Origin of the sequence: Nocardioides panacihumi (assembly GCF_039530925.1) — a bacterium.
GTDB classification, from domain to species: domain Bacteria; phylum Actinomycetota; class Actinomycetes; order Propionibacteriales; family Nocardioidaceae; genus Nocardioides; species Nocardioides panacihumi.
In genome coordinates this window covers 1,849,130-1,905,080 of the sequence record NZ_BAAAPB010000001.1, presented here as the reverse complement: position 1 = coordinate 1,905,080, position 55,951 = coordinate 1,849,130, and the positions used below count along the sequence as shown (strand labels likewise).

Here is a 55,951-nt window from a genome sequence, read left to right as displayed (position 1 = left end):
TGTCGGGAGCGCTGCAGGTGTACGCCGTGATGATCTGCCCCTTGAAGCCACCGGCCGCGACCGCGCCCAAGGCCTTGGCGCACGACGAGCCGATCGACATGAGGATGACGACGTCGGGCTTCGCCGCCAGGATGTTGGTCGCCTGGTTCTCGACGGACGCGGCGTCCACGGCCGCCTTCTCCGAGGCGACGATGGTCAGCCCCTTCTCCTTCGCCGCGGCCGTGAAGCCGTCCGCGTAGGCCTGGCCGCTGTCGTTGTCCAGCTGGAGGTAGGCCACCTTGGCGCCTGGCTTGTTCTCGGCGAGGTAGTCGGCCCAGATCTGGGCCTCGGTCGTGTAGGCCATGGGTCCGACCAGGGTCCACGGGTGCTTCGCCGGGTCGCTGAACTGCGGCGCGCCACTGCCGACGAAGAGCTGCGGCGTGCAGGTCTGCTCGTGCAGCGGCTGCACGGCCGCGACGTTCGGGGTGCCGGCCTGACCGAGCGTGGCGAAGACCTTGTCCTTCTGGACAAGCTCGGTGACGGCGGGAAGTGTCTTCGACGGGTCGTAGCCGTCGTCCTTGGGGTCGAGCTGGAGGTCGTGTCCGTCGATGCCGCCCGCAGCGTTCACCTTGGCGAAGGCCACCTTCGCACCCTCGACGAACGGGAGGCCGAGCGCAGCGTACGGGCCGGACAGCGGCCAGGTCGTGCCGATCTTCATGGTCTCGCCCTTGCCGAGCGCCTTGGCCGCGTCGGGAGGGCATGCCTTCGAGCTGACCTTGAAGGCGCCGCCCGCGTCGGTGCCGGCGACACCCGCCGCACCTCCGTCGGACGTGTTCGAGCACGCCGTGACGGTCGCGGCGACCGCGGCAGCGGTGATCAGCGTGCGGAGCCGTCCGTAGCTGTTCATTCGTGTCTTTCCCTTCGATGGGTCCGCCGGCCCGTTGACCACCGGACGGCGGCCTGCGTCGGGACTCGACGCACAGGATGGCGAGAGAAGTGACTGTTGGTTTGGAACCTGGAACGATGCGACCCGAGTCGCGCCCCGAGACCGATCACGAGCCACGACTCCCCCCTTGGGCGTTCGCCGTACGGGAGAGGCATGTCAAACGGCACCAGACGACCGTTGGGTCGCCCGCTGCAATTCATCTATGTGAGTGACGGTTAGGCTACGGAGCCTTTGTGACCCTTGTCAAGCAACTCGTGCGAACCTCCGGGGCCTTCACTGCAGTGCGCGACGCTGTCGACCGTCACGGCTGCGTGTCGGCCGTGGTGACCTGCTGTGCGTTGCCCTCCGCATAGGTGGCACGGAGGTCGCGCTTGAGGATCTTCCCGGTGCCGGAGACCGGCATCGCGGCCACGAACTCCACCGACCGGGGCGACTTGTAACCGGCGATCTGGGCCTTGGCATGCGCCCGGATCTCGTCCGCCGTCGCCGTGTGCCCGGGTCGGAGCACGATGACCGCGTGGACGCGCTCACCCCAGTCGGGGTCGGGCACGCCGATCACCGCGCAGGCCTCCACCGCAGGGTGGGACGCCAGGGCGTTCTCGACCTCGGCGGAGTACACGTTCTCGCCGCCGGTGATGATCATGTCCTTGATCCGGTCGACGATGTAGAGGTAGCCGTCCTCGTCGAGGTAGCCGCCGTCGCCGGTGTGCAGCCAGCCGTCGCGCACCGTGGCGGCCGTGACCTGGGGCTTGTTCCAGTAGCCGGCCATGACGTGCTCGCCGCGGGTGACGACCTCGCCCACCTCGCCGGCCGGCAGCCGCCGGCCGTCATGGTCGACGATCGCGATCTCGACCAGTGGTGTGGGGCGCCCGACGGATCGCAGCTGTGGCCCGCCGGCGCGGTGCTCGGGCCCGCTGAGCGACGTCAGCACACCGGTCTCGGTCATGCCGTAGACATGCACGAAGTCAGTGCTCGGGAAGTGCGCCAGCGCAGCCTCGAGCTGGCTCTGCGGTGTGCCGGCGGCGCCGTAGCCGATGATCTTCAGGCTGCTCACGTCGTAGGAGTCGAAGTCCGGGTGCTCGAAGAGTCGCTGCACCATCGCCGGGACGAGTGCGCAGCTCGTGACGCCGTACCGCTGGATGGTGCCCAGGACTCCCTCGGGGGTGAACGCAGGGACGAAGACCAGCGAGCCGCCGAGCAGGGTCTGCGCATACCAGCTGAGCAGGGCGCCGATGTGGAACAGCGGCGCCGTGAGCATCGTGACGCCGCCGGCGACCGTCGACGACCCTACGAGCTGGTGGCTCAGCAGGGAGGTCGCGAAGGAGCGGTGGGTGACCATGACGCCCTTCGGCATGCCGGTCGTGCCGCCGGTGTAGAGCAGCATCGCGAGGTCGTCGCCGCCGCGCCGGGCGTCCTCCACCGGCTCGCCGTCGGCCACGAGGTCCTCGTAGGCGACCAGGCCGTCCGGCGTCTCGCCCGACCCGCAGTGGACGAGCAGCCGCAGCCCGGGGACACGGCGGCGCAGCTCGGGCACCATGCCGACGAACCCGTCGTCGAGGAAGACCACCTCACTGCCCGAGTCCGCCAGCGCATAGGCGATCTCGCCGGCCGACCATCGAGTGTTGACGGGGTTGGCGACCGCACCGGCCCACCAGCTCGCGAGGAAGACCTCGTGATGACGGTCGGAGTTGAGCGCGACGATGGCGACCCGGTCACCCGCACCCACACCGGCGCCTCGCAGGGCGCCCGCGAGCCGCGCGACCCGCTCCCCCACCTCACGGGTGGTCCGGATGCGGTCGTGGTCGATCGTCATCACACGCTCGGGGCGCTGCTCGAGCGCCCGGTGCAGTGCGTGGGTCAGGTTCACGACGTCCTCCTGTGTGGTCCTGCTAGGCAACCTGCCCGATCACCGGGCGGCCGTACATCCCCTTCCGCCGGCCCGGCTCGACCGCGGGCCGCTCACGGTGCCTGCGCGGCCCCGCTCGGAGTCTCCTCGAGCAGGATGGCGAGCGCCGGGCAGAGCAGCGCCGCCTCGCGCACCTGAGGATCGAGATCCGTCGGGGGCTCCTCCTGCAGCAGGATGACGATGCCGTCGTCGTCGCGCTGGTCGAAGACCTCGGGGGCGGCGAGGACGCACTGACCGCCGCCGACGCACTTGTCCTCGTCGATGTGGACCTTCATCGCTGCCCCCTCACCACGTCACGAGCAGCTGGTGTGCGCCGTAGATCGACATGTCCGTCTTGTAGGGCACCTCCGCGAGCGGCTGCGCAAGTGCGAGTGTCGGGATGCGGCGGAACAGGGTGGAGAAGACGACCTGGAGCTCGACCCTCGCCAGCTGCTGCCCCAGGCACTGGTGGATGCCGAAGCCGAAAGCCACGTGGTGGCGGGCGGGTCGGGTGATGTCGAGGGAGTCGGGGTCGAGGTGGTCCTCGTCAGCGAAGGCCGCGGCGTCACGGTTGGCCGAGTCGATCGACAGCACGAGCCCGTCACCGCGACGGATCTGGGTGCCCGCGACCTCGAAGTCGTCGATGGCCACCCGTCGCAGACCGCTGTGCACGATCGTCAGGTAGCGCAGCAGCTCCTCGACCGCACCAGCGGCGACCTGCGGGTCGTCACTCTCGCGAAGGAGGGCAGCCTGTTCGGGGTTGCTCAGCAGCGTCGCGGTGCCGAGGGCGATCATGTTCGCCGACGTCTCGTGGCCGGCGGTGAGGAGGACCAGGCCCATCCGGGCGAGCGCCTCGCGGGTCATGAGGCCAGGGACCAACTGCTCGGTCGCCAACCTGCTCAGCAGGTCGTCGGTGGGGTTGACGCTCTTCTCGTCGAGAAGGCGTCCCATCATGTCGAGCAGCTCACTCGCGGCCGCCGTGGTGTCAGCGGGGGTCGAGGAGGCCGCCACGAAGATCTTGGTGAGCTCCTGCACCCGGTCGTGCTCGGAGTAGGGGGCCCCGAGCAGGTCGCAGATCATCACAGTCGGCACCGGGAGCGCCAGCTTCTCGACGAGGTCGACCGGCTTCTCGCCGGTCAGGATGCCGTCGATCGCGTCGTCGGTGACCTTCTGGACCACGTCTCGCAGCGACTGCATCCGCTTGGCCGTGAACTCACGCGTCAGCACGCGCCGAGGCTCGTCGTGCGCGGGGCCGTCGGAGGTGTGGAAGGTCTTGGCACGCGAGCGTCGCGCCTGGATGGCCGCGGAGGTGTGCGGGTAGGCCTCGTTGTCGGTGTCGGCGCTCACCGCCGGATGGTTGAGCACCGCCCGGACGTCGGCGTGGCGGGTCACCAGCCACGGCTCGCTACCGTCCCAGATCCTCACCCGCGTGAGCCCTTCGTCGGCGCGGATCGCCGCCAGCTCTGCGGGCGGGTCGAACGGGCACCGGGCCACGTCGCGCGGCAGTGGGTAGTCGAGGGTTTCGGGGGTGTGCATGACCCTCCCAAGGTGAACGCGGGGCTTGCCCACTGGATGGCTCTTCTCCCAAATAGTAATTCACTTCACAGCGTTGGTGTCAAGAAGAGCGGACTGAAGATCTGCCTCTTTCAGCGCACACGTGAGGAATCGGTACGCCGTCATCCTCTCCCTCTGATCCTGTCTTCATCGAACCTTTGCTCACATCACGTATCCCGCGGCCGAGCGGGCCTTCTACGGTGCTCCCATGGACCTGCGCCAGCTGGAGTACTTCCTCGCCGTGGTCGAGCACGGCGGGGTGAACCGGGCCGCCGAGGCGCTGCACGTCGCGCAGCCGTCGCTCTCGCAGTCGGTGCGGCGTCTCGAGCGCGAGCTGGGCAACCCGCTCTTCCACCGGGTCGGTCGCGGGCTCGTCCTCGCGCCGGCGGGCGAGGCCCTGGTCGGTCCCGCGCGGCTGACGCTGCGCGCAGCGGCGGCGGCCCGGGAGGCCGTGGAGACCGTGGGCGCCGGGCGAGGTGGCGCCATCGACCTGGCTGCGCTCGCCGACGTGTCGACCGATCCGCTGTCGATCTGGGTCGCCCGTTTCCGCGCACGGAACCCCGGAGTGCGGTTCCGGATCGAGGAGCGCGACGATGCCTCGGACGTCGCGGAGCTGGTGCGCAGCGGCGCCTGCGAGCTCGGCATCCTCGCGGCGCCGTTGCCCGCGGACCTCGCCGGTGAGCCGCTGGTCGACCAGACGTTCGTGCTCGTAACACCGCCCGGCACCGAGGACCACTGGCCCGACCCCACGTCTGCCTCGGCGCTGCAGGACGCGCCACTGGTGATGAGTGGCCGGGGCACCTCGACCCGGGACTGGATCGAGCAGTCGCTGCGTGCCGAAGGCGTCGAGCCCCGTGTGGTCGTCGAGGTGCCCCAGCGCGGCGCCGTGATCCCGATGGTCCTCGCCGGCGCCGGGGCGGCGATCGTCTCGCTGCGCGCCGCGATCGACGCGCGGCAGCGCGGTGGCGTCGTACGCGAGCTCACGCCCGGCCTCTCCCGCAGCATCGGCGTCGTCCACCGTCAGGCCCCACTGACGACGGCCACGCAGGACTTCCTCGCCCACGTGCACCGTTCGGTGGACGCCTGGCGCGCCGGCGTCGCGGTGCAACGGGCCAAGGGCCTCACCACGGTGGAGGCGGCAGGGCGGGTGACCGCCGAGGCCGACCGCCGACTGCGGGCGCTCAACCGCGCCGATCCTCAGGTCCGTCCCACGCATCCATAGGCGATCCCACTCATTCCAGGTGTCTCTTGGTCTTGGACCGAGTCGGTCGTCGCGGCCTTCAATGGACGAGCCGATCCGTCCGGGGGAAGGAGACTCATGGCCGGCACCGTCCGACTGCACGCCGACGGGGACGTCGCACACCTGGTGCTCAGCAACCCCGGGCGTCGCAACGCCGTGTCGTGGTCGATGCTGACCGACCTGGCCGACGTCGTCGTCGGCCTGCACCAGGACCCGCGGGTCTCCGTGGTCGTCCTCGCGGGCGATGGTCGGGACTTCTGCGTGGGCGCCGATCTCGCCGCCGGTCCCGAGCAGCGCACGCTGCGTCGCGACTCGGTGGCCGCCGACACGGCGCGGCTGAGCGCGGTCACGGCCACCGTCACGGCCCTGCACCGGCTGCCCCAGGTGACGATCGCCGCCGTCGACGGCGGGTGTGCCGGCGCCGGCCTGTCGCTCGCACTTGCCGCCGACCTTCGGATCGCATCAGCCAGCGCGGTGTTCAACACGGCGTTCGTCAGCGCCGGACTGTCCGGGGACCTCGGCTCGGCCTGGCACCTGGTCCGGGCGGTCGGTCCCGCACGCGCCCGGGAGGTGATGCTCGACCCGGGCAGGATCGACGCCGAGCGCGCACGGTCGCTCGACCTGGTGACGCGGGTCGTGCCCGCCGACGAGCTCCCCGACGCCGCAGCCGCCTGGGCCCGGCGCCTCGCGTCACACGCTCCCCTGGCGCTGCGCGGCGCCAAGCAGAACCTGCTCGCAGCCGTCGAGGACGACCTCGACGCCTACCTGCCCGGCGAGATCGACCGGATGGTCGCCTCTTTCCACAGCGCCGACGCGCAGGAGGCTGCTGCCGCTTTCCTCGAGCGCCGGAAGCCGGTCTTCGTCGGCCGCTGACGCCCGACCATCCCCCATCCCTGAGGAGACCCATGCACCGCGACCTTTTCACCGACGAGCACGACGACTTCCGTCACGCGGTCCGCCGCTTCGTCGAGAAGGAGGTCACCCCGCACATGGCTGCCTGGGAGGCAGCGGGGATCGTGCCCAAGGACCTCTTCGCCAAGACCGCCGAGCTCGGCATCAACGGACTGCAGATCCCCGAGGAGTACGGCGGCGCGGGTCTCGGCACCTTCCTCTTCAACGCCATCGTGGTCGAGGAGGTCTGCGCGGCCGCCGGCAACCTCGGCGGCCTCCAGGTCCACCTCAACACGGTCCTGCCGTACTTCCTGGAATACGCCGACGCCGAGCAGCGCGAGCGCTGGTTCCCCGGCCTGGCCGACGGTTCGCTGATCACCTCCATCGCGATGACCGAGCCCGGCACCGGGTCGGACCTCGCCGGCATGGCCACGACCGCGGTCCGCGACGGCGACCACTGGGTCCTCAACGGTGCGAAGACCTTCATCACCGGTGGCATCAACGCCGACCTCGTCATCGTCGTCGCCCGCACGGCCAGGGCTGACGGCGACCGACGTGCAGGCCTCTCCCTGCTGGTGGTCGAGGACGGCATGCCGGGCTTCTCGCGAGGGCGCAACCTCGACAAGATCGGCCTCAAGAGCCAGGACACCGCCGAGCTGTTCTTCGACGACGTACGCGTCCCGGCCGCCAACCTCCTGGGTGAGGAGGGCGACGGCTTCGCGATGCTGATGCACAACCTTCCCCAGGAGCGGCTGACCATCGCGGTCAACGCGCAGGCCACGGCGCGGGCCGCGGTGCGCTTCGCGACCGACTACGTCCAGCAGCGGCACGTCTTCGGGAAGCCGGTGGCGGCCTTCCAGAACACCAAGTTCACCCTCGCCGAGTGCCACACGCAGGTGGAGGCGGGCCAGGCTCTCGTCGACCGCGCGCTGCGAGCTCTCGACGCGGGCACCCTGACGGCTGCGGACGCCGCACTGGTCAAGCTGTTCTGCACCGAGATGCAGGCTCGGGTGATCGACCAGTGCCTCCAGCTGCACGGTGGATACGGCTACATGCGCGAGTATCCGATCGCCCGCCTCTACGCCGACGCTCGCGTCACCCGGATCTACGGAGGCACCAGCGAGGTCATGAAGAGCGTCATCTCCAAGTCGATGGGTCTGTGATGCTCGCGGAGGACGTCCGGGCGCTCACCTTCGAGGACTACGTCGCCACCATCCGAGCGTTCACCGACGAGGAGCTCATCCCCGCCGAGCCGGAGATGGTCCGGCTCGGCGAGGTGCCACCCCGGCTCGTCGATCGGATGGCCGGGCTCGGACTGTTCGCGATCACCCTCGGCCCCGAGCACGGCGGCCTCGGCTGGAGCGTCGAGCAGCAGGTCCTGCTGACCATGGAGTTCACCCGCGCGAGCGTGGTCTACCGCTCCCGTTTCTCGACGACGATCGGCCTGGTCTCCCAGGCGGTCGCGGCGCATGGGACCGAGGATCAGAGGGCACGGCTGCTGCCCGAGTTCGCCGCCGGCCGCACGGTCGCGGCGTTCGCCCTCACGGAGGAGTCCGCCGGCACCGACGCGACGGCGGTCCGCACGACCGCGGTGGCCGACGGCGACGGCTTCGTGCTCAACGGCAGCAAGCGCTACATCACCAACGGCCACTGGGCCGACGTCCTGCTGGTCTTCGCCCGTCACGAGGAGTCGTCGGCGCTGTCGGCCTTCCTGGTCGACCGGACCGCGGCCGGGGTGACCACTCGCGTCCCCGAGCAGATGAACGGCCACGCCGAGGGTCCGGTCGCCGAGATCGACCTCGTCGACGTGCGCGTCGGCCGTGCCGATCTGCTCGGCGGCGTCGAGGGCCAGGGGCTGCGACAGGCGATGCGCGGCATCAACCACGCGCGGATCCATGTCGCCGCCACGGCCGTCGGCCAGGCCACGCGCCTGCTCCAGGAAGCGACCGAGCACGCGGCCTCCCGGCACCAGTTCGGCCAGCCCCTCCTGGAGCTGGGCGCGCTGCAGTCGATGCTCGGGCGCAGCTATGCCGAGCTCGAGGCGGGCCGGGCGCTCGTCGTCGACTGTGCCCGCGAGTTCGACCGCGTCGGCCCGCCGCGCGAGCGGATCTCCGCGGCCAAGCTCTACTGCACCGAGATGGCCTCCGCGGTCGCCGACCGCGCCGTCCAGGTGCTCGGCGGGGCCGGCATCGTCGGCCCGCACGCGGTGCCGCGGATGTGGCGGGACGTCCGTGCACTGCGGATCTACGAGGGCGCCTCGCAGCTGCACGAGCGCAACCTCGCACGCGCACTCCCGACGCTCCTCAGCACCTCTGACGAAAGGAACCCCCATGCGTGACGCGGTGATCGTCCAGGCCGTCCGCACCCCCGTCGGCCGCCGCAACGGCGGCCTCGCCGGCATCCACCCCGTCGACCTGTCGGCGCACGTCCTCGGCGCGCTCGCCGAGCGGGCGGCGATCGACCCGGCCCTCGTCGACGACGTCATCTGGGGCGTCGTCGGTCAGGTCGGCGAGCAGGCGGCCAACGTCGCTCGCAGCGCGGTCCTCGCTGCCGGATGGCCGGAGCAGGTGCCGGGCACCACCGTCGACCGCCAGTGCGGCTCGAGCCAGCAGGCGATCCACTTCGCCGCCGCCGCCGTCGCCTCGGGACAGGCCGACCTCGTCGTCGCCGGCGGCGCCGAGTCGATGTCGCGGGTCCCGATGGGCTCGGCGCGCCGTAGCGGACCCGGCCTCCCCTTCGGGCCGCTGATGGAGAAGAGGTACGGCGGCCACGAGTTCAACCAGGGTCTCGGCGCCGAGCTCCTCGCCGCCCGCTACGACCTCGCCCGGACCTGGCTCGACGAGTACAGCCTCAGCTCACAGCAGCGGGCCGCACGGGCGCGCCTGGGCGGGGCCTTCGACGCCGAGATCGCGCCGGTGACGACGGAGGCCGGGGTGGTCGCCCAGGACGAGGGCATCCGTGAGTCCACGCTTGAGGGCCTGGCCGGGCTACGGGCCGCGTTCAAGGAGGACGGCGTGGTGACCGCCGGCAACTCGTCGCAGATCTCCGATGGCGCCGCGGCCGTCCTCGTGACGACGTCGGAGCGTGCCCGGGAGCTCGGTCTGACCCCCTGGGCGCGGGTACACACGGCGGTCGCGATCGGCGACGACCCGATCGCGATGCTCGGCGCCCCCGCTCCGGCCACACGCCGCGCGCTCGACCGCGCCGGCCTGGGCCTCGATGACATCGACACCTTCGAGGTCAACGAGGCGTTCGCCAGCGTCGTGGGCGCGTGGCTCGCCGAGACCGGCGTCTCCCCCGAGAAGGTCAACCCGCTCGGGGGCGCGATCGCGCTCGGACATCCGCTCGGTGGGTCGGGAGCACGGATCGCGACCACGCTGCTGCACCACCTGCACGCCCGGGGGCAGCGCTACGGGTTGCAGGTGATGTGCGAGGCCGGTGGGATGGCGAACGCGACGATCTTCGAGAACCTCCGCCGGTGAGCGCGGCCCCCGCCGGCCTCGCCGCCGAGGAGGAGCCGGACTACCGGTTCACCCTCGCCAACGAGCGCACCTTCCTGGCCTGGATCCGCACAGCCCTGGCCCTGGTCGCCGGCGGTGTCGCCGTCGGCCAGGTCTCGGCGACCGGCGACACCGGCCGCGTCCTGGTGGTTCTCCTGGCGATCACCTGCCTGGTCACCGCCCTCGTCCTCGCGTTCGGTGCACCGGCTCACTGGCGGCGCAGCCAGGCCGCGATCCGGCGCGGCCTTCCCCTGCCCGGGACCCGGCTGATCGCGGTTCTCGTGCTGGCGGTCGTCGTGCTGGCAGCCGCCGGCACCGCGCTCCTCCTGGTGACGTGAAGGCACCGACGGGCGACGGCCTCCAGGCGAGCCGGACCGAGCTGTCGTGGCGCCGTACGGTCGCCTCGGTCGGGGCCACGGCCGCCCTGGTCGCGCATCACGCGATGGTCCGCGAGCGCGCCTGGTCGTCCGTCCTCCTGCTCCTCGGCGCAGCTGTCGCCGCGTCGGGTGTGGTGATCGGTGCCCATGTCCGGCGCCGTCAGGAGCACACGTCCTCACGGCTGGTCCGACTCACCTCGGCTGCCGTGGGGCTGCTCGCGGTCCTCGCGCTCGTCGCGCTCTGCGCGGGCCTGTGACCTCCGGTCAGCGGGCCGTCACGGGTGGGCCAGCGGGACGCGTCGTGCCCGCCCAGATGTCCTCGCGGCACATCAGCGTCTCGCCACCGCCGTCGACGATCAGCGTCTGCCCGGTGATCCGGGTGTTGGCGGGGCTGAGGAAGAAGTCGATCACCGGTGCGACGTCCTCAGGCTCCGCACGTCCGCCCAGAGGCATCGGCCGGGCCGCCATCACCCGGGCGACCTCCTCGGTCGTCCGCGCCCGTGCGGTCATGGGCGTGTTCACCCACCCCGGGGCGACGGCGTTGAGAGGGATCCCGGCGCCGGCCCACGCCGCGGTCGGCGCCATCCGGCGCAGCCACCGGCCCGCCGCCCGCTTGCTGCTGGCGTAGGCCAGGTGCTCGTCGTCCCCCGGGAGGGCGTCGACCAGCCGGACGGCCCGCTCCTCATCTCCGGCCAGGCAGGCCTCGACCACCCCGTCGTCGACCGGCAGGAGGACGGCGCGCGAGGTCACGAGCACCGCGCGCGGCGCCTCGGCGCGCAGCAGGGGCCGCAGACCCTCGAGGGTGGCGACGGCTCCGAAGATGTTGACCCTCACGGTCGCGCTGTCGCGGCGGTGGACGCCCGCGTTGGCCACGATGCCGTCGATCCCGTCCGGGGCGAGACGGCGAACGGCCTCGACGAGACCGGTGCGGCCACTCTCCTCCCCCAGGTCGACCGCCACGTCGACGCCGGCCAGGTCGACACCGATCACGCGGTGCCCCTGGGAGCGGAGGTGGTCGCAGGTGGCGGCGCCGATGCCGCGCGCGGCTCCGGTGACGACGAGTGTCCGGCTGCTCGAGACTGGGCCACCCATCGGTCAGCTGTAGAGCGCGGCGATCTCGGCGGCGTACTTCTCGTGCACCAGCTTGCGCCTGACCTTCGTCGTCGCCGTGAGCTCGTCGCTGTTCGCGTCCCAGTAGGTCGGCAGCACGACGTGGGCGCGCACCTGCTCGACGCGGGAGAGCCGCTCGTTGCCGCGCTCGATGCCCTCGGCCACGGCACTCAGCACGCGAGGGTCGCGGGTGAGCGCCTCGGGGCGAAGGTCCGTGATGTCGTGGTCCGCCGCGAAGGCGGCCGCCTGCTCCCGGTCCAGCACGACGAGCGCTGCGACATGGGGCCGCCCCTCGCCAACGGCGACGACCGATCCTGCCAGCGGGCAGGCCAGCCGGATCGCGTTCTCGATGTTGGCCGGAGCGAGGTTCTTGCCCGACGAGTTGATGATCATGTCCTTCTTGCGGTCGACGATCCGGACGTAGCCGTCCTCGTCGACCGTCGCGATGTCGCCGGTGTGCAGCCAGCCCTCGGCGTCGACCGCCTCCGCGGTCTTCTCGGGGTCGTTGCGATATCCCCGCATGATGCCGGGGCTGCGCAGGAGGAGCTCGCCGTCGTCGGCGAGGCGCACCTCCACCCCGTTGCGCGGCTGTCCGACGGTGCCCGTCCGGATGCGGTCCGGGTGGTTGGCGATGCCGGAGGCGGCGCTCTCGGTGAGCCCGTAGACCTCGCAGACGCGCACGCCCAGCGCCAGGAAGAACTCCAGCGTCTCCGGAGCGATCGGCGCGCCGCCCGAGGTCGCGTAGTAGAGCGCGTCCACCCCGAAACGCTCCCGCCAGGGGCGGAGGACGGCCGCGTCCGCCGCGGCGTACTCGGTGGCGAGCCCCTCGGGAACCGGGTCACCGGCGAGCTCGAGCTTCACCTTCTCGCGGCCGACCGAGAGCGCCTGCTCGACCGGGGCCCGCTCCGCGGGCGCCTCGGCGGCGATCGCGTTCTCGATCATCGCCTTCAGCTTGTACCAGATCATCGGGACGCCCATGAAGGTCGACGGGTGGATCTCCATGAACGCCGGCAGCACCGACCTGCCGTCGGCCACGTCGGTCACCGTCGCCCCGGTCACCATCGGCACGTAGTGCGCGGCGAACCGGTTCGCGAGGTTGGCGTCGGGCAGGTAGGACAGCACTCGCTCCTCCGCCTCCGGGGTCGTGAACTCGGACTGCTGCGCTGCGCGGGTGGAGGCGGAGTAGAGCAGGTTGCCGTGTGCGATCTCGACACCCTTGGGATCACCGGTCGTGCCCGAGGTGTAGATCAGCGCGACGAGGTCGTCGCGGCCGACCGCCTGCCAGGACGCGTCGAAGTCGAAGTCGGGGTCGCCCATGGCGACGAGCGCCTCGAGGGAGACCTGGTCCTCGGCGGCGTCGTCGATGCAGACCACCTGCGTGTCGGGATGCTGCAGGGCCGCGGTCCGGATGACCTCGCTGAACCGTGGCTCACACACGGCCACCCGGCTCCCGGCGCTGCCGAAGAGCGAGGCGACCTGGTCGGCGGTGAACGTGTTGTAGATCGAGTACGACGTGGCACCCAGGTGCATCACCGCCGCATCGACGAGGTGGAACTCGGGCCTGTTGGTCAGCATGATCGCGACGGTGTCGCCGCGACGGACCCCGAGCCCGGCGAGACCGGCGGCGATGCGGCGGACCTGGTCGCCGTACTCGCGCCAGGTGAAGGACCGGCCGTCCTCCCATGCCTTCAGCGCGACCTGGTCAGGGCGCGCCGCCACGGTGGACTGGAAAACGTGGCACAGGCTCTGCGCGGCCGCGACCTGCTGGGTCGTCATCTGGAGGGGCACGGTTGCCTTCCTGGGTCGTCTGGGGTGAGAGGTCGTCAGCGAGCGTCCGGCGGCCACAGCTGCAGCACCTGGCCCGACATGTGCGTGGTGGCGGAGGAGACAAGGAAGCGCACGGACTCGGCGACCTCCTCGGGCGTGCCGAGCTTGCCCTCGAACGCGCGCGCACGCTCGGGCTGCGCGCTCAGCCTCTCCTTGAGCCGACCGGTCGAGACCAAGCCCGGCGCGATGCAGTTCACCCGGATCCCCTCCGGTGCGAGCTCGTTCGCGAGGTAGCGCGTGTAGTGCATGACCGCAGCCTTGGTGATGGCGTAGTGGGCGTAGCTCCCCTGCGGGCTCGGGACGACGCCCGTCAGCGAGCCCATGGTCACGATCGCCGGGTTCGTCGCCAGCCGCAGCGCGGGGAGCGCGGCCTGCACGGTCACGATCGTGCCGTGCAGGTTGCGTTGCAGGACGTCGTCGAGTGCGATCAGGTCGATGGTGGCCGCCGTGTTCTCGGCTAGCGCACCGCTCCCACCACCCGCGTTACAGACCAGCGCGTCGAGGTGTGACCACTCATCGACGATGCGCGCGACGAGCGCGTCCATGGCGTCGACGTCGGTGGTGCTGGCTTCGACCGCCAGCGTCGGCACCCCGATCGCGCGCAGCTCCTCGACGATCGGAACCTCGGCCTCGCCGTACTCCCGGTATCCGTCGAAGTCCGTGTCGACGACAGCGACGGCGTAGCCCGCGCGGGCGAGGCGCAGCGCGATCTGCCGGCCGATGCCGCGAGCGGCTCCGGTGACGAGGGCAGTGGCAGACAAGGATCCTCCTAGGGTCGAACGGTCATTAACTTATAGGCGGGCATGAGATGCATGTCAAGTGAACCCACGGTGATCACGATGTGATTGGGTGTTTGAGTCGCAATCTTGACATCAGACAGAATAAGTGAACACTTCATTGAGAGAAGTTGCCGCGATTCGTCATGGCGCCATCCTCCGCGAAGACGCTTCCGCGAAGATCGCTGTTGACTCCCGACATCCTCACCGTAAGACACCTGATCGGAAGGACCGACCTGATGAAGATCCACATCGACGAGGACAAGTGCGTCGGCGGCGGGCAGTGCGTCCTCGCCGCCCCGGAGGTCTTCGACCAGCGCGACGACGACGGCATCGTCATCCTGTTGCAGGACTCGCCGCCGAGCGACCTCGACGCCCAGGTCCACGAGGCCGCGCTGCTCTGCCCGGCGCTGGCGATCGCGGTCGAGGGATGACGCTCGATCAGGTCGTCGTGGTCGGCGTCTCCGCGGCCGGCCTGACCGCCGCCGAGACCTTGCGACGGGAGGGGCACGGCGGCCGGCTGGTGCTGGTCGACGGCGACCCGCGGCCGCCCTACGACCGACCACCGCTGTCGAAGCAGCTGCTCCGCGGCGACTGGGCCGAGGACAAGCTCGCGCTCCGGCCCTCCTCCGCGCTCGAGGCGCTCGACGCCGAGTGGCGGCTCGGGGTGCCTGCCGACCACCTCGACCTCGGCGCCCGGCACGTCCGGCTGGCGGACGGCGCCGAGGTCGCCTTCGACGGTCTGGTCATCGCCACCGGCGTGCGCGCGCGCAGGCTGCCGTTCGTCTCAGGCAGCCCCGGCGCCCACGTGCTGCGGACCGTCGAGGACGCCCTGGCATTGCGTCGGGAGCTGGTGCCAGGGGCGGCGGTCGTCGTCGTGGGTGCGGGCTTCCTCGGCACCGAGGCGGCTGCGGTGGCGGCGCAGATCGGCTGCCACGTCACGGTCATCGATCCTCTGGACCTGCCGCTGCAACGCCAGCTCGGGCGGCGGATCGGAGGCCGGGTCGCGCAGCTGCACCGCGACCACGGCGTCACGCTGCTGTGCGGCCGTGGCGTCGCCGACGTGCGCGAGAAGGACGGCCGGACCGTCGGCGTCGTCCTCGACGACGGTGCCGAGATCGTGGCCGACGTCCTCCTCGTCGCGATCGGTGCAGAGCCGGTCACCGACTGGCTGCGCGGGAGCGGCCTCCTCCTCGACGACGGTGTCCAGTGCGATGAGTTCTGCCAGGCGGCACCGGGAGTCGTCGCGGCCGGCGACGTCGCCTCGTGGCTCCACCCCGCTCTCGGCCGCCTTAGGCTCGAGCACCGGATGAACGCCACCGAGCAGGGCATGGCGGCTGCGAAGACGCTGCTCGGCCAGCGCACGCCCTTCGCCCCCGTGCCGTACTTCTGGAGCGACCAGTACGACGTGCGGATCCAGGTCTACGGCAGGCCGACCGCCGACGACTTCGCCGCGGTCGAGGGATCCCTCGACGAGGGGCCGTTCGCTGCGGTCCAGCACGACGCCGACGGACGGGTCACGGCCGTCGCCGGCTGGAACATGCCGCGCCAGCTCCGCGCGCTGCGGCAGGCGCTCGTCGACCAGCAGCCGGTCTCCTGCTGAGAGGCACGGCTCAGGCGTCCGCGGGCGGCTGAGCCGCCAGCAGGAGGTCGGCGACGCAACGCGGGATCGGCCACGTCTCGCCGGCCGTCCTGTCGGCCAGCACCATGACGGTCTCGGCGATGACGGCCGGCTCGGCCGTGGCGGAGGTCCGGATGCCACTGCGAAGCCGGAAGGACGTCCGCCCGACGGCTGTGACCTGCATCGTGACGACGAACGGGGCGGCCTGGAACCACAGCTCGCCGCAATACTCGATCTCCTGACGGCGGACGAGGTGTCGGACGTGGGTCGGCACGTGGTCGAGGATCCCGCGCGCTGCACCAGGGGTCGCCGGTCGGCCCAGGAAGGTCCGCCGGGCCTCCTCGATGATCCTCAACGAGGCCACGTTGTTGACGTGGCCCGCCGGTCCGAGGTCGTCGTACCGGACCGAGACGGGGAAGGACCGCTCCGGGCCGGGCTCAGCCGATGACACCACTGGCTCGCAGCTCGTCGACCCGCTCGTGGCTCAGGCCTGCCTGCGCCAGGACCACGTCCGTGTCCGCGCCGAGCAGGGGCGCCGGCTGCGGCCGCGGCGCCGGGGTGGCGGAGAAGCGCGGTCCCGGGGCAGGCTCGATGCGGCCCTCGGGCCCGAGGATGAAGGTCTCCCGCTCCCGGTTGTGCGGATGGTGGGTGGCCTCGACGAGGTCGAGCACGGGCGAGAAGCTGGCACCCCTGCCTGCGAAGACCTGCTCCCAGTCGTCCCGGTCGCGCTGGGCGAAGGCCGCGGCGAGAACCTTGCGCATCCGCGGCCACGCGGAGCGGTCGCCCCGGTCCGCGAAGGTCGGGTCGTCGCCGAGCCCGAGCACGTCGAGCAGCGCGAGGTAGGAGCGACGGTCACCGATGCCGAGGGCGACGTGCCGCCCGTCGGCGCACCGGTAGGCGCCGTAGCAGGGGCTGCCGCCGTCGATCGAGTTCGCCCCTCGCGCGAGGTTCCACCGGCCCGCGTTACGGAAGTCGTGGACCATCGCCATCATGGAGGCGCTCGCGTCAGTCATCGCCGCGTCGACGACCTGACCCCGGCCGGAAGCGCGGGCACCGACGACCGCGCCGAGCACGCCGAGGGCCAGGAACATCCCGCCGCCCATGTCGCCGACCAGGTTGAGAGGCGGCAGCGGCTCCTCGGGCGTGCCGATCGCCTCGAGCACGCCGGTGAGCGCGATGAAGTTGATGTCGTGGCCCGGCTCCTGGGCCAGCGGCCCGTCCTGCCCCCAGCCGGTCATCCGGCCGTAGACGAGGGCGGGGTTGCGGTCGAGCAGGGCATCCGGACCGAGCCCCAGCCGCTCGGCGACGCCGGGCCGGAAGCCCTCGATGACGGCGTCGACGCCGCGAACGAGGTCCCGCACGAGCGCGACGCCGCCGGCGTCCTTGAGGTCCACGGTGATCGAACGCCTGTTGCGGTGCAGCACCGGGAACGGGTTGGCTCGACCAGTGTCCGCTGGCCGGTCGATGCGAATCACCTCGGCACCCATGTCGCCGAGCAACATGCCGGCGTACGGCGCGGGGCCGATGCCGCCCAGCTCGAGGATCCGAACACCGGTGAGAGGACCGCGCGAGGCGGCAGGCGCGTCGTTCATGGACTCAGCCCACGAACTTCGGAGCGCGCTTCTCGACGAACGCCAGCCGCGCCTCCTCGGCGTCGGGCGAGGCCAGGCAGGTCGCGAACTGCTCCGCCTCCAAGGGCAGGTAGTCGCCGAGCGACATCGTCGCGGCGGACCTGAGGTTGCGTCGTACAGCGCTCAGTCCACGCGGCGACTTGCTCGCGATCTGGGCCGCGACCTCACGCACGCGCCCCGATAGCTCCTCGGGGGCCACGACCTCGTTGACCAGCCCCCACCGGACCAGCTCCTCGCCGCGGACCTTGGGCGAGAGCAGCAGCAGCTCGGCCGCCTTGGCCGACCCGAGCAGCCGCGTCAGCTGCCAGGGACCGCCGAGGTCGCCGCCGAACGCGACGTTGACGAAGGCCGTGCTCATCACCGTCGTGGTGGCGGCGTAGCGCAGGTCGGCGTTGAGCGCGAGCGACATGCCGGCGCCGGCACAGCCGCCCTTGACCTCGGCGATCACGGGGGTGTTCATGTCGTGCAGCTGCGTGATCATCCGGGTGTAGCGCATCAGGCTCGGCCGACCCTTGAGGTGGTCGCCGGGCGGGTACGGCGCCGGGTCGGTGTCGGAGTTGTCGCGACCGACGCAGAAGTTGTCCCCGGTGCTGGTGAGGACCACGACACGCACGGACGGGTCCATCTCCGATCGCTCGAGCGCATCGAGGATCCCGTCGGCCATCTCGATGGTGAAGGAGTTGCGCCGTTCGGGCCGGTTCATCGCGATGATCGCGATGCCGTCCTCGACGGTGAAGACGACGGTGTCGGTCATCAGTCTGTCCTCCCGGGCCTAGAGGCCCATGTCCTTGGCGATGATCGTCTTCATGACCTCGCTCGATCCGCCGTAGATGCGGTTGACCCGCACGTCGGTGAACAGGCGCGCGATGGCGTACTCCCGCATGTAGCCGTAGCCACCGTGCAGCTGGAGGCACTTGTCGGCGACGCGGCCGACCATCTCGGTGGTCTGGAGCTTGATCCGCGCAGCATCCGCCGGGGTGAGCGCGTGCTCGTGCTCGAGCTCGATGCCGCGGTCGACGAGCGCCTGGCTGGTCTCCACCTCGACGTCGCACTCGGCGAGCACGAACTTGGTGTTCTGGAACGCTGCGACCGGCTTGCCGAACACGTGCCGCTCCTGGACGTAGGTGCGGGTCATCTCGACCGCGGCGCGCGCCCGGGAGACGGCGTCCACGCCGACCATGAGGCGCTCGCGGGGCAGGTTGCGGCCGAGGTAGCTGAACGCCATGCCCTCCTCACCGAGGAGGTTCTCCACCGGGACGTGCACGTCGGTGAAGGACAGCTCGTTGGTGTCGCTGGCCTTGAGACCGATCTTGTCGAGGTTGCGGCCGAACTCGAAGCCCGGGCTGTCCGTCGGCACGACGATCAGGCTCAGCCCGGTGCGCCGGTCGGAGTCGGACGGGGGTGCCGTGCGGGCCACGACGACGCACAGCTCGGAGTTGCGTGCACCGGAGATGAACGTCTTCGCGCCGTTGACCACGTAGTGCCGACCGTCGTCGGAGAGCCGTGCCGAGGTGCGGATCCCGGCGAGGTCCGAGCCGGTGCCGGGCTCGGTCATTCCGATGCAGACCAGGATGTCGCCCGAGGCGATGCCGGGCAGCCAGCGCTTCTTCTGCTCGTCGGTAGCCAGCGCCAGCAGATAGGGCAGCACCATGCCGGTGCTCAGGCCGTAGTGGCCCATGTGCACGCCGGCGCGGGCGTTCTCCTCGCTGATGATCGCCTGGTACTTGAAGCTGACCTCACCCGGACCGCCGTACTCCTCGGGGATGCCGAAGCCGGTGATGCCGATGGCGCCGAGCTTGCGGAAGAAGTCCCGCGGCACGATGCCGTCGTGTTCCCAGTCGAGGTAGTGGGGCGCCAGCTCGGCCGCGATGAAGTCGCGGATCATCGAGCGGAACGCCTCGTGGTCGGCGTCGTAGACCTTGCGTTGCATCTGACGTCTCTCCTTGGTCGGCCGGCTCAACGACCGGCGATGGACGCGCGCAGCTCGCGCTTGAGGACCTTGCCGGTGCCGGTCATCGGCATCTCGTCGAGGATCGAGAGGCTGCGCGGGGCCTTGTAGCCCGCGATCCGCTCCTTGACGAAGCTCCGGACGTCGTCGATCGTCACGCTCTGCCCGGGACGCAGCACGACGATCGCGTGCACACGTTCTCCCCACTCGGGGTCGGGGACGCCGATGACGGCGCACGAGGCGACGGCGGGGTGGCCGGCGAGGACGTTCTCGACCTCGGCCGAGTACACGTTCTCCCCACCCGAGATGATCATGTCCTTGAGCCGGTCGGCGATCCACACGTAGCCCTCGTCGTCGAGGTAGCCACCGTCCCCGGTCTGCAGCCAGCCGTTCCGCATCGCATTCGCGGTCTCCTCCGGCTTGTTCCAGTAGCCGGCCATCACGTGGTCGCCCCGGGTGACGATCTGGCCGACGGTCCCGGGAGGGACCGGTCGTCCCTCGGCGTCGACGATCTCGAGCTCGACGACGGAGGAGGCGCGCCCGACCGACCCGAGCTTGCGACGCGCCCGATGGTCGGGACCGTTGAGCACGGTGAGCACGCCGGTCTCGGTCATCCCGTAGACGTGCACGAGCTGGGTGTGCGGCAGCTTCTCCATGACCAGCGCGAGCAGGCTGTCGGGGGTCGCCGAGGCACCGTAGCCGATGAACTCGAGGCTGGTCAGGTCGTAGGAGCCGAAGTCGGGGTGCTCGCAGATCCGCTGGATCATCGTCGGCACCAGCGCGCAGCCGGTGACCCCGTGCTCCTGGATCGTGCGCATGGCGTTCTCCGGAGAGAACGTCGGCACGAAGACGAGCTTCCCGCCGAGCAGCTGCTGGGCGTACCAGCCCAGCAGGGCGCCGATGTGGAAGAGCGGGCCGGTCAGCATCGTGACCCCGTCGGCGCGAACCGCCGCTCCGGACATCTGGTAGCTCAGGAGCGAGGTGAGGAAGGACCGGTGCGTGATCATCACGCCCTTGGCGTTGCCGGTGGTGCCTCCGGTGTAGAGCAGGAAGGCGAGGTCGTCGCCGGAGCGGCGAGCGTCCTCGACGGGCTCCGCCGCGGCGACCAGGTCGTCGTAGACCAGCGTGCCCACCGGCGCCTCACCGCGGCCGACGTACACGACCGCCTCGAGGCAGTCGACCTCGGCTCGCAGGCGGTCGACGATGCCCGCGAACGCCTCGTCGACGAGCACCACCTTGCTGCCCGAGTCGTTGAGCGCATAGACGATCTCCGCGGCCGACCAGCGGGTGTTGAGCGGGTTCGCGACCGCGCCCGCCCACCAGCTGCCGAAGAAGAGCTCGTGGTGCCGATCGGTGTTGAGGGCGACGATCGCGACCCGGTCGCCTTCGTGAACGCCGAGGGTGTGCAGGGCGCCCGCGAGCCGGGCGACCCGCTCCGCCGACTCGGCGGTCGTGAAGGCGCGGTCGCCGTCGACGGTGAGCACCCGGTCGGGCCAGTAGCGGACTCCGCGGTGCAGGGCGTGGGTCAGGTACATGTCTCGCTCTCGCTCAGCTCATGATCTTGGGTCGGTCGGTGTCCAGCGCGCGCGGGAAGGTCTCGTCCTCCATGACCGCGGCCAGCTCGGCCACGGTCCAGCCGTGGTCGGCGTTGACGACGTGGCCGACGGAGAACCCTCGGTAGAGGCCGACGTGGCCGCCGGTGACCGAGAAGACCTGTCCGGTGAAGGGGCAGTCGGCGCTCGCCAGGTAGGCGACCAGCGGAGAGACGTTGCGCGGGTGGAACTTGTCGAAGGCGTCGGCGTCCTCGGGCGCCGCGACGGCCGCAGCCAGACCCGGCGACGAGGTGACCATCGCCGTACGTGCGGCCGGCGAGATCGCGTTGGCGCGGACGCCGTACCTGCCCAGCTCGGCCACAGCGAGTGTGACCTGGGCGGCGAGTCCCGCCTTCGCGGCGGCGTAGTTCCACTGGCCGACGTTGCCGTGCAGGCCGGCGGCCGAGGTGGTGTTGACGATCGAGCGGTCGGCCTGGCGGCCGGCCTTGGCCTCGGCACGCCAGTGCCGTGCCGCTGCGCGAGTGAGCGAGAACGCGCCCTTGAGGTGGACGTCGACGACCAGGTCGAAGTCCTCCTCGGTCATGTTCCAGACCATCGCGTCGCGCACGACGCCGGCGTTGTTCACGATCGCGTGGACGTCGCCGAAGGCGTCGAGAGCGGCCTCGACGAGCCGCTCGCCGGTCGCCATCTCGGCGACGCTGCCGGCGACACCCACCGCCTCACCCCCCGACGCGGTGATCTCCTCGACGACTCCGGTCGGATCGGCCAGGTCGTTGACCACGACCCGCGCGCCCTCCCGTGTCATGAGGAGCGCGTGCTCGCGACCGATCCCGGCGCCCGCGCCGGTGACGATCACGACGCGACCATCGAGCTGTCCCATGCCTTGCCTCACTTCTCGTGGTTGCTGTCAGGGAGGAGCCGGACGACCGACTCCTGGGCCGCACTCGCGACCATCACCCCGTTCGGGTCCCAGAACGTCCCGGTGTTGAAGCCTCGGCCTGCGCCCGTGCTCGACGAGGTCTGGCGCAGATGCAGCCATTCGTCGGCCCGCAGCCGGCGGTGGAACCAGAGCGCATGGTCGATCGAGGCCAGCGCGACGTGGCCGCGCTCCCGGCGCAGGGGATACATGACGTCGTGCTCGATCGCCGAGGACTGCGCGAGCGTGACGTCGGAGAGGTAGGTCAGCGCGCAGGCCTGGACCAGCGGGTCGTCCGGAAGCGGGGTGCGCGACCGCAGCCACACGTCCTGGTGGACGGCACCGTCGGGGTCCGGCGCGGTCGGCCCGGTGGGGAGCGGCGCGATCCGGACCTCGACGGCCTTCACGTACACCGCCTGGGCGTGCGCCTCGGGGTGCAGCGAGCGCCAGACGTCGTACACGTTCGGCACCGTGTCGGGTCCGGGCACCGCGGGGGCGGCCAGCTGGCGCTCCGGACCGGTGCCGGCTCGCACGAAGGAGGCGGTCAGGACGAAGATCTCCGCGCCGTCCTGGACGGCTGCGACGTGCCGCGCGCTGTAGCTGCGCCCGTCCCGGACGGTGGAGACGCGGTACTCGATCGCGCGGTCGGGACGCCCCTCGCGCAGGAAGTAGCCGTGCAGCGAGTGGGCGACGCGGTCGGCGTCCACGGTGGCGCCGGCGGCGGCGAGCGCCTGGGCGGCGACCTGACCGCCCATCACTCGGCCAGGCGCGCCGGCATGACACCAGCCGTGGAAGACCTCGTCACGATGCGGTCGGACGGCGACCAGGTCGGCGAGCGACACGGGTCCGTTCGGCTCCGCAGCGTTCGACTCGGCGCTCTTGACTGGCGAGGTGGGGGCGATGTCCGGGCACACGACGTGGTCCGTCACGGCACACCTCCTTCGGATCGACGGCGAGATTCTGGTCCCGATGACCGCTCAGCCGAACGATAGTTCACTTCAGCGTATGGATGTCAAGGCAGGCTCTCGCATGGTCAGTCACTTGCCTTGTAGTGCATGCGTCCTGGCCAGCGTGATCCAGGCCATCACGCCGATCGCTTGACAGCGCCCCGCCCACTGCTAGAAAGTGAATAACAGTTAGAGAAGGAGGTCACATGAACTCTCGAGTTCTCATCGCTGGCGTGGGCATGGTTCCCTTCACCAGGCCCAGCGCGGGCGCGTCGTACGACGAGATGGGCGCGGCAGCCGCCGAGGCAGCCCTCGACGACGCTGGGCTGAGCTACGACCAGGTCGGACAGGTCTACGCCGGATATGTGTACGGCGACTCGACGGCCGGTCAGCGCGTCGTCTACCAGCTCGGCATGACCCGCGTGCCGGTGCTCAACGTCAACAACAACTGCGCGTCGGGCTCCTCGGCCCTCTGGCTCGCCCGTCAGGCGGTCGCCAGTGGAGTCACCGAGTGCGCGCTCGCGGTCGGCTTCGAGCAGATGCCCCCAGGGGCGCTGACGACCAAGTGGAACGACCGCCCGCCGCCGCTGCTGGCGTTCAAGTCGGCCCTCGAGGACATCTACGCCGTCGACCCCGCCCTGCCGATGACGCCGCAGTACTTCGCGGCCGCCGCGCAGGAGTACCTCGACTCCACCGACGCGACCGCCGAGACCCTTGCCGCCGTGTCGGTGAAGGCGCGCAGCCACGCGGGTCGCAACCCGCTGGCCGTCTTCCGGGACCCGATCACGCTCGACGACGTCCTCTCCTCCCCCACGGTCGCCGGCGTCCTGACCCGGCTCCAGTGCTGCCCGCCCACGTCGGGTGCCGCCGCCACGGTCGTCTGCACCGAGGAGTTCGCCCGCAAGCACGGCCTCGACCCGCGGGTCGCGATCGCCGCGCAGGCGCTGGAGTCCGACGACGACGACCTCTTCGACGCCCGGAGCGCGATCGCCCTGGTCGGCACCGGCGTGACGCAGCGCACCGCCGAGCGGGTCTACGCCGAGGCCGGCGTCGATCCTGCCGACCTCGACGTCGTCGAGCTGCACGACTGCTTCACCATCAACGAGGTGCTCACCTATGAGGGGCTGGGCCTGTGCGAGCCCGGCGGCGCGGCCAAGTTCATCGCCGAGGGCGACAACACCTACGGCGGGCGGGTCGTCACCAACCCCTCCGGCGGTCTGCTCTCCAAGGGCCACCCGCTCGGCGCGACCGGGCTCGCCCAGATCGCCGAGATCACCTGGCAGCTGCGCGGCACCGCAGGTGCCCGGCAGGTGCCCGACGCCCGGCTCGGCCTGCAGCACAACCTCGGCCTCGGCACGGCCGGCGTCGTGACGATCCTCGAGAGGCTGTCGGCGAGATGACGACCATCGACCCCTCGATCGTCGGCTCGCGCAGCGAGCCGTTCACCACGACCCCCGAGCGCGGGCGACTCCGCTTCTTCGCCGAGGCCACCGGCCAGCGCGACCCGGTCTACACCGACCTGAGCGCGGCCGAGGCGGCTGGCCATCCTGACCTGCCGATCCCACCGACCTTCTTCTTCTGCCTCGAGATGGACAACCCGCACCGGCACCGCTTCCTCGCCGACCTGGGAGTCGACGTCCGCACCATCCTGCACGCGGGCCAGAGGTTCACCTACCACGCGCCCGCCCACGCCGGCGACGAGCTCACCTTCTGGAGCGAGGTCACCGAGGTGTCCAGCAAGAAGGGCGGTGCGCTCCAGTTCATCGTGCGCGACACCCACGTCAGCCGGGCCGACGAGCCGATCGCGACGCTCACCGGCACGATCGTCGTGCGCGACCCGAAGGCGGCCCGATGATCTCGACCACCGACCTCTCCCCCGGCCAGGAGCTGACGCTCGAGTGCCCGCGGATCACCCGCACCGCGCTGGCCCTGTACGCCGGTGCGTCCGGCGACCACAACCCGGTGCACATCGACATCGACGCGTGTCGAGCCGTCGGCATCGACGACGTGTTCGCCCACGGGATGCTCTCGATGGCCTATCTCGCCCGGCTGCTCACCGACCACTGGCCGCAGGAGCAGATCCTCTCCTACGAGGTCCGCTTCACCGCGATCACGCCCGTCAACAGCGAGCCCACCTGCACCGGGGTCATCACCGAGGTGGAGGACGGCGTGGCCAACCTCGACCTCGCGGTCACCCTGCCCGACGGGACCGTCACCCTGCGCGGCGCGGCCGCCGTACGGCTCGCCTGATCTCCACTCCCCCATCCCTCCAGGAGGAACTGCCATGCCCACTCTGCAGGACAAGGTCGCCATCGTCTCCGGCTCCGGCCGCGGCATCGGCCGTGCCGTCGCGCTCAAGCTCGCATCCGAGGGCGCCAAGGTCGTGGTCAACGACCTCGACGAGGCGCCTGCCAAGGAGACCGTCGAGGACATCATCGCCGCGGGCGGCCAGGCCGTCGCCTGCGTCGGCTCGGTGACCGCTGCGGACTTCGCCCAGCGCTTCGTCGACACGGCCGTCGAGAGTTTCGGCGGGCTCGACATCATCGTGAACAACGCCGGCTACATCATGGACAACGTCATCCAGCGGATGACCGACGAGCAGTGGGACGGTGTGCTCGACATGCACCTCACCGCGCCGTTCAAGATCCTGCGGGCGGCGGCGCCCTACATCAAGGAGAACCCGACCGACTACCACCGCAAGGTCGTCAACGTCTCCTCGGTGTCCGGTGTGTTCGGCAACGTGGGCCAGGCCAACTACGCCGCGGCCAAGGCCGGCGTGATCGGCTTCACCAAGACGATGGCCAAGGAGTGGGGCCGCTACAAGGTCAACGTCAACGCGGTCGCGTTCGGGTTCATCCTCACCCGGATGACCGAGGCCGTCGCGAGCGAGGACACGGTGGTCGAGATCGAGGGCCGCAAGATGCGGGTCGGGGTCAGCCAGGCCGCGATGGAGAGCGTCAGGAAGACCAACCCGCTCGGCAGGCCCGGCACGCCCGAGGAGGCTGCGGGCGCCGTCTACGCCCTGTGCCTCCCGGAGATGAACTACGTCTCCGGTCAGTGCATCACCGTGGACGCAGGCAGCCGCTGATGCGCGACGCAGTCATCGTCGAGGCGGTCCGGACGCCGGTCGGCAAGCGCAACGGATCGCTGTCGCGGCACCACTCCGCCGACCTGTCCGCCCACGTGCTCAACGCACTCGTGGAGCGCACCGGGCTCGACCCCCGGCTCGTGGACGACGTGGTGTGGGGTTGTGCGATCCCGATCGGCATGCAGAGCGGCGGCATCGGCCGAGCCTCCGTGCTCGCGGCCGGCTGGCCCGAGTCGGTTCCGGCCGTGACGGTCGAGCGTCAGTGCGGCTCGTCGCAGCAGGCCGTGCACCAGGCCGCGGCCGGGGTCATCTCCGGCCAGTACGACATCGCCGTCGCCGGCGGCGTCGAGATCATGAGTGCGGTTCCTGCGCGCGCGGCCCTCGGCGACGGCTCGTTCGGCGAGCCGTTCGGTCCGAGCGTCCTGGCGCGCTACGACGGCGTCCGGTTCCACCAAGGGGTGGGCGCGCAGATGATCGCGGACGAGTACGGCCTCACGCGCACCGACCTCGACTCCCACGCGCTCGACTCCCACGCCCGCGCCGCCCGGGCGATCGACGAGGGACGGTTCAAGCACCAGATCGCGCCCGTCGAGGTCGTCGACGAGGACGGTGCGGCACGGCTCTTCGACACGGACGAAGGCGTCCGCCGCGGCTCCACGCTCGAGACGCTCGGCGCGCTCAGGCCCGCCTTCAGCGAGGACGGGACGATCACCGCCGGCAACGCCTCGCAGATCTCCGACGGCTCCGCCGCTCTCCTCCTCACCACCAGCGACATCGCCAGGCAGCACGGCTGGCGTCCGCTCGCACGCATCCACACGGCCGTGGTCGCCGGCACCGACCCGGTCACGATGCTCAAGGGTCCGATCCCCGCGACCCGGCGCGCACTCGACAGGGCCGGGCTGGAGATCGGCGACATCGGCGTCTTCGAGATCAACGAGGCGTTCGCACCCGTGACGCTCGCCTGGCAGCGCGAGACCGGAGCGTCGTACGAGCTCATGAACCCGAACGGCGGGGCGATGGCGATCGGGCACCCGATCGGCGGGTCCGGCGCCCGGATCATGACGACGATGCTCCACCACATGGTCGACGAGGGGATCAAGTACGGCCTCCAGTCGATGTGCGAGGGCGGCGGCATGGCCAACGCCACGATCCTCGAACGCCTCTGACCGCCGCTTCCCAGGAGAGACAGCCATGAACGACCTGCACAACTACGAGTTCGAGAACCTCGTCGCCACCCGGCACGGGGCGGTGCTCGAGGTCCGGATCAACCGCCCCGAGGACTTCAACGCCATCAACCACCCCACACACCGCGACCTGATCCGGTTGTGGCGGGAGCTGCGACGCGACACCTCGGTGCGGGCCGTCGTGCTGACCGGCAACGGCAAGGCCTTCTCGGCCGGCGGCAACCTCAAGGGGCCGCGGATGAGCGCCGGGCAGGAGCTTGACGACTTCTTCCGCGACGCACGCTCGATCGTCGTCGACCTGCTCGAGGTGCCGCAGCCGATCATCGCGGCGATCAACGGGCCGGCAATCGGGCTGGGCGCGACCCTGGCGCTGCTCTGCGACGTCGTCTACGCCTCGCGGACGGCGGTGATCGCCGACCCGCACGTCAACGTGGGCGTCGTGGCCGGCGACGGCGGCGCCGTCGTGTGGCCCTGGCTCGTCGGCATGGCGCGGACGAAGGAGTACTTCTTCACCGGCGACAAGATCGGCGCCGTCGAAGCGGAGCGGATCGGCCTCGTCAATCATGTCGTCGAGCCCGACGAGCTCCTGGATGCCGCGCACGGGTTGGCCCAGCGTCTGGCCGCCGGACACACGCGAGCGATCCAGGGCACCAAGCAGGTGCTCAACGCGATCCTGCGCGACACCGCCAACACGGTGCTCGACCTGGCGCTGTCGGTGGAGAAGGAGTGCTTCGCGTCGGGCGACCATGCCCGCGCCGTGGAGGACTTCCTCGCCCAGCAGGCGGAGAAGAAGAAGGGCGCCTGAGCCCTCCGCAGACGCACGGGGGTGACGGGCGGAGCTCGTCACCCCCGTTGCCGTTCGCCGGCGTCTCGCTCAGACGATGAGGTCGTCGGCGTCGACCCGGTCGGGCAGACCGAGCACCGCCCGGCCGATCCGTCGGAGCGGATCACGCATGCCGCCCTTGGACCCCGGCAGGTGGTGCCGCATGGCGTTGATGACCGACTGCGCCGAGCGGACCAGCGCGTCGGACTCCGCGGCGCTCAGCTCGGGCCGGACGGCCGAGAGCAGGACAGCCCACTCGTTGACGTAGTCGTTCTGCACCCGTCGGATCTGTGCGCGCTCCTCCTCCGGCACGTTGACGATCTCGGTGGTGAGCGCCGCGAGCGCGTCGCCCTGGGCGACGTTGATCCGGACGTAGGACACGAGCGTGAGCTCGAGCGCCTCCGCAGGGTCGTCGGTGTTGGAGAGCACCGCGGCGAGGTCGAAGTAGAGCGCGTCCAGGGCACGCAGGATGACGTGCGCGAGGATCGCCGACTTACCCGGGAAGTGGTGGTAGAGCGTCGGACCGGAGATCCCGGAGGCCGCACCGATGTCGTCCATCCCGACCGACTGGAAGCCGCGCTCGGCGAAGAGGCGCACCGCTGCCGACAGCGCCGCCTCGCGCCGCGACGCCGCGCTCAGGCCGTGCACGGGTGCCGCGGCCACCGGAGCGCTGGGACCGGTGGGCAGGAGATCGTCGATCTCCGCGACCCGGGTCGCGACCGCGACCATCAGCTGCCGCGCACGGTCGCGGTCGAGCTTGGCGCGCTCATAGGCACGCGCGCTGCCGAGCACCGAGTGCACACCCCAGGTGAGCGCATCGGCATCGACGTCGTTCAGCGCGGGTCGGGCGGCGACGAGCGCCGCACGCAGTGGCTTGAGTGCGGCGAGATAGCGCTCCGAGAGCTCGTGTCGCTGCTCGGCGTCGAGGAAGACCGCGCTGCGCTGCCAGACGCTGCTCGCCCGGGCGGAGCGCAGGAGGGTCTGCGCCGCGGTGTCGAGAAGCCCCGCGAGGTCGGGACCCCCGCTGTAGGCCAGCTCGAGCTGCTCGATCTCGAGACCGACGGCGGCGACCAGCAGCTCGTGCTTGTTACGGAAGTGACGGTAGAGCGCCGGACCGGTGATGCCGACCTCTGCGGCGATGTCGGCGATCGAGGCGTCGTGGAACCCCTTGCGCTCGAACTGTCGTGCGGCAGCGGTCACGATCAGCTGTTTGCGGTTGCGCGGGCGACGCTGGGGAGCAGCTTCGGACATGCGGAGCCTCTCGTGACGTGACGCAGTGGCGCGTGCGCCGATGTTAGCAGCGGTTCGGCCGATCCGGCGGCCCTGGCGTCCGCGGACGCCTGCGCGACGGTTCGTTCGGGTCGAAGGTGCTCACACACTTCCCGCAAGTGAACAGTGGGACAACCGCGTCAGACCGTTCGCAGGTTCATAAGTAAGTAGAAACTAGGGTTGACGATCACGTCACACGGAGGCAGAGTTAGTGAGAACTCGGTCACATTGGCCGGATCTCCGGCGCGGAGAGAGCGCCGGTCCGCCGTACTCTGAGGAGGACGCCTTGTCGCAGATCACTGCCTCCGAGCAGTCGACACACCGCGGGGACGACGTGCCGCGGGACGCGGACTTCTCCGCACCGCGCCAGCCCCGCCAGCGCGCGCGGCGACGGACGCTGTTGGTCCGGGGCGCCCAGCTCGGGCTCGTCGTCCTCTGGCTCGTCCTCTGGGACCTGACCGCGCGCTACCAGTGGGTCACCCCTGTGCTGGCCAAGTCGCCGAAGCAGTCGTGGGACTACCTCGTCGAGGCCGTCGAGAACGGCGAGCTCTGGTCCAACGCGCAGGCGACGATGATCGCCGTCGTCATCGCCTGGGTGCTGGCTAGCGCTGTCGGAGTCGTCGCCGGCATCACCTTGGGCCTCCTGCCGACCCTCGAGCGCATCCTCGCCCCCTTCCTGGACGCGGCCAACGCGATGCCGCGCATCGCACTCGCACCCTTCTTCATCGTCGCCTTCGGCATCGGCGTGCAGGCCAAGGTGGCGCTGGCGAGCACGCTGGTGTTCTTCATCGTGCTCTCGGCCTCCCGCGCCGGGGTGCGCTCGGCCGACCCGGAGTGGCTCCGCCTCTCGGCGGTCCTGGGTGCGAAGAAGCACCACCTGTTCTGGAAGGTGATGCTCCCGGTGGCGACGCCCGCGATCATCGCCTCGCTCCGACTCGGTCTGATCTACGCGTTGCTGGGCGTCGTCGGATCCGAGCTGATCGCGGCCCAGAACGGTCTCGGGCAGCTGATCGCCAAGTACTCGTCCCTCTTCAGGCTCGAGGCGGTGTACGCGATCCTGCTCCTCCTCGCCGTCATCGCGGTCGTGCTGAACCAGGTCATGGCAGTCGTCGAACGACGCCTCCTTCGCTGGCAGCCCCCCGCCGACCACTGATCCCGCCGTCCTCAGGAGATGACCGCCGTGAACAGCTCCACCCTGCGCGCCCACGCCCCCGAGGCCCAGCGCCTCGACCCGATGATCCGCCTCCGCCAGGCGCGGGTGACATACCCCAAGCCAGAGGGTGGAACCCGCACCGTCCTGCACGACATCGACCTCGATGTCCCGACGGGCCAGTTCGTGGCCCTCGTCGGCCGCAGCGGGTGCGGCAAGACCACCCTGCTCAACATGATCGCGGCGCTCGTCGAGCCGTCGTCCGGCTCGATCGAGGTCCGCGGCACCACTGCCCGCGAGGCCCGTCCACACCTGGGCTTCATGCTCGCGCGCGATGCGCTGCTCCCTTGGCGAACGGCACAGGGCAACGTCGAGTACGGCCTGGAGCTCCGCGGCATCGACCGCGCGACCCGGCGCCAGATCGCCCGCGACTGGCTCGGCCGTGTCCACCTCGGGGGATCCGAACGGCTGTGGCCGTGGCAGCTCTCCCAGGGCATGCGTCAGCGGGTGGCCCTCGCCCGCACCTGGGCACTGGACCCCGACGTCCTGCTGATGGACGAGCCGTTCGCAGCGCTCGACGCTCGGACCCGCATCGCGGTCCAGCAGGAGTTCCTCGAGCTCTGGCAGTCGGGACCACAGCGCACGGTCGTGTTCGTCACCCATGACCTGGGTGAGGCGATCGCACTCGCCGACCGCGTCGTCCTCGTCGGCGAGGGCCGGATCCTCGACGACGTCGAGGTCGGCATCGAGCGGCCGCGCGACCTGGAGAGCGTGGCCGCCCATCCGCGCTACCAGGAGCTCTACGAGCGTTTCCGGGCATCCATCTAGCACTCGGACCCTTCGAACCAGGAGATGCACCACCGATGAAGAACAAGATCCTGCCCCTGCTCGCCGCCGTGGCGTTGCTCATGGCGACGACAGCCTGCGGCTCCAACGACTCCAACGCCGCGGCCAACGACGGTCCGACCACGATCAAGATCGGGTCGTTCCCCGGCACCATCTTCACCTACCCGCTCGCCGTCGCCCAGAAGAAGGGCTTCTTCTCCGACGAGGACCTCAAGGCGACGATCGTCAACGGCAAGTCCGGCCCCGAGATCCTCTCCGGCATGATCGGTGGGAGCACCGACATCGTCTTCGGCCAGCCCGGCGCCATCGTGCCCGCCTCGGAGCAGGGGCAGGCGCTGAAGGTGCTCGGCCCTTACTCCCGTGGTCGCGTCGTCATCGTCGCGACGGACAAGTCCGGGATCACCAAGCTCGACCAGCTGCCCGGCAGGAAGTTCGCGGTCCCGCAACGGGGCGACTCCAACGAGCAGCGGACCCTGACCGTCCTGAACGAGTACGGCATCGACGGCAGCAAGGTCACCTTCATCGGCACGGGCACACCGGCGACGACGGCCGCCTCCCTCGCGAACGGACAGGCTGACGCCAGCGTGCTCGGCCTGACCACCTACGAGACCCTGCTCGGCCAGGGCGTGAAGCTCCACATCCTCGCCGACTCCGCTCAGGGCACCATGGGCGAGCGTGGCAAGAACGAGGTCACGGGCGTGTTCGCGACGACTCAGAAGTTCTTCGACCACGACAACCAGGCCGTCGAGAAGTTCTGCCGGGCGATGCAGAAGACCATCACGTGGATCGCCGACGACGCGAACGCGAACGAGGCCACGACCATCCTCTCGGAGTGGACCGGTCTTCCCGCGGAGGCCGCAGGTCGCGTCTACGAGAGCGAGCGGGACACGTGGTCGATGAAGCTCGACGAGAGCGTGTGGGACGCGAACGTCGGCTACGTCGGCAAGGACATCGACCCGAAGTACGACGAGATGGTCGTCAACGGCTGCAAGTGACGCCTCCGAAACGACGAAGACCAGGTCCACCCGGTTCGGGGGGACCTGGTCTGCTTGTCGAGGTCGACGCGCGACGTCAGCCCAGGATCTCGCGAGCCGCCCGGCGTCCCGACCGGACGGCACCGTCCATGTAGCCGTTCCACACCTCGGCGCTCTCCGCCCCCGCCCAGTGGATGCGACCGACCGGTGCGGCGAGGGCGTGGCCGTACTGCGTCCAGACGCCGGCGCCGAGCCGGCCGCCGTAGCAGCCGCGACTGAACTCCTCCATCGTCCAGTCCTTCTCGACGTACTCGAGCACCTCGGCCGCCTCGGGCCCGAAGAACCGGACGACGCAGTCGACCGCGATCTTCTGGCGCTCGGCCGGCGTCAGCTCGCTCAGCGGTCGGGCGTGACGACCCTCGAAGAAGCCGAGCAGCACACCGTGGTCGGTCCCGGGAGGCGTGTTGTCGATGGTGAGGCTGAGCGGGTCGACGGTGCTGAACGCCTGGCCACTGAGCCCGGCCTCCCGCCAGAACGGCCGCTCGTACACCAGGTGGACCTTGATGACGCTGCCCATCGGCACCTGCTGGGTGAGGACGTCGCGAGCGGCGGGGAGCGGCGGCTCGTACCGCAGCCGACCGGCGAGGGTCGGCGGCAGCGTGACGATGACGTGGTCGGCACTCACCTCACCCCCGTCGTGCACGACCTGGACCCCGTCGGCGTCGTGCGAGATCGTGTGCACGCGGGTGCCGAGCCGGACGGCGTCGCCGAGCGCCTCCGCCATCCGCTCCGAGATCAGGTGCGAGCCACCGAGGACCCGGCTCTCCTGTGCACCGCCTTCGATGCGCAGCAGGTCGGCGATCGAGCCGGCCGACTTCACGTAGAAGAGGAAGTGCAGCAGCGACAGTTCCGGCGCCTCGGCGCTGAAGATGCCGGGGACGAGGGCACGCAGGTACTGCAGCGCTTCCTCGTCCTCGACCTCGCTCGTCAGCCACGACTCCACGGTCATCGAGTCCCACAGCTCGGCGTCGCCGGTCAGCCAAGGCGAGGACAGCGAGACCGTGGCGGCCATCGCGTCGAGGCGCTCGATGACGGCGGCGAGCTCCGCGCCGCCGGTCGCCGAGATGCTCGGCGCCTCCTGGAGCCGCCGGGTGTCGGCGCCGTTCAGGACGGTGACCCGCTGCCCGGCGTCGAACTGCCGGAACGTCTCCAGCCCGAGCTCGTCGATCAGCGCCAGCACCTCGGTCTGCGTCGGGCCGACCCACTGGCCGCCGGTCTCGAGCACGCCGGCCCGAGTGAGCGCATGGTCGGTGCGACCCCCGACCCGATCACGAGCCTCGAGCACGACCACCCGCTTCCCGGCCGCCGTGAGGTCTCGCGCAGCAGCCAACCCTGCGAGACCCGCTCCCACTACGACCACGTCGTACCGTTCCATGCTGCTTCCTCTCAAGACATTTTCTCTAACGTCGCCTAACATATAGCGATCGTGACGACTGCGAAAGGGAGTCAGCCATGAACCAGAGCCAACCGAACATTCTCTTCTCTCAGGTCGACAACCTCGGTTTCGGAGAGCTGAGCCGCGACAGCGCCGGCTCCTTCCGCGTCTCGAACCGAGGTGGGACCAGATGAGCGCGAGACGCCACCAGAGCGCCGCCACGCACCCCGTCGTCGACGGCGACCCATGCCGGTGTGAACGCGTGACCACGCCCGCCCCGTGGATCGTGTCCACCGCCCACGAAGTCTTGGCGGTGCAGGGCGTTCGGGTGTCCTGGGTGCCGCACGGTGTGCGCCACGCGCGCCGTATCGGCTCGATCACCACGGCCTGTGGCCTGCCTGCGCACTGGTTCAAGAACTTCCACGCCACTCCGTTCGTGGCTGGCGCGAGCGAGACCTGCGCTGACTGCAACGAGCTGTTCACCCAGCGCGGCGCTCTGCCGCCGGCCGGCGGCAGAGTCACGGTTTGAGGACCGCCGGGGCTTTTGCGACTCGAGACCTGAGGCACCGATGACCGGGATGAACCGGGAGTGGGGCGAACCCCGCCTGATCAGGGCCGGGACGATCAGTCCGAGACGAGCTCGACGTTCGGCAGGATCCACTCCTTGCTCATGACCTCCGGCTGGACGCCGTAGAACCGGAACATCAGCTCGAACCGGCTCGAGCCGCTCGTCGGGATGGTGTTGGCCTCGAAGCCGGGCACTCGCCGTTGAGCGAAGTGGACGTCGACACTGCCGTCGTCGTTGACCCTCAGGCCCTCGGTCATGGGCGTGACGGAGTACTGGTCGTTGCCTCGGATGAGGCCGTGCGTATGGCCGTCGTAGACCACCACCGACCAGTACTGCGAGACTGGCACACCCGCGGGGAGACGGAGCCGGTAGTGCTTGGCGGAGTCGAAAAGGTTCCCGTCGCTGTCGCGCAGGTCGACGAGGTAGAACTGTGCGGTCCCGACGTGCTTGATCCCGATGAAAGCCATGTGGTAGATCACGCCGCGGTTGGTGTACGGGTTGACCTGGTCGTTGCCGTAGCCGGTCGCCTGGGCTTCGGCGAAGTCACGCGTCACCGGGAAGAACCACTGTGAGCCCTCTGCCCACAGCTCCACCTCGTTCTCGTAGGAGTAGCGGAGCAGGTCGTGGGTCTCCTCGATCGCGCTCTCCAAGATCTTCGTGTCGTGTTCATCGGGTGAGAACGGCCGACCTCGCTTGATGCCGACCGTCTCGAGGATCTCGGAGAGGGCACGATCGCGTTCCAACCACGGCTCGGCCTGCACGATCCTGTCGAGCGTCTCGAAGAACCGGATGTCGTAGGGGATGAGCGTGTCGACGATCTCGTCGGAGAGATCCCGCCGCTGGTTCGCAGGCGGGTCGTCGGCCTGGGACAGCGGGTAGATGCGGATGCGGTGGCAGATCGCCAGGCCGCGGTCGAGCGCCTCCTGCGTGCTGTCAGTCAGCACCGACCGGATCAGCGTGTAGGAGCCGTAGGTGTCGCACGGGAGCGGCACGAATCCCTCCGGGACGGGGTCGGTGTAGCCGGGCGGGAGGATCACGAACCTGCCACCTCGCCCCTTGTCGTAGCCGAGCCGGCCGATGTCGACCAGCGGCATCTGGAACACGCTGCAGAGGGTGCCGTTGAGCGCCTGGTCCTCATCGTTGGCGGGGATGTCGACCACGATCGGGCCCTCCCGCGTGTCCATGAACGCCATGTAGTAGATCAGGTCGGGGTTCGGCGTCAGGGTCTGGTTGCGCCAGTCCAGGAGCCGGGACCAGTACACGAACTGGTTACCCCGGTCCGGCGACATGGCGGTGCGCATGAGCTCGTAGTTGACCGCCGGCATGCCCCAGATCGCCGCCTCCACGGCGCGACGGTGCAGACGACGATCCACCAGGTCGGATCCCAGGAAGGTCATAGCCCGACGCAACCACTGGTTCTGCTGCTCCGCTTTCACACGGATCAGGTGACGTTTCTGAGTCCAACGGCAACCGGCCTTCCCGAGGCGAAACGCGGGGCGGACGTCGTACGAGGTGGCCGCGATAGCCGCCGACTCGTATGACGTCCGGCAGGGCGGCAGCGGCCGCAGCTGCACATGCCGGAGGGCCCCGCCCGGATCACTCCGGACGGGGCCCTCGAGGCTCAGCTCAGCCGATCAGCTGCAGCCGCTGGTGCTGCCGCAACCCTCGCAGACGTAGCACGACCCGGCGGGGCGCATCTTCGTGCCGCAGGTGAAGCAGAGCGGGCTGTCGACCGCGGTGCCGCTGATGAGCTCGAGGAGCTCGGCGGTGGTGTGCGCCGTCTTGCCCTCGGCCTTCGGGGACTCCTGGACGATCGCCTCGATGACCTCGGCCTCGACCACCGGGTCGGACTCGATCACCGGCTCGGGAGCGGCGATGAGCTCCGCGGCCGATCCGGTCTCCTCGACGGGCTCGTAGGAGCCCGTCTCGAGGTAGCGCTGGCGCTCGTCGGCGGTGTAGATGCCGAGGGCGGCGCGCTGGTCGAACGGCAGGTAGTCCAGCGCCAGGCGACGGAAGATGTAGTCCATGATCGACTGGCTCATCCGCACGTCGGGGTCGTCGGTCAGACCGGCCGGCTCGAAGCGCAGGTTGGTGAACTTCGAGACGTAGGTCTCGAGCGGTACGCCGTACTGCAGGCCGATCGACACGGCGATCGAGAAGGCGTCCATCACGCCGGCCAGGGTCGAGCCCTGCTTGCCGAGCTTGAGGAAGATCTCGCCGAGCGAGCCGTCGTCGTGAGCGCCGGAGGTCATGTAGCCCTCGGCGCCACCCACCGTGAAGGAGGTGGTCCGCGAGACGCGCGACTTCGGCAGGCGCTTGCGGGTCGGCGCGTAGACGACCTTCTCGACGACCTTCTCGACGACCTCGGTCGCCGTCGCCACAGTCTCCTTCACGTCCGCCTTGGCGTCGGACAGCGGCTGACCGACCTTGCAGTTGTCGCGGTAGATCGCCGTGGCCTTGAGACCCAGCTTCCACGACTGCAGGTAGACGTCCTCGATCTCCTCGACCGTGGCCGTCTCCGGCAGGTTGACCGTCTTCGAGATCGCGCCGGAGAGGAACGGCTGGACAGCCGCCATCATCCGCACGTGACCCATCGGCGCCAGCGAGCGACGACCCATGGCGGTGTCGAAGACCTCGTAGTGCTCGGTCTTGAGACCGGGCGCGTCGACGACGTGACCGTTCTCCGCGATGTAGTCGACGATCGCCTCGATCTGCTCCGGCTGGTAGCCCATCTTCTTGAGCGCACGCGGGATGGTCAGGTTGACGATCTGCATCGAGCCGCCGCCGACGAGCTTCTTGAACTTCACCAGGGAGAAGTCGGGCTCGATGCCGGTCGTGTCGCAGTCCATCATGAAGCCGATGGTGCCGGTGGGCGCGAGCAGCGAGGCCTGCGCGTTGCGGAAGCCGTTGGCCTTGCCGGTCTCGACGACCTCGGTCCACGCCTTCGCCGCGGCCTTGATGACCGGGGCGTCGACAGCGTTGACCGAGCGGATCTCGTCCGACGCAGCGCGGTGCTTGCGCATGACACGCTGGTGCGCCTCCGCGTTGCGGGCGTATCCGGCGTACGGGCCGACGACACCGGCGAGCTCGGCCGAGCGCTTGTAGCCCGCACCGGTCATCAGCGAGGTGATGCCGGCGGCCAGCGTGCGGCCACCCTCGGTGTCGTAGCCGAGGCCGAGCGCCATCAGCAGCGCGCCGAGGTTGGCGTAGCCGATGCCGAGCTGGCGGTAGTCACGCGTGGTCTGGCCGATCGCCTCGGTCGGGAAGTCCGCGAACGAGATCGAGATGTCCATCGCGGTGAAGACCAGCTCGCAGGCCTCCTGGAAGCGGACGACGTCGAACGTGTTGTCGTCGTCGAGGAACTTGAGCAGGTTGAGCGAGGCCAGGTTGCACGAGGAGTTGTCGAGCGACATGTACTCCGAGCAGGGGTTGGACGCGGTGATCCGGCCCGTCTCGGGGTTGGTGTGCCAGTCGTTGATCGTGTCGTCGTACTGAAGCCCCGGGTCGGCGCACTCCCACGCGGCGACGGCGATCTTGCGGAACAGCTCGCGAGCGTCGACCTCCTCGATCACCTCGCCGGTCATGCGGGCGCGCAGGCCGAACTTCTTGCCGTCCTCGACGGCGCGCATGAACTCGTCGGTGACGCGGACGGAGTTGTTGGCGTTCTGGTACTGCACGGAGTGGATGTCGCGACCGCCGAGGTCCATGTCGAAGCCGGCGTCACGCAGCGCACGGATCTTGTCCTCCTCGCGCGACTTGGTCTCGACGAACTCCTCGATGTCGGGGTGGTCGACGTCGAGCACGACCATCTTCGCGGCGCGACGGGTGGCGCCACCGGACTTGATCGTGCCGGCCGAGGCGTCGGCACCGCGCATGAACGAGACGGGGCCGGAGGCCGTGCCACCGGAGGAGAGCAGCTCCTTGGAGGAGCGGATGCGGGAGAGGTTCAGGCCGGCGCCGGAGCCGCCCTTGAAGATGAAGCCCTCTTCCTTGTACCAGTTCAGGATCGAGTCCATCGAGTCGTCGACCGAGAGGATGAAGCAGGCGGAGACCTGCTGCGGCGCCTCGGTGCCGACGTTGAACCAGACGGGGCTGTTGAACGAGAAGTACTGGTGCACCAGCAGCCAGGTGAGCTCGTGCTCGAACGTCTCGGCGTCGGCGGCGGTGGCGAAGTAGCCGTGCTCCACGCCGGCCTTCGTGTAGGTCTTCACGACCCGGTCGATGAGCTGCTTGAGGCTCCACTCGCGCACGTCGGTGCCGACCGCGCCGCGGAAGTACTTCGTCGTGACGATCGTGGAGGCGTTCACCGACCAGAAGTCGGGGAACTCGACGCCGCGCTGCTCGAAGACGGCCTCACCGGTCTTCCAGTTGGTCTGGACGACGTCGCGTCGCTCCCAGGTGATCTCGTCGTAGGGGTGGACACCATCGGTGCTGAACACCCGCGCGATGCTGAGCCCCGCCCCGGCAGCCCCCTTGCGGGTTGCGCCGCTCACCGTCTCCGTCATGCTTCCTCGGTCCCGTCTGTGAGGTTTGTCTGTGTGGTCTCGTGCTGCTTCTGGGAAGTCTGCCGGTGACCACCGACAGTGCTGTCAGAGGGAAAATCCCCACTCCCTGACAACACCGCGGCGGCCCCCGGTATGCCGCTTTGGTGACCCGGGCAGGTCGCTTCCCCACGCCTGCCCGGGCCGTCTGTGGATCAGCCCGGTGGGGCTGAGGTGAGCAGCTCGGCCATCGGCAGATCTGCTTCGTCGTACGTCGCCCGCTCGCTGCGGAGCATGGCGATCTCGTCCTCGAAGTCGTCGGCGCTCTCGAACTGCCGGTAGACGCTCGCGAACCGGAGGTAGGCGACCTCGTCGAGCTGCCGCAGCGGCCCCAGGATGGCCATGCCGACCTCGTGCGCCGGCACTTCGGCGAACCCGCTCGTGCGCAGCGTGTCCTCCACCTCCTGGCCGAGGCACTGCAGCTGGTCCTCGGTGACCGGACGGCCCTTGCACGCCTTCCGGACGCCCGCGATCGCCTTGTCCCGCGTGAACGGCTCGGTCGCGCCCGAGCGCTTGAGCACCGTCAGCTGCATGAGCTCCACCGTGGTGAAGCGCTTCTCGCAGCCCTGGCACTGGCGCCGGCGGCGGATGGACCCGCCGTCCTCGGCGACACGCGAGTCGAGGACCTTGGTGTCGGTGTGCCGGCAGTAAGGGCAGTGCATCAGGGGCCTCCTCTCACGTGTTGCTTGGGGACGAATCTGTGGAGACGGTGTGTGAAACCGGCCCCGGGCTGTGCAGTCACACCACTCGTTCTGTGCACTAGATGTGGAGAACTACATGTGTGTAACTACTAGATGTAGTGGAACCCTAGCCCGCCCATCGCAAGAGCTGTCAAGCGACGCGGCGTGTCGCGCGAACATCTCGGAAATGTGACCCGTGGGACGCGAGTGTTCGCGCCTTCTTCTCAGGCAGCGAACGACGCCGCCGATAGACGCGCCACTCCCCTCCGCCGCCTCTCTGGGTCGGCGAAGAGTCGACGAAGCATCGTCGAAGCGTCGACGAGGCCGGCAACCCGGGCGGGTCCCGCCCGGTTGCCGGCCTCCATCGGCCACAATGACCGGGTGACGGAGCAGGAGGGGCCCGGGAGCACGTCCGGGAGCACGTCCGGGTCAGCGGGCAAGCGCGCCGGGTCGCGCAAGGGGGAGAGGGCGCCCCGTCCCGCCCGCGCCCGCGGTCGAGTCCTGGCGTACGCCGTCGGCATGACGCTCGCCGTCGTCGCGTGGGGCTACCTCGTCTGGGCGGCGATCGACTTCGGCTCCAGCGCCCGCGACGGGGACGGCGCCTCCTGGTGGTTCCTCGCCCTCGCGGCGCTCGGCGCCGTGGCCTGCCTCTTCGTGGGCCTCATGCTGCTCGCGCGGCTGGTCCGCACCCTCGGGATGACGACGAGCCCCACCGAGCCGCCGCGACCCGGCGGCAAGCGCGCCGCACGCTGACCGGTCGAACACCGGCAGGAAGACAAAACGCAGGAAAGACGAAACGACGGCGCAGCAGGTGGCCCGAGTCCCTGCCGCACCGTCGTGTACTGGCGCCCCGTCGTTACAGCGTCCAGCTCTCCCCACGCGCCATGGGGTCGTCCTCGAGCAGCTCGCGCAGTCGGAGCAGCACCTTGCTGAGCAGCCGCGAGACCTGCATCTGGGTGACCCCGATGACCTCGCCGATCTCCTTCTGGCTCATCTCCTCGTTGAAGCGCAGCCGCACGATCAGCCGCTCGCGCGGCGTCAGGTTGGCGAGCGCCTGCTCGAGCATGAGCCGCACCTCGATGGCGGCCAGGTCGTCGTCGTACGTCGGCAGCAGGTCCGCCAGGCTGGCGCCCTCCGCAACGGTCTCGGTGGGGGCGTCGAGCGAGGTGGGGGTGAAGCAGCCACGGATGGCAAGTGCCTCGTCGACCTGGCGCTCGGTCACGCCGAGGACGCCGGCGATCTGCGCCGAGTGGATCTCCTCGCCCTGCGATGAGGCCTCGTCACGCACCTGCATGGCCGCGGCCTGCAGCTCCTGGAGCGACCGCGGCGGGCGCACCATCCAGCCGTGGTCACGGAACCAGCGCTTGAGCTCGCCGCGGATGGTCGGGACCGCGAAGGTCAGGAAGTCGTCGGCCACGTCGGGGTTGAACTTGCGCGAGGCGCGAACCAGGGCCGTGTAGGCGACCTGCTCGAGGTCCTCGAGCGGAACGCCGCGGCGGGCGTAGCGGCGTGCCAGTGACCGGGCGACGCCGGTGTTGACCAGGACGACCTGGGCCAGCAGCTGCTCCCGCTCGGGGCCGGTGGCAACGTGGGCTTCTGCGATCAGTCGGTGAGTCTCGCTCTGGCGCTGCTCCCGGGGGAGCTCTTCGCGGAGACCCTGCCAGGTGGGGTTGGCGGTCATAGGCTCAGCATGTCCCGGGCAAAACCCCCTGAATCCTCACGAGACCCGAAATGGCCCCCTCGGGTGACGGTTTCCAGCCACGGCCTCACCCCTAAGGGTGGATAGTGGCCATGTCTCGATGGGTAAGACGCTCGACGCACCTTCACTCTGTCAAGATTCGCGTGGCCAGGCTCCAAACCCCGAGCCGGGCTCGGCCCCACCAGGAAGCTTCACGACATGGACGACCTCCACCAGACCGACGCCGGCCACCAGAGCTGGGCCTCCCTGCTGCGCGACAACCAGGAGGAGGTGCTCGAGAAGTGGACGGCGACGGCCGCGGCCAACCTGGCCGGCCGGATGACGACCGCCGAGCTGCGACGCGACATCGACGAGATCTACACCGGCCTCCTGCGCGCCGACACGGCCGAGGCGACCGACATCCGCAGCAGCTCCTTCGCCGACCTGCGCAGTCTGCTGACCGAGCTCAGCCGCACCCGTGCGCGCCAGGGGTTCACCCCGACGGAGACCGCGACCGGCGTCTACGCGCTCAAGGACGCCGTGCTCGACATCCTCGAGGAGCACGGGGACGTCAAGGGCTACCGCGCCTTCGCGCAGCTCTCCCGTCTGGTCGACGACCTGGGCATGTTCATGCTCGAGACCTACGCGACCACCCGCGAGGCGGTCATCGCCGAGCAGTCCGAGGCTCTCCTCGAGCTCTCGACGCCCGTGGTGAAGCTGTGGGACGGCATCGTCGCCCTCCCGCTCGTCGGCACGCTCGACTCCGCGCGGACACAGGTCGTCATGGAGGCGCTGCTCCAGACCCTCGTCGACACGGGCTCCGAGCACGCGATCATCGACATCACCGGCGTCGCCGCCGTCGACACCCAGGTCGCCCAGCACCTGCTGAAGACCGTCCAGGCCGCCCGCCTGCTGGGTGCCGAGTGCATCATCTCCGGCATCCGGCCGCAGATCGCCCAGACCGTCGTCGCCCTGGGCATCGAGTTCGGTGACATCCACACCAAGGCGAGCCTCGCCGACGCGATCCTGCTCGCGATGCGGCGCTCCGGCCTGGACGTGGTGTCCACAGCCGGCAAGGCACGCTGATGGACCGCATCCCGATCCTGCGTATCGGGGACGTCCTCCTGGTCTCGATCCAGATCGACCTGCAGGACCAGATCGCACTGGCCCTGCAGGACGACCTCAGCAACAAGATCGTCGAGACGGGCGCCAAGGGCGTCCTCATCGACATCTCCGCTCTCGAGATCGTCGACAGCTTCATCGGCCGGATGATCTCCACCACCGCCGCGGTCTCGCGAGTCCTCGACGCCGAGACGGTCGTCGTCGGCATGCAGCCGGCCGTGGCGATCACGCTCGTCGAGCTGGGCCTGACCCTGGACGGCGTACGCACCGCGCTGGACGTGGATCGCGGCCTCGCCCTGCTGGCGACCGCCCTCCGCTCCGGCCACGCGGAAGCAGAAGCCGATGTCCTCGCCCACGAGTGAGTCAGCGGCCACGCTCACCCTGCCGATCGTCAACGACGGCGACGTCGTGCGCGGTCGGCAAGCGGTCCGCGACCTCGCGGTCGCGGCGAAGCTGTCGCTGATCGACCAGACCAAGCTGGTCACCGCGACCAGCGAGCTCGCCCGCAACACGCTCGTGTACGGCGGCGGCGGCGAGCTGCGCGCCTCGACCCGGCACGAGAGCGGACGCGTGGGCATCGAGGTCGAGTTCATCGACGACGGCCCCGGCATCCCCGACATGGACCTCGCGCTGACCGACGGCTGGACCAGTGGCTCGGGTCTCGGGCTCGGCCTTTCGGGCGCCAAGCGTCTCGTCGACGACTTCGAGGTCGACTCCTCCGCCGGCCACGGCACGCGGGTGCGCATCGTCAAATGGAAGCGCTGACCGTGCTGGGCGAGATCGCCCCGAACGGGACCGAGGGCGACCTCTGGCTCACGCTGGACGACGTCTCGGCGGTCGCGCGCGCCCGTCGCCAAACGGCCGCGCTCGCCCATCGGCTGGGCTTCAGCGAGACCCGGACCGGTGAGATCGAGATCGTCGTCAGCGAGCTCGCGAGCAACGTGGTCAAGCACGCTCGCGGCGGCGACCTGGCGATCGGCGTCGTACGCCGGGGCGAGACATCGCTCCTGCGCGTCGTCGCGATCGACTCCGGTCCGGGCAGCCGCGACATCGAGGCCCTGGTCACCGACGGGGTGTCGACCTCGGGCACCCTGGGCATCGGCCTCGGCGCAGCGCGCCGGCTCGCCACCAGCCTCGACCTCTACTCGGTGCCGGCCGTCGGGACCATCGCCGAGGCGCAGTTCGCCGACGACTCCGGATCCGCCCCGGCGCCGGCGGTCGCCTCACTGACCCGCCCGCTGGGTGGCACCGGGCCGTGCGGTGACGCCGTCGCGTACCGCGAGCTTCCCGAGGGCCACCTGGTGATGCTCGCCGACGGTCTCGGTCACGGTCCGCTCGCTGCGGCGGCGTCGGGCCGGGCGGTCGAGGTGCTGCTGACGTCGGCGACGACCGGTCCGGGGGCGCTGCTCGCCGAGATCCACCGCGCGATCGGGTCCACCCGCGGAGCGGCGGTGGCCGTCGTACGCATCGAGGCGGATGCCGGCCGGGTGGTCCATGCCTCCGTCGGCAACGTGTCGGCCCGGCTCGTCGGGCACGGGCGCTCACGCACGCTCGCCGCCCAGCCGGGCATCGTCGGCCACAGGATGCCGCGGCTGCGCGAGCAGACGGAGGCCCTCAACGACGCCCTGGCACTGGTGCTCCACAGCGACGGTGTCTCCGACAAGTGGACGCTCGCCGGCCTGCCCGGCGTGCTCGGCCACGGCCCCGGCGTGCTCGCGGCCGCACTCCTGCGCGACGCCGCCGTGCACCGCGACGACGCGAGCGTCCTGGCCGTGCGGACCGCCCGATGAGCGAGGCCCTCAGCAGCCTCGTGCTGGCGGGTGAGGACGACGTCTTCGCCGCCCGCCAGCTCGCCCGCGTCTGCGCCGAGGAGCTCGGCCTCGAGCGGCTCGACGCGATCCGGATCGCCACCGCCGTCTCCGAGCTCGGCCGCGAGGCCGTGATGCGTGGCGGCGCCCGACTCACGGTGCGGCTCGGCCGTGCCGACCTGCTTCTCGACCTCGCCGTCGCGCCCGACCAGAACTGGTCGGCCGTCGTCGGTCCAGTCGGCCGGCTCGTCGACGAGCTGGTCACCGACGAAGGGCGGATCACCCTGATCAAGCGACTGCCGCACGCCGTGACCCTCAGTGCCGAGAGTCTCCGCATGCTGAAGCACCGTCTCCGGGCCCATGCCCCCTCGACGCCGACCGAGGAGCTCCGCGAGCAGAACGACGAGCTCATCACGGCCCTCGAGGAGGTGCGCCGCCAGAAGTCCGAGCTCGAGGTCGTCAACAAGGAGCTCGAGGAGACCAACCGCGGGGTGATGGCGCTCTACACCGAGCTCTCCGCGGAGCTCGACCGCACCAACCAGGGTGTGGTCGCGCTGTACGCCGAGATCGAGGACAAGAACGAGCAGCTCCGTGAGGCGAGCGAGGCGAAGAGCCGCTTCCTGCGCAGCATCAGCCACGAGCTGCGCACCCCCGCCAACTCGGTGCTCGGGCTCACCCGACTGCTCACCGACCCGGCTGGGCCGCCGCTCACCGAGGAGCAGCTCGAGCAGGTCGACTACATCCGGGCCAGTGCCCGCGACCTGCTGCGCCTCGTCAACGAGCTGCTCGACCTCTCCCGCGCCGAGGCCGGTGCGCTGCGCCCCGAGCCCGCCGAGGTCGACCTCGGCGCGCTGCTCCAGGAGCTTCGCGGACCCGCGGAGTCGCTGCTGCGCCCCGGTGTACGCCTCGTCGTCGACGACTCGGCCCCGATCGTCACCACCGACGTCGACCTGCTCCGGCACGTCCTGCGCAACCTGGTCAGCAACGCCGCCAAGTTCACCGCCGAAGGCGTCGTCGAGGTGGGCGCCGCCCTCCGCGGCGACCTGGTCGCGGTGTCCGTGCGCGACTCCGGCGTCGGGATCGGGTCCGAGGACCTGCCCCGGATCTTCGAGGAGTTCTACCAGGTGCGCACCCCGCTCCACACGAGCGCCAAGGGCACCGGGCTGGGCCTCCCGTTCGCACAGCGGGTGGCGGGGGCGCTCGGTGGCAGGATCGAGGTCGAGAGCACCCCGGGCGTCGGAAGCACCTTCACGTTGCTGCTGCCCTCGAAGGAGGGCGCTGGATGAGCACACTTCCGCGCATCCTCGTCTGCGACGACACACCGGCCAAGCGCTACGTGCTCACCAGCTGGCTGCGTCGCGCCGGCTACACCGTCATCGAGACCGTGTCCGTCGCCGAGGCGATGGACGCCCTGAGCCGCGAGCAGTTCGACCTCGCCGTCCTCGACGTCCACCTGCCCGACGGCAGCGGACTCGACATCACCCGCTCCATCAAGGGCGACCCCCTCACCTCCTCGACCCCGGTCATCCACGTGTCGGCGATCGCGATCGAGACGCACGACCGGGTGCTCGGCCTCGACCAGGGTGGCGACGCCTACCTCGTCGACCCGATCGAGCCCGAGGAGATGCTCTCGACCGTGCGGGCGCTGCTGCGCTCGTCGGGCGCGCGCCGCAACGCCGAGGAGCTGGCGACCCGGACCAGCCGGCTCAACCGGGCCGCCGTACGACTGCACCTCGCGACCACCATGCCGCGGCTCGCCGAGGCCGCGGCGTGGGCTGCGGCCGAGGTCACCGACGCGGCCACCGCCGTCCTGATCCGCCACGAGCAGACGGCTCTGTGGGCGGCCGCTGGCGCCGGGGGCGAGACCTCGGGCACCGTCCTCGACGAGGACCGGGCGGACGCACTCCTGGCGGCCGCCCAGCGGCCGCCGGTCCGGTCCGCAGTCCTCCCGTGGTCAGACGTCCTCCCGGTCGCGGCCGGCGACGAGTGGGCGCTGTGGCCCGTCTTCGGAGCCGGGGCGCAGCTCGGCTTCATCGCCGTCCCGCGGACGCACCTGACCGAGGCCGTCGAAGGACTGGTGGAACGCCTCGCCCAGCTCACGTCGGTCGCGGTGGACAACCTCCTGGCCCTCGAGCGCGAGCACCAGACCGCCATGCTGCTGCAGCGCAGCCTGCTGCCCGCGGTGCTGCCGCAGCCGAGCGGTCTCAGCATCGCGGCGCGTTACCGCGCCTCGCAGCGCCACGCGGAGGTCGGCGGCGACTTCTTCGACGCCTTCAACATCCACGACGACTGCCTCCTCGTGATCGGCGACGTGCAGGGCCACTCGCTCGAGGCCGCCGTAGTGATGGCCGAGCTGCGCTACTCGCTGCGGGCCTACGCATACGACGGCTACACACCGGCCGAGGTGCTCGACCGGGTGGACACCCTCCTCGAGCGCAACGACGCCGAGCTCATCGCCACCGCCTGCATCGCCCGGGTCAGCGCGGATCGCCGAAGCCTCGAGATCGTCAGCGGAGGGCACCTGCCGCTGCTGATCTGCCGCGACGGCGAGACGTCGTACGTCGAGACGCCGGGCACCCTGCTCGGTGTCGGCATCGCACACCAGCCACAGACCATCGGCCTGCGACCCGGAGACCGTCTCGTGCTGGTCACCGACGGACTCGTGGAGCGTCGCGGCGAGCTGATCGAGAAGGGGCTCGAACGCCTGGCCGACGCGGTCCGCGCTGGCGTCGACCTCACCACCGAGGGCCTTGCGCAGGAGCTCGCCATGCTCGGCGGCGCCAGCGACGACGACGTCGCCATCCTCGTCGTCGACGTCACCGTCTGACCCGGGTCGGCCCGAGGTCCGTCCGCGCTCTGCGGCGCGCGCGTGTCGCATCGCCGATGCGAACACCGACGTGCCGAACGCCGAAGTGCCGAACGCCGAAATGGTCTGAGGGGCGGAGCCGTCTTCCCAGCGGCTCCGCCCCTCGGCCCTGCATGACAGGGCTCCCCGTTGATCCCACCGGCTGGGGTCGAGTCAGCCGGCAGAAGTCGCACCTATTCAGTTGTCCCCGCGTGGCTCGCGGGTGGTCGTGATCCGCTGGCGCTCATCGAGCGAGCGGGACGCGGAGCTGCTGCCCGGCCTGAAGCGCGCCGCCGGAGAGTCCGTTGAGGTCCTTGATGTGCTCCACCATGTCGGCGGTGTGCCCGCGGACGGCCACGCTCTGCGCGATGTCCCACAGCGTCTCCCCCGGACCGACCTGGATCGTGGTCGTCGACTCGGGACGCTCGGTCGCGGTCGAGCCTGCGGCCAGCACGAAACCCGCGACCAGGGCGACCGCCAAGCCGATGAGGAAGACCACGGCGCGTCCGCGACGCGTCAGCCGCACGGCCGACCGTCGGGCGGCCGGACGAGCCGGCGTAGCGACGCGGGTCGGGATCACGCGGGTCGGGGTCAGAATCATCGTGCTCATCGTCAGCTCCTGGGGAAGTAGGGCTTCTTCGTCCGTCGGAAGATGTCTATCGGCGACCACCGACAGTCCTCGTCGGCCCCGCTGATCGATCACCTGTTCGATCGAACACATGAGCGAGACTAGATCAGGTGTTCGAACGATTTCAAGGGCTGCGTCGAACATTTCTTCGAGACACGCGGGTTCGAACAGATGTTTGAAGTCGGGCCCGCGCAGGGTCTACCGTGGGCCCATGAGCACCCAGACCCCCGGCCGGGGCAGCAGGCAGGCCGGCGCGTCGGGGCGCCCGGTGAGCGAGTTGCCGGACGGCCCGCCCGACGCGACCGGACTCACCCCGCGCCAACAGCGGATCCTCGCCCACCTGAAGGACTGCATCGAGCAGCGCGGCTATCCGCCGAGCATGCGGGAGATCGGCGCAGCCGTCGGTCTCACGAGCACGAGCAGCGTCGCCCACCAGCTGAAGGTGCTCGAGGAGAAGGGCTTCCTCAAGCGCGACCCGCACCGGCCGCGCGCCCTCGAGGTCTTCCTCCCGGAGGTGCTGGCCGCGCGCAAGTCGATCAGCGCCGCGGAGGAGACATCGTTCGACGAGACCGGCATCGGCGACGCCGCTCCCCCGGCTCAGTACGTGCCTCTCATCGGCCGGATCGCCGCGGGCGGCCCGATCCTCGCGGAGCAGCACACCGAGGCGGTCTTCCCGCTTCCGAAGGAGCTCGTCGGCGACGGCACGCTCTACCTGCTCGAGGTCTCCGGCGACTCGATGATCGATGCGGCCATCTGCAGCGGCGACTACGTCGTCATCCGGCAGCAGCCCAACGCCGAGAACGGCGAGATCGTGGCCGCGATGATCGACGGCGAGGCGACGGTCAAGACCTACAAGAAGAAGGACGGGAAGGTCTGGCTCTTGCCGCACAACCCGGCGTACGAGCCCATCGACGGCACCCACGCCACCATCCTCGGCAAGGTCACCGCGGTGCTCCGCAGCCTCTGACGACCCACCTGACGACGATCGGCCCCGCCACCTCCCGGCGGGGCCGATCGTCGTCAGCCGCCCCTACGAGGTCGAGGACGGGCACAGGGATCACCCCGAAATGTCCCTGGGTTGCGATAAACCGGGAAGAAACCGACGGACGACTCGGGTTACGCTGACAGACGAAAATCTCGGATTCCTTACTTCGCCCCGAGGGGGGATCGGATGGACTGGCGACGCCTGCGGACGCTGCACGCGCGGCGCTCAGGCGTTTACGCCGGGTTCCTGGAGATCTCGCTGATCGGGGTCCTCTACGTCTTCTACACGTCGTCCCGGATGCTGGCGTCCGGCGATCTCGCCCCCGCCCTGCACCGGGCCAGGGAGCTCGTCCGCTTCGAGCGGTACGTCGGCCTCAACTGGGAGCACCCGATCAACGACTTCTTCGCCGACCACGGCGTGGTCGGGCTCCTCGGGTCGTACTGGTACTCCACCGCCCACTACATCGTGACGCTGACCGTCCTGGTGTGGCTCTACCTGCGGCACCGCTCGGACTACGTCACGATGCGACGCGCGCTCGTCGTCGCCACCGTCCTGGCACTCGGCCTCTACCTCCTGCTGCCGACCGCGCCGCCGCGGTTCCTCGGCGGCTTCGTCGACGTGCTCGACCTGCACTCGGCGCAGGGCTGGTGGGGTGCGGACGCCTCGGCGCCGCGCGGCCTCGGCCACCTCACGAACGAGCTCGCCGCCTTCCCGTCGCTGCACGCCGGCTGGGCGCTGTGGGTGGCGATCGCCATCCACGAGGTCAGCCGAAACCGGGTGCTGCGCACGCTCGGCTGGTCGCACGCGCTCATCACGGCGACCGTCATCGTGGGGACCGGCAACCACTGGACGCTCGACGTCATCGTCGGTTGGCTCGTCGTGCTCGTGGGATGTGTGGCGGTAGCGCCGTTCACGCCTATCATCGAGACTCGTCCGTCCATCCCTGCGTCTCGGAGACCACATGCGCCTGCGCCGCTCCGCCCTGTCCTTCCTGCTGCTGACAGGCCTCTCCCTCGGAGCGCTGAGCCCGGCACTGGCAGCTGAGGACCCGACGCCGGCCGACTCGAGCGCGGTCGCGGACCCGACCGCGGACGGCGCGAGCGCAGCGACCGACCAGCTCTCCGTGCCCGCGACCCCCGAGGACGCGCAGGCGTCGCTCGCCGAGGTCAAGGACCTGTTCGGCCCGATGACGCGGTCCGAGTCGCGCTCGATGATCACGTCCGGCGAGGGCAAGGACGCGACGCTGGCGCTGCGCGACCTGTCGCTGCGGCTGGGCTCGCTCTCGTCGACGCAGCGGAACTCGGCGTACGCGGAGTTCCAGCGTCCGGCGTGGGCCGACGACGCCACGGTGTCGAACCGGTACTGCCCGCCGACCGGCAACATCTGCCTGCACTGGATCAAGACGACCGCGAGCGCGAGCCGCGGGACCGACGACCTCTGGGCGATCAACACGGTCTACCCGACGCTGATGCACGTCTCGCAGACCTACGTCTCCGCCGGCTACCGCAAGCCGCGCGGCGACGGGTCCATCGGCGGCAGCGCGCAGACCGACATCTACCTCGACGACGTGGGCTCCGAGGGCAAGTACGGCTACTGCACCGTCGACGTCGACGACACCGGCCACTACGTCTTCCACCCGTCGAACTCCCGCGCCTCGGACCTGCCGGCGTTCTGCGTGCTCGACAACGACTTCAAGCACTCCCAGTTCCCGACCGACCGCACGGCGAAGGAGGATCTGGAGGTCACGGCGGCCCACGAGTACTTCCATGCCACCCAGTTCGCCTACGACTACCTCGAGGACCGCTGGTTCATGGAGGCGACGGCGACGTGGGCGGAGGACCAGCTCTACGACTCGATCAACGACAACGTGCAGTACCTCCAGCGCAGCCAGCTGCGTTACCCGGGGCTGTCGCTCGACACCTTCAACGGCGCGGGCGGGTTCCTGCACTACGGCGACTGGCTCTACTTCGAGTACCTCACGGAGCGGGCCCCGGCCCGCAAGGGAGCCCTGCCGGCCCTCATGCTGCGCATGTGGCAGTACGCCGACAGCGTCTCCGGTCCGGACTACTACTCGATCCAGGCGGTCGCGCACGCGCTTCGTGAGAGGCACCTCGACTTCAACAAGACCTTCGCGCAGTACGCCGCGGCCAACCGCCACCCGGCGACCGCCTACTCCGAGGGTCGCGCCAACCACTACCCGACGACGCGCCCCAAGCGGACCGTCTTCCTCAAGCCGAGCCATCGCAGCGCCTCCGCGGCGTACAAGGTCGACCACCTGGCGTCGGCGACCACCCGCTTCGTGCCGACGCGGCTGAAGTCCAAGCGGACCAAGCTCACCTTGTCGGTCGACATGGCGAACAAGAAGCTCGGCTCGGTCGCGGCCGCGATCGTCTACTTCAAGAACGGCCGGATCACGACCAAGCTGGTCAGGCTCGGCCGCAACGGCAACGGCGCGGTGCGGGTGCCGTTCAGCTCGCGCACCGTCGGCCACGTCGAGCTGGTGCTCGTCAACGCCAACCACTCGTACCGCAACTGCTGGAGCGACACCCCCTACTCCTGCTCCGGCGTCCCGGCCCACAACAAGGTCAACGAGAAGGTCAGCGCGCGGGTCAGCTGACCGCGGGGTCTGCTGACGCCGAGTCGGCGTCAGACGAGGCCGGACAGCCGCTTCAGCGCCTGCCGTACGACGGCCGGGTCGCTCGTCGGCCACATCGGCGGCAGGCTCGCCTGGAGGAACCGTCCGTAGCGCGCGGTGGCCAACCGTGGATCGAGGACCGCGACGACGCCGCGATCCGTCGTCGTACGGATCAGGCGGCCGGCCCCCTGCGCCAGCAGCAGCGCGGCGTGGGTCGCGGCGACCTGCATGAAGCCGTTGCCACCGGCCTTGTCGGCGGCACGCTGGCGCGCGCTCATCAACGGGTCGTCGGGCCTCGGGAACGGGATCCTGTCGATGAGCACCAGCTGGCACGTGTCGCCGGGCACGTCGAGCCCCTGCCACAGGCTGAGCGTGCCGAAGAGCACCGTGTGCGGGTCGCTGACGAACTGCGCCGCGAGCTCCGGGAGCTGGGCGTCGCCCTGCGCGAGCGTCGTCAGGTGCGGCAGCCGCACCCTGACCACCTCGGCCGCCGCCTCGGCGGCCCGCCGCGAGCTGAACAGCCCGAGCGCGCGGCCGTCGGCCGCGTCGACGAGCTCGACGATCTCGTCGAGCTGCGCCTGGCCGAGCCCGTCGCGGCCCGGGGGCGGCAGGTGGCGAGCGACGTACAGGATCCCCTGCTTGCCGTAGTCGAACGGGCTCCCCACGTCGACGCCCTGCCAGGGCAGCACGTCCTCGGTGCGCTCCGCCTCGCCACGCTCCGCCGGCTTGAGCCCGAGGCTGCCCGCGACGCTGTCGAAGTCGCCGCCGAGCTTGAGCGTGGCGCTGGTGAAGACGACCGTCTTCTCCGTCAGCAGCTTGTCGCGCATCGGGCCCCAGACCTGAAGCGGCGCGACGTGCAGCCGGCTCGGCACGCGGCTCTGCTCGTTGAAGGTGGCCGCCTCGCTCAGCCAGAGCACGTCGTGCTCGGTGTTGGCGGCCATCCGCTCGGCGATCTGGAAGATCTCCTGGACGCTGCCCCGAGCCTGCTGCAACCCCGCGTCGGCACTGGTCTCGTCCTTGCCGCCGCCCTGCTTCTTCGGGTACGCCGACAGGGTCGACCTGGCGGCGTCACGCACGAGGACCAGCGCGTCGTGGAGGTCGGCGGGCAGCGTCTCGAACCGTCCGGGGCTGGCCTCGATCATCGCGACCCGGAGCGTGTCCGCGGCGTCGGCCAGCTCCTCCGCCTCGTCGCCCTCCACGTAGCGCCGGCTGCGGCGGGCGGCCCGCTCGACGTCGGAGGACGCCAGCTCGTCGGTCGCCGCCTGGGTCACCCGGGCGACGAGCTCGTGCGCCTCGTCGATCACGACCGCGTCGTACTCGGGGATCATCGGGATGCCCTCGATCGCGTCGATGGCGAGCAGCGAGTGGTTGGTGACGATGACGTGGCTGCGCTGCGCCTTCTCGCGGGCGCGCTCGGCGAAGCACTCCTGCCCGAACGGGCACTTCGCGGCGCCCAGGCAGTCGCGGTGGGTGACGCTGACCTGACGCCACTCGCGGTCGTTGTGACGCGGCGCGAAGTCGCGCTCGCCGGTGCCGTCGTCCTCGGCCTGCTTCTCGGCCCAGGCGCGCAGCTCCAGCACCTTGGTGGCCATGTCGCCGATCGACACGTCCATCTGCAGGGTGCCCTGGTCGTCGGGGACGCCCTCGCGGATCCGGTGCAGGCACGCGTAGTTGGACCGGCCCTTGAGGACCGCGAAGCTGGTGTCGAGGCCGCGGCCCTTGACCGCGTCGACCAGTCGTGGGATGTCGCGCTCCACGAGCTGGTGCTGCAGCGCGAGCGTCGCCGTCGCCACCACGACCCGCTGGTCGTGGAGCAGGCTCGGCACCAGGTAGGCCAGCGACTTGCCGGTGCCGGTGCCGGCCTGGACCAGCAGGTGCTCCTCCTCGGAGAACGCCCGTCCGACCGCCTCGGCCATCTGGATCTGCCCTGCCCGCTCGGACCCACCCAAGGTCTCGACCGCGGCGGCGAGAAGCTCGCGGACGGTGGACGGGTCGGGCTGGGCTTCTGGCACTCCCGAACCCTAACCGGCGGCGGGGACACCGCCCGCCACGCCTCCACACCCGCCCCGGGATGGCGGGGTGGGCACTGTCACAGCCGCCCCGCTGACCTGCGCAGACGAGGTCTGGGGCGTGGATCGTGGTCGTTCGGGGCACGTCCGGGTTTGCGTCATTACCCGTCAGTTCGAAACGGTGAACGACCCATTCAGGACTCGGACGACTGAAACGGATGTGCATGACCACCCAGCAGGACCGCTCACACCATCTCGTCGACGCCCTGGCCACGCCGGCCTCGGACGTCGTACCCCACCCGGCCCTCGACGTCGCCGCACCACCGCGAGCGCGGCGACAGGGCCTCGACAAGATCGTCTTCGGCGTGACCGCGCTGCTCGCCGTCGCGTTCCTCGTGTGGGGATTCGTCAGCACCGGCTCGCTCGCCGACGCCTCCGGAAGGGCGCTGTCGCTGGTGATGGACGACGCCGGCTGGCTCTTCGTGCTCACCGCCAGCGGCTTCGTCGTGTTCGTCATCTGGCTGGCCGCCAGTCGCTTCGGCGAGATCAAGCTCGGCCGCGACGACGAGGAGCCTGAGTTCCGTACGTCGTCCTGGGTCGCGATGATGTTCAGCGCTGGCATGGGCATCGGACTCATGTTCTACGGCGTCAGCGAGCCCGTCAGCCACCTCGTCACGCCGCCCCCGGGCACCGGAGGGGCGGACGGGGCCCAGGCGGTCCAGCACGCGATGGCGACCACGCTGTTCCACTGGACGCTGCACCCGTGGGCGATCTATGCCGTGGTCGGTCTCGCCATCGCGTACGGCGTCTACCGCAAGGGTCGCCTGCAGCTGATCTCGGCGGCCTTCGAGCCGCTGCTCGGCCGCCACGCGAACGGCGGTTGGGGCAAGCTGATCGACATCCTCGCGATCTTCGCGACCCTCTTCGGATCGGCCGCATCGCTCGGCCTCGGCGCACTGCAGATCCGCAGCGGCCTACGGATCGTGTCCGGCATCGGTGCGACCGGCAACGCCGTGATCGTCGTCATCATCGGCGTGCTGACCGTGGCGTTCGTGCTCTCCGCCGTGTCCGGGGTCGCCAAGGGCATCCAGTGGCTCTCGAACATCAACATGGTGCTCGCCGTCGTCCTCGCGGTCTTCCTGTTCGTGGTCGGCCCGACCGTGTTCATGCTCAACCTCGTGCCGACCTCGCTCGGCAGCTACGTCCAGGACCTGCCGATGATGGCCGCGCGCACGGGCGCCGAGGGCACCAAGACCAAGGACTGGCTGGGCAGCTGGACGGTCTTCTACTGGGCGTGGTGGCTGTCGTGGACGCCGTTCGTCGGCATGTTCATCGCGCGCATCTCGCGCGGCCGCACCATCCGCCAGTTCGTGACCGGCGTGCTCCTCGTGCCGAGCCTGGTCAGCGTCATCTGGTTCTGCATCCTCGGCGGCGCCGCCATGAACCTGCAGAAGACCGGCACCGACATCGCCGGCGCCGGCGCGCTCGAGTCCCAGCTGTTCACCACGCTGGACGCCTTCCCGATGGCGAAGGTCGCCAGCGTGCTCGTCATGGTGCTGGTGGCGATCTTCTTCGTGTCCGGCGCCGACGCGGCCTCGATCGTGATGGGGACGCTGTCCGAGCACGGCACCCAGGAGCCGTCTCGCGGCACGGTCATCTTCTGGGGCGTCGCCACCGGCGCGGTCGCCGCGGTGATGCTGCTCGTCGGCGGTGAGGACGCGCTCAACGGTCTGCAGTCGATCACGATCGTCGCCGCCCTGCCGTTCGTCGTCGTGATGGTCGGCCTCGCCGTCGCCCTGGTCAAGGACCTGCGCTCGGACCCGTTGATGGTGCGCCGGAAGTACGGCGAGGAGGTCATCGAGGCCGCCGTGATCGCCGGTGTGACCGAGCACGGTGACGACTTCGTGCTCTCGGTCGAGCCGACCGACGCGACCGACCCGTCGCCCGCCGCCGCTCCCCAAGTGTCACCGTGACGGTTTGAGGCACGGGTGACACTTCGCAGGTGTCACCGGTCGCGCGAAGTGTCACCGTGATAGTTCTGCCGACCGCGTGGCACCTGGCGGCCCGCCCCGCCCCGCCCCCGCGCCACGTATCACGGTGACAGTTTGCGCATCAGGTGACACTTCGCAGGTGTCACCGGTCGCGCGAACTGTCACGGTGACACTTTGCGAGTGACCCTTCGGCGGCGCGGCCGAGTCGAGCTCAGGCCGGCAGGTGGCGCGCGACGAAGTCGCCGAACTCGCGATGACCGGCCAGGGTCAGGTGGAGCCGGTCGGGGAGGTACGGCAGCCTCAGGCGGATCGACGAGACGTAGTCGATCCCGGCGGCCCGGCTGAGCGCCGCCAGCCACCGGTCGACGCGCCGTGCACCCGCCAGCCGGCGCGGCGCGGGAGCGGGGCCGACGACGACCACGTCGTGCCCGGCCAGGCGTGAGACCAGCCGGTCGAAGCCGCTCCGCACCGCGGCGTACGGCTGGTCGAAGTCGTTCAAGCCGCCCTCCACGACGACGAGGTCGGCGTTGCGGGCCGTCCGTGTGCGCGTCGCGTAGGACACGGCCCCGCACGACGAGGCGTGCGCGCTGAAGCCTGAGCCGGAGAACCCGTCGACCCGCACCCGGCCGGGCAGCCGCGAGGGCCACGCGCGGGCGGGATCGGTCAGCTTGTAGCCCACCGACCACGAGTCGCCGATGACGACGACGCTGCGCCCGGAACCGGTGACGTCCCTCAGCCGCGCGGCGTGGTCCGCGGCGAACCGGTGGCAGCCCCCGGCGTGCGAGGCCGACGCGCGGTCGCGCAGCACGACGACGCCGGCGAGGACGAGCCCGACGGCGAGGGTGAGAGCGAGCGTGACCGAGACAGCGGCCCGGCTGTGAGCACGAGGCACACGCAAATGATCCGCGCGGATCATGATTTGCGCATGAAGTTGGACGAGATCATCCCGAATTTTCAGGTCGGTCGCGCCGGACGTCGTACGAGGTGGTCG

Annotated in this window: 53 protein-coding genes (1 of these 53 only partly in view); 30 read left to right on the top strand and 23 right to left on the bottom strand. The window is 70.3% G+C overall.

The features are described from left to right. From ABD205_RS08995 to ABD205_RS08980, 4 genes are all read right to left on the bottom strand, one after another. On the bottom strand, positions 1-886 hold the 5' portion of the coding sequence (locus tag ABD205_RS08995; RefSeq protein WP_344044413.1) for an ABC transporter substrate-binding protein. Its footprint begins 428 nt before the window's first position; 886 of the gene's 1,314 nt are visible here — the first part of the coding sequence; its start codon is at positions 884-886; the stop codon falls past the left edge of the window. 340 nt (positions 887-1,226) lie between these two features. Then, positions 1,227-2,822 (bottom strand): long-chain-fatty-acid--CoA ligase, encoded by a 1,596-nt coding sequence (locus ABD205_RS08990; RefSeq protein WP_344044412.1) that lies wholly within the window; start codon positions 2,820-2,822, stop codon positions 1,227-1,229. Between the two features lie 62 nt (positions 2,823-2,884). After that, positions 2,885-3,106, bottom strand: a complete 222-nt coding sequence (locus ABD205_RS08985; protein ID WP_344044411.1) for a ferredoxin — start codon at positions 3,104-3,106, stop codon at positions 2,885-2,887. 10 nt (positions 3,107-3,116) lie between these two features. After that, the gene (locus ABD205_RS08980; protein WP_344044410.1) at positions 3,117-4,346 is read right to left on the bottom strand and encodes a cytochrome P450; all 1,230 of its coding nucleotides are present in this window, start codon (positions 4,344-4,346) and stop codon (positions 3,117-3,119) included. A 226-nt stretch (positions 4,347-4,572) separates the two neighbouring features. On the opposite strand from ABD205_RS08980, the gene ABD205_RS08975 reads away from it, so the two are divergent. The 7 genes from ABD205_RS08975 to ABD205_RS08945 all read left to right on the top strand — a co-directional run bounded on the left by ABD205_RS08975 (position 4,573) and on the right by ABD205_RS08945 (position 10,629). Then, the gene (locus tag ABD205_RS08975; protein ID WP_344044409.1) at positions 4,573-5,586 is read left to right on the top strand and encodes a LysR family transcriptional regulator; all 1,014 of its coding nucleotides are present in this window, start codon (positions 4,573-4,575) and stop codon (positions 5,584-5,586) included. Between the two features lie 96 nt (positions 5,587-5,682). Then, the gene (locus ABD205_RS08970; RefSeq protein WP_344044408.1) at positions 5,683-6,477 is read left to right on the top strand and encodes an enoyl-CoA hydratase/isomerase family protein; all 795 of its coding nucleotides are present in this window, start codon (positions 5,683-5,685) and stop codon (positions 6,475-6,477) included. A 32-nt stretch (positions 6,478-6,509) separates the two neighbouring features. Next, positions 6,510-7,658 (top strand): acyl-CoA dehydrogenase family protein, encoded by a 1,149-nt coding sequence (locus ABD205_RS08965; protein ID WP_344044407.1) that lies wholly within the window; start codon positions 6,510-6,512, stop codon positions 7,656-7,658. Next, positions 7,658-8,833 carry an acyl-CoA dehydrogenase family protein gene (locus ABD205_RS08960; RefSeq protein WP_344044406.1) on the top strand — a complete coding sequence of 392 codons (1,176 nt, stop codon included), beginning with the start codon at positions 7,658-7,660 and terminating at the stop codon, positions 8,831-8,833. Before ABD205_RS08965 ends, ABD205_RS08960 begins: the two co-directional genes overlap by 1 nt. After that, positions 8,826-9,977: a thiolase family protein gene (locus ABD205_RS08955; RefSeq protein ID WP_344044405.1), complete on the top strand. Its 1,152-nt coding sequence runs from the start codon at positions 8,826-8,828 to the stop codon at positions 9,975-9,977. Before ABD205_RS08960 ends, ABD205_RS08955 begins: the two co-directional genes overlap by 8 nt. After that, positions 9,974-10,333, top strand: a complete 360-nt coding sequence (locus ABD205_RS08950) for a YidH family protein (RefSeq protein WP_344044404.1) — start codon at positions 9,974-9,976, stop codon at positions 10,331-10,333. Before ABD205_RS08955 ends, ABD205_RS08950 begins: the two co-directional genes overlap by 4 nt. After that, positions 10,330-10,629, top strand: a complete 300-nt coding sequence (locus tag ABD205_RS08945; protein WP_344044403.1) for a DUF202 domain-containing protein — start codon at positions 10,330-10,332, stop codon at positions 10,627-10,629. Before ABD205_RS08950 ends, ABD205_RS08945 begins: the two co-directional genes overlap by 4 nt. Before the next feature lie 7 nt (positions 10,630-10,636). Here ABD205_RS08945 and ABD205_RS08940 read toward each other — a convergent pair whose 3' ends face one another. The 3 genes from ABD205_RS08940 to ABD205_RS08930 are packed head-to-tail and all read right to left on the bottom strand — an operon-like array spanning position 10,637 to position 14,070. Further along, entirely contained in the window at positions 10,637-11,464 is an 828-nt protein-coding gene (locus tag ABD205_RS08940; protein WP_344044402.1) for an SDR family oxidoreductase, read from the bottom strand. Positions 11,465-11,467: 3 nt separating this feature from the next. Further along, on the bottom strand, positions 11,468-13,270 hold the full coding sequence (locus ABD205_RS08935; protein WP_344044401.1) for an AMP-dependent synthetase/ligase: 1,803 nt from the start codon (positions 13,268-13,270) through the stop codon (positions 11,468-11,470). A 35-nt stretch (positions 13,271-13,305) separates the two neighbouring features. Further along, the gene (locus tag ABD205_RS08930; protein WP_344044400.1) at positions 13,306-14,070 is read right to left on the bottom strand and encodes an SDR family NAD(P)-dependent oxidoreductase; all 765 of its coding nucleotides are present in this window, start codon (positions 14,068-14,070) and stop codon (positions 13,306-13,308) included. Between the two features lie 254 nt (positions 14,071-14,324). Here ABD205_RS08930 and ABD205_RS08925 point away from each other — a divergent pair, with 254 nt between their 5' ends. Both ABD205_RS08925 and ABD205_RS08920 read left to right on the top strand, forming a co-directional pair. Then, the gene (locus ABD205_RS08925) at positions 14,325-14,519 is read left to right on the top strand and encodes a ferredoxin (protein ID WP_344044399.1); all 195 of its coding nucleotides are present in this window, start codon (positions 14,325-14,327) and stop codon (positions 14,517-14,519) included. After that, a complete protein-coding gene (locus ABD205_RS08920; RefSeq protein ID WP_344044398.1) occupies positions 14,516-15,688 on the top strand; it encodes an NAD(P)/FAD-dependent oxidoreductase in 1,173 nt (390 codons plus the stop codon). The genes ABD205_RS08925 and ABD205_RS08920 overlap by 4 nt, the downstream gene beginning before the upstream one ends. A gap of 10 nt (positions 15,689-15,698) precedes the next feature. Here the strand turns inward: ABD205_RS08920 and ABD205_RS08915 are convergent, their stop codons facing one another. From ABD205_RS08915 to ABD205_RS08885, 7 genes are read right to left on the bottom strand one after another with little or no spacing between them, the layout of a single operon-like run. After that, a complete protein-coding gene (locus ABD205_RS08915) occupies positions 15,699-16,157 on the bottom strand; it encodes an acyl-CoA thioesterase (RefSeq protein ID WP_344044397.1) in 459 nt (152 codons plus the stop codon). Beyond that, positions 16,144-17,298 carry a CaiB/BaiF CoA transferase family protein gene (locus tag ABD205_RS08910; RefSeq protein ID WP_344044396.1) on the bottom strand — a complete coding sequence of 385 codons (1,155 nt, stop codon included), beginning with the start codon at positions 17,296-17,298 and terminating at the stop codon, positions 16,144-16,146. The genes ABD205_RS08915 and ABD205_RS08910 overlap by 14 nt, the downstream gene beginning before the upstream one ends. A 4-nt stretch (positions 17,299-17,302) precedes the next feature. Next, positions 17,303-18,091 carry an enoyl-CoA hydratase/isomerase family protein gene (locus ABD205_RS08905; RefSeq protein WP_344044395.1) on the bottom strand — a complete coding sequence of 263 codons (789 nt, stop codon included), beginning with the start codon at positions 18,089-18,091 and terminating at the stop codon, positions 17,303-17,305. Between the two features lie 18 nt (positions 18,092-18,109). Next, positions 18,110-19,267: an acyl-CoA dehydrogenase family protein gene (locus ABD205_RS08900; RefSeq protein WP_344044394.1), complete on the bottom strand. Its 1,158-nt coding sequence runs from the start codon at positions 19,265-19,267 to the stop codon at positions 18,110-18,112. A gap of 26 nt (positions 19,268-19,293) precedes the next feature. Beyond that, entirely contained in the window at positions 19,294-20,820 is a 1,527-nt protein-coding gene (locus ABD205_RS08895) for an acyl-CoA synthetase (RefSeq protein ID WP_344044393.1), read from the bottom strand. A 13-nt stretch (positions 20,821-20,833) separates the two neighbouring features. Continuing rightward, positions 20,834-21,718: an SDR family NAD(P)-dependent oxidoreductase gene (locus ABD205_RS08890; RefSeq protein WP_344044392.1), complete on the bottom strand. Its 885-nt coding sequence runs from the start codon at positions 21,716-21,718 to the stop codon at positions 20,834-20,836. Positions 21,719-21,726: 8 nt separating this feature from the next. Next, entirely contained in the window at positions 21,727-22,683 is a 957-nt protein-coding gene (locus ABD205_RS08885) for an acyl-CoA thioesterase (protein WP_344044391.1), read from the bottom strand. A 224-nt stretch (positions 22,684-22,907) separates the two neighbouring features. Here ABD205_RS08885 and ABD205_RS08880 point away from each other — a divergent pair, with 224 nt between their 5' ends. Genes ABD205_RS08880 through ABD205_RS08855 form a run of 6 tightly spaced genes read left to right on the top strand, consistent with a single transcriptional unit; the run spans position 22,908 to position 27,778 of the window. Beyond that, positions 22,908-24,101, top strand: a complete 1,194-nt coding sequence (locus tag ABD205_RS08880; protein WP_344044390.1) for a thiolase C-terminal domain-containing protein — start codon at positions 22,908-22,910, stop codon at positions 24,099-24,101. After that, positions 24,098-24,556 carry a MaoC family dehydratase N-terminal domain-containing protein gene (locus ABD205_RS08875; protein ID WP_344044389.1) on the top strand — a complete coding sequence of 153 codons (459 nt, stop codon included), beginning with the start codon at positions 24,098-24,100 and terminating at the stop codon, positions 24,554-24,556. The genes ABD205_RS08880 and ABD205_RS08875 overlap by 4 nt, the downstream gene beginning before the upstream one ends. Beyond that, positions 24,553-24,951 carry a MaoC/PaaZ C-terminal domain-containing protein gene (locus ABD205_RS08870; RefSeq protein ID WP_344044388.1) on the top strand — a complete coding sequence of 133 codons (399 nt, stop codon included), beginning with the start codon at positions 24,553-24,555 and terminating at the stop codon, positions 24,949-24,951. The genes ABD205_RS08875 and ABD205_RS08870 overlap by 4 nt, the downstream gene beginning before the upstream one ends. A gap of 34 nt (positions 24,952-24,985) precedes the next feature. Continuing rightward, complete coding sequence (locus ABD205_RS08865) at positions 24,986-25,789, top strand: SDR family NAD(P)-dependent oxidoreductase (protein WP_344044387.1); 804 nt, start codon at positions 24,986-24,988, stop codon at positions 25,787-25,789. Beyond that, on the top strand, positions 25,789-26,955 hold the full coding sequence (locus ABD205_RS08860) for a thiolase family protein (RefSeq protein WP_344044386.1): 1,167 nt from the start codon (positions 25,789-25,791) through the stop codon (positions 26,953-26,955). The genes ABD205_RS08865 and ABD205_RS08860 overlap by 1 nt, the downstream gene beginning before the upstream one ends. 25 nt (positions 26,956-26,980) lie before the next feature. Continuing rightward, the gene (locus ABD205_RS08855; RefSeq protein WP_344044385.1) at positions 26,981-27,778 is read left to right on the top strand and encodes an enoyl-CoA hydratase/isomerase family protein; all 798 of its coding nucleotides are present in this window, start codon (positions 26,981-26,983) and stop codon (positions 27,776-27,778) included. Between the two features lie 69 nt (positions 27,779-27,847). Here ABD205_RS08855 and ABD205_RS08850 read toward each other — a convergent pair whose 3' ends face one another. Continuing rightward, complete coding sequence (locus ABD205_RS08850; RefSeq protein WP_344044384.1) at positions 27,848-29,047, bottom strand: TetR/AcrR family transcriptional regulator; 1,200 nt, start codon at positions 29,045-29,047, stop codon at positions 27,848-27,850. Between the two features lie 304 nt (positions 29,048-29,351). On the opposite strand from ABD205_RS08850, the gene ABD205_RS08845 reads away from it, so the two are divergent. The 3 genes from ABD205_RS08845 to ABD205_RS08835 are packed head-to-tail and all read left to right on the top strand — an operon-like array spanning position 29,352 to position 32,056. Next, positions 29,352-30,218, top strand: a complete 867-nt coding sequence (locus tag ABD205_RS08845; protein WP_344044383.1) for an ABC transporter permease — start codon at positions 29,352-29,354, stop codon at positions 30,216-30,218. A 27-nt stretch (positions 30,219-30,245) separates the two neighbouring features. Beyond that, complete coding sequence (locus ABD205_RS08840) at positions 30,246-31,043, top strand: ABC transporter ATP-binding protein (protein WP_344044382.1); 798 nt, start codon at positions 30,246-30,248, stop codon at positions 31,041-31,043. 35 nt (positions 31,044-31,078) lie between these two features. Next, a complete protein-coding gene (locus ABD205_RS08835) occupies positions 31,079-32,056 on the top strand; it encodes an ABC transporter substrate-binding protein (RefSeq protein WP_344044381.1) in 978 nt (325 codons plus the stop codon). A 76-nt stretch (positions 32,057-32,132) separates the two neighbouring features. Here ABD205_RS08835 and ABD205_RS08830 read toward each other — a convergent pair whose 3' ends face one another. After that, positions 32,133-33,470 carry a flavin monoamine oxidase family protein gene (locus ABD205_RS08830; RefSeq protein ID WP_344044380.1) on the bottom strand — a complete coding sequence of 446 codons (1,338 nt, stop codon included), beginning with the start codon at positions 33,468-33,470 and terminating at the stop codon, positions 32,133-32,135. 262 nt (positions 33,471-33,732) lie between these two features. Between ABD205_RS08830 and ABD205_RS08825 the strand changes: the two genes are divergently transcribed. Continuing rightward, positions 33,733-33,999, top strand: coding sequence for a hypothetical protein (locus ABD205_RS08825; RefSeq protein WP_344044379.1), 267 nt, complete (start codon positions 33,733-33,735; stop codon positions 33,997-33,999). A 95-nt stretch (positions 34,000-34,094) separates the two neighbouring features. Here the strand turns inward: ABD205_RS08825 and ABD205_RS08820 are convergent, their stop codons facing one another. The 3 genes from ABD205_RS08820 to nrdR form a co-directional block, all read right to left on the bottom strand. Further along, a complete protein-coding gene (locus ABD205_RS08820) occupies positions 34,095-35,435 on the bottom strand; it encodes a DUF1214 domain-containing protein (RefSeq protein WP_344044378.1) in 1,341 nt (446 codons plus the stop codon). A gap of 237 nt (positions 35,436-35,672) precedes the next feature. Then, positions 35,673-38,543: a vitamin B12-dependent ribonucleotide reductase gene (locus ABD205_RS08815; RefSeq protein ID WP_344044377.1), complete on the bottom strand. Its 2,871-nt coding sequence runs from the start codon at positions 38,541-38,543 to the stop codon at positions 35,673-35,675. Positions 38,544-38,734: 191 nt separating this feature from the next. Next, positions 38,735-39,241, bottom strand: coding sequence for a transcriptional regulator NrdR (gene nrdR, locus ABD205_RS08810; protein WP_344044376.1), 507 nt, complete (start codon positions 39,239-39,241; stop codon positions 38,735-38,737). A 399-nt stretch (positions 39,242-39,640) separates the two neighbouring features. On the opposite strand from nrdR, the gene ABD205_RS08805 reads away from it, so the two are divergent. After that, a complete protein-coding gene (locus ABD205_RS08805; protein ID WP_344044375.1) occupies positions 39,641-40,012 on the top strand; it encodes a hypothetical protein in 372 nt (123 codons plus the stop codon). A gap of 103 nt (positions 40,013-40,115) precedes the next feature. On the opposite strand, the gene ABD205_RS08800 is transcribed toward ABD205_RS08805, so the two are convergent. Then, positions 40,116-40,940, bottom strand: a complete 825-nt coding sequence (locus ABD205_RS08800) for a sigma-70 family RNA polymerase sigma factor (protein WP_344044374.1) — start codon at positions 40,938-40,940, stop codon at positions 40,116-40,118. A 216-nt stretch (positions 40,941-41,156) separates the two neighbouring features. Between ABD205_RS08800 and ABD205_RS08795 the strand changes: the two genes are divergently transcribed. Genes ABD205_RS08795 through ABD205_RS08770 form a run of 6 tightly spaced genes read left to right on the top strand, consistent with a single transcriptional unit; the run spans position 41,157 to position 46,694 of the window. Then, positions 41,157-42,023, top strand: coding sequence for an STAS domain-containing protein (locus tag ABD205_RS08795; protein WP_344044373.1), 867 nt, complete (start codon positions 41,157-41,159; stop codon positions 42,021-42,023). Then, the gene (locus ABD205_RS08790) at positions 42,023-42,421 is read left to right on the top strand and encodes an STAS domain-containing protein (RefSeq protein ID WP_344044372.1); all 399 of its coding nucleotides are present in this window, start codon (positions 42,023-42,025) and stop codon (positions 42,419-42,421) included. Before ABD205_RS08795 ends, ABD205_RS08790 begins: the two co-directional genes overlap by 1 nt. Beyond that, entirely contained in the window at positions 42,402-42,824 is a 423-nt protein-coding gene (locus tag ABD205_RS08785; protein ID WP_344044371.1) for an anti-sigma regulatory factor, read from the top strand. The genes ABD205_RS08790 and ABD205_RS08785 overlap by 20 nt, the downstream gene beginning before the upstream one ends. Further along, the gene (locus ABD205_RS08780) at positions 42,812-43,849 is read left to right on the top strand and encodes an ATP-binding protein (protein WP_344044370.1); all 1,038 of its coding nucleotides are present in this window, start codon (positions 42,812-42,814) and stop codon (positions 43,847-43,849) included. The genes ABD205_RS08785 and ABD205_RS08780 overlap by 13 nt, the downstream gene beginning before the upstream one ends. Beyond that, positions 43,846-45,153: an ATP-binding protein gene (locus ABD205_RS08775; protein WP_344044369.1), complete on the top strand. Its 1,308-nt coding sequence runs from the start codon at positions 43,846-43,848 to the stop codon at positions 45,151-45,153. Before ABD205_RS08780 ends, ABD205_RS08775 begins: the two co-directional genes overlap by 4 nt. Next, a complete protein-coding gene (locus ABD205_RS08770) occupies positions 45,150-46,694 on the top strand; it encodes a SpoIIE family protein phosphatase (protein WP_344044368.1) in 1,545 nt (514 codons plus the stop codon). Before ABD205_RS08775 ends, ABD205_RS08770 begins: the two co-directional genes overlap by 4 nt. A 262-nt stretch (positions 46,695-46,956) precedes the next feature. On the opposite strand, the gene ABD205_RS08765 is transcribed toward ABD205_RS08770, so the two are convergent. Further along, complete coding sequence (locus ABD205_RS08765) at positions 46,957-47,322, bottom strand: LysM peptidoglycan-binding domain-containing protein (protein ID WP_344044367.1); 366 nt, start codon at positions 47,320-47,322, stop codon at positions 46,957-46,959. A gap of 229 nt (positions 47,323-47,551) precedes the next feature. Here ABD205_RS08765 and lexA point away from each other — a divergent pair, with 229 nt between their 5' ends. The 3 genes from lexA to ABD205_RS08750 all read left to right on the top strand — a co-directional run bounded on the left by lexA (position 47,552) and on the right by ABD205_RS08750 (position 50,942). After that, the gene (gene lexA / locus ABD205_RS08760; RefSeq protein WP_344044366.1) at positions 47,552-48,307 is read left to right on the top strand and encodes a transcriptional repressor LexA; all 756 of its coding nucleotides are present in this window, start codon (positions 47,552-47,554) and stop codon (positions 48,305-48,307) included. A gap of 204 nt (positions 48,308-48,511) precedes the next feature. Continuing rightward, entirely contained in the window at positions 48,512-49,369 is an 858-nt protein-coding gene (locus tag ABD205_RS08755; RefSeq protein ID WP_344044365.1) for a phosphatase PAP2 family protein, read from the top strand. After that, positions 49,287-50,942: an MXAN_6640 family putative metalloprotease gene (locus ABD205_RS08750; protein ID WP_344044364.1), complete on the top strand. Its 1,656-nt coding sequence runs from the start codon at positions 49,287-49,289 to the stop codon at positions 50,940-50,942. Before ABD205_RS08755 ends, ABD205_RS08750 begins: the two co-directional genes overlap by 83 nt. Before the next feature lie 29 nt (positions 50,943-50,971). Here the strand turns inward: ABD205_RS08750 and ABD205_RS08745 are convergent, their stop codons facing one another. After that, a complete protein-coding gene (locus ABD205_RS08745) occupies positions 50,972-52,972 on the bottom strand; it encodes an ATP-dependent DNA helicase (RefSeq protein WP_344044363.1) in 2,001 nt (666 codons plus the stop codon). Positions 52,973-53,193: 221 nt separating this feature from the next. Here ABD205_RS08745 and ABD205_RS08740 point away from each other — a divergent pair, with 221 nt between their 5' ends. Further along, positions 53,194-54,942, top strand: coding sequence for a BCCT family transporter (locus ABD205_RS08740; RefSeq protein ID WP_344044362.1), 1,749 nt, complete (start codon positions 53,194-53,196; stop codon positions 54,940-54,942). A gap of 229 nt (positions 54,943-55,171) precedes the next feature. Here ABD205_RS08740 and ABD205_RS08735 read toward each other — a convergent pair whose 3' ends face one another. After that, positions 55,172-55,852: an SGNH/GDSL hydrolase family protein gene (locus ABD205_RS08735; RefSeq protein WP_344044360.1), complete on the bottom strand. Its 681-nt coding sequence runs from the start codon at positions 55,850-55,852 to the stop codon at positions 55,172-55,174. Positions 55,853-55,951: the final 99 nt, after the last annotated feature.

Excerpts from the sequence above, each read along its gene's own strand:
- ABD205_RS08830 (WP_344044380.1), bottom strand. The coding sequence starts at position 33,470 with ATGGAACGGTACGACGTGGTCGTAGTGGGAGCGGGTCTCGCAGGGTTG.
- ABD205_RS08795 (WP_344044373.1), top strand. The coding sequence starts at position 41,157 with ATGGACGACCTCCACCAGACCGACGCCGGCCACCAGAGCTGGGCCTCC.
- ABD205_RS08770 (WP_344044368.1), top strand. The coding sequence starts at position 45,150 with ATGAGCACACTTCCGCGCATCCTCGTCTGCGACGACACACCGGCCAAG.
- ABD205_RS08925 (WP_344044399.1), top strand. The coding sequence starts at position 14,325 with ATGAAGATCCACATCGACGAGGACAAGTGCGTCGGCGGCGGGCAGTGC.
- ABD205_RS08775 (WP_344044369.1), top strand. The coding sequence starts at position 43,846 with ATGAGCGAGGCCCTCAGCAGCCTCGTGCTGGCGGGTGAGGACGACGTC.
- ABD205_RS08910 (WP_344044396.1), bottom strand. The coding sequence starts at position 17,298 with ATGAACGACGCGCCTGCCGCCTCGCGCGGTCCTCTCACCGGTGTTCGG.
- lexA (WP_344044366.1), top strand. The coding sequence starts at position 47,552 with ATGAGCACCCAGACCCCCGGCCGGGGCAGCAGGCAGGCCGGCGCGTCG.
- ABD205_RS08880 (WP_344044390.1), top strand. The coding sequence starts at position 22,908 with ATGAACTCTCGAGTTCTCATCGCTGGCGTGGGCATGGTTCCCTTCACC.
- ABD205_RS08890 (WP_344044392.1), bottom strand. The coding sequence starts at position 21,718 with ATGGGACAGCTCGATGGTCGCGTCGTGATCGTCACCGGCGCGGGCGCC.
- ABD205_RS08755 (WP_344044365.1), top strand. The coding sequence starts at position 48,512 with ATGGACTGGCGACGCCTGCGGACGCTGCACGCGCGGCGCTCAGGCGTT.
- ABD205_RS08780 (WP_344044370.1), top strand. The coding sequence starts at position 42,812 with ATGGAAGCGCTGACCGTGCTGGGCGAGATCGCCCCGAACGGGACCGAG.
- ABD205_RS08965 (WP_344044407.1), top strand. The coding sequence starts at position 6,510 with ATGCACCGCGACCTTTTCACCGACGAGCACGACGACTTCCGTCACGCG.
- ABD205_RS08895 (WP_344044393.1), bottom strand. The coding sequence starts at position 20,820 with ATGTACCTGACCCACGCCCTGCACCGCGGAGTCCGCTACTGGCCCGAC.
- ABD205_RS08920 (WP_344044398.1), top strand. The coding sequence starts at position 14,516 with ATGACGCTCGATCAGGTCGTCGTGGTCGGCGTCTCCGCGGCCGGCCTG.
- ABD205_RS08940 (WP_344044402.1), bottom strand. The coding sequence starts at position 11,464 with ATGGGTGGCCCAGTCTCGAGCAGCCGGACACTCGTCGTCACCGGAGCC.
- ABD205_RS08785 (WP_344044371.1), top strand. The coding sequence starts at position 42,402 with ATGTCCTCGCCCACGAGTGAGTCAGCGGCCACGCTCACCCTGCCGATC.
- ABD205_RS08960 (WP_344044406.1), top strand. The coding sequence starts at position 7,658 with ATGCTCGCGGAGGACGTCCGGGCGCTCACCTTCGAGGACTACGTCGCC.
- ABD205_RS08850 (WP_344044384.1), bottom strand. The coding sequence starts at position 29,047 with ATGTCCGAAGCTGCTCCCCAGCGTCGCCCGCGCAACCGCAAACAGCTG.
- ABD205_RS08955 (WP_344044405.1), top strand. The coding sequence starts at position 8,826 with ATGCGTGACGCGGTGATCGTCCAGGCCGTCCGCACCCCCGTCGGCCGC.
- ABD205_RS08820 (WP_344044378.1), bottom strand. The coding sequence starts at position 35,435 with ATGACCTTCCTGGGATCCGACCTGGTGGATCGTCGTCTGCACCGTCGC.
- ABD205_RS08975 (WP_344044409.1), top strand. The coding sequence starts at position 4,573 with ATGGACCTGCGCCAGCTGGAGTACTTCCTCGCCGTGGTCGAGCACGGC.
- ABD205_RS08865 (WP_344044387.1), top strand. The coding sequence starts at position 24,986 with ATGCCCACTCTGCAGGACAAGGTCGCCATCGTCTCCGGCTCCGGCCGC.
- ABD205_RS08860 (WP_344044386.1), top strand. The coding sequence starts at position 25,789 with ATGCGCGACGCAGTCATCGTCGAGGCGGTCCGGACGCCGGTCGGCAAG.
- nrdR (WP_344044376.1), bottom strand. The coding sequence starts at position 39,241 with ATGCACTGCCCTTACTGCCGGCACACCGACACCAAGGTCCTCGACTCG.
- ABD205_RS08790 (WP_344044372.1), top strand. The coding sequence starts at position 42,023 with ATGGACCGCATCCCGATCCTGCGTATCGGGGACGTCCTCCTGGTCTCG.
- ABD205_RS08835 (WP_344044381.1), top strand. The coding sequence starts at position 31,079 with ATGAAGAACAAGATCCTGCCCCTGCTCGCCGCCGTGGCGTTGCTCATG.
- ABD205_RS08900 (WP_344044394.1), bottom strand. The coding sequence starts at position 19,267 with ATGCAACGCAAGGTCTACGACGCCGACCACGAGGCGTTCCGCTCGATG.
- ABD205_RS08765 (WP_344044367.1), bottom strand. The coding sequence starts at position 47,322 with ATGAGCACGATGATTCTGACCCCGACCCGCGTGATCCCGACCCGCGTC.
- ABD205_RS08970 (WP_344044408.1), top strand. The coding sequence starts at position 5,683 with ATGGCCGGCACCGTCCGACTGCACGCCGACGGGGACGTCGCACACCTG.
- ABD205_RS08800 (WP_344044374.1), bottom strand. The coding sequence starts at position 40,940 with ATGACCGCCAACCCCACCTGGCAGGGTCTCCGCGAAGAGCTCCCCCGG.
- ABD205_RS08875 (WP_344044389.1), top strand. The coding sequence starts at position 24,098 with ATGACGACCATCGACCCCTCGATCGTCGGCTCGCGCAGCGAGCCGTTC.
- ABD205_RS08740 (WP_344044362.1), top strand. The coding sequence starts at position 53,194 with ATGACCACCCAGCAGGACCGCTCACACCATCTCGTCGACGCCCTGGCC.
- ABD205_RS08985 (WP_344044411.1), bottom strand. The coding sequence starts at position 3,106 with ATGAAGGTCCACATCGACGAGGACAAGTGCGTCGGCGGCGGTCAGTGC.
- ABD205_RS08815 (WP_344044377.1), bottom strand. The coding sequence starts at position 38,543 with ATGACGGAGACGGTGAGCGGCGCAACCCGCAAGGGGGCTGCCGGGGCG.
- ABD205_RS08980 (WP_344044410.1), bottom strand. The coding sequence starts at position 4,346 with ATGCACACCCCCGAAACCCTCGACTACCCACTGCCGCGCGACGTGGCC.
- ABD205_RS08870 (WP_344044388.1), top strand. The coding sequence starts at position 24,553 with ATGATCTCGACCACCGACCTCTCCCCCGGCCAGGAGCTGACGCTCGAG.
- ABD205_RS08905 (WP_344044395.1), bottom strand. The coding sequence starts at position 18,091 with ATGACCGACACCGTCGTCTTCACCGTCGAGGACGGCATCGCGATCATC.
- ABD205_RS08750 (WP_344044364.1), top strand. The coding sequence starts at position 49,287 with ATGCGCCTGCGCCGCTCCGCCCTGTCCTTCCTGCTGCTGACAGGCCTC.
- ABD205_RS08855 (WP_344044385.1), top strand. The coding sequence starts at position 26,981 with ATGAACGACCTGCACAACTACGAGTTCGAGAACCTCGTCGCCACCCGG.